The organism is Microbacterium forte, from assembly GCF_031885415.1.
GTDB lineage: Bacteria > Actinomycetota > Actinomycetes > Actinomycetales > Microbacteriaceae > Microbacterium > Microbacterium forte.
In genome coordinates, this window is the sequence record NZ_CP116871.1 from 115099 (window position 1) to 171681 (window position 56583).

57 protein-coding genes and 2 tRNA genes (1 of these 59 only partly in view) are annotated in these 56583 nt (G+C 67.1%); 41 read left to right on the forward strand and 18 right to left on the reverse strand.

Annotation, left to right across the window (positions count from 1 at the left end):
* Together OB895_RS00550 and OB895_RS00555 are read left to right on the forward strand one after the other, a co-directional pair.
* Positions 1-80: the final stretch of an MFS transporter gene (locus OB895_RS00550; RefSeq protein WP_311878595.1), read on the forward strand. The gene continues 826 nt to the left of window position 1, outside the view; the window shows 80 of its 906 coding nt (coding positions 827-906); the start codon falls outside the window, past its left edge; it ends in the stop codon at positions 78-80.
* A gap of 60 nt (positions 81-140) precedes the next feature.
* A complete protein-coding gene (locus OB895_RS00555; RefSeq protein ID WP_042541610.1) occupies positions 141-932 on the forward strand; it encodes a GNAT family N-acetyltransferase in 792 nt (263 codons plus the stop codon).
* On the opposite strand, the gene OB895_RS00560 is transcribed toward OB895_RS00555, so the two are convergent.
* A complete protein-coding gene (locus tag OB895_RS00560) occupies positions 905-1525 on the reverse strand; it encodes a DUF4126 domain-containing protein (RefSeq protein ID WP_042541609.1) in 621 nt (206 codons plus the stop codon). The genes OB895_RS00555 and OB895_RS00560 overlap by 28 nt on opposite strands.
* 64 nt (positions 1526-1589) lie before the next feature.
* Between OB895_RS00560 and uvrB the strand changes: the two genes are divergently transcribed.
* The gene (gene uvrB / locus OB895_RS00565; RefSeq protein WP_042541608.1) at positions 1590-3662 is read left to right on the forward strand and encodes an excinuclease ABC subunit UvrB; all 2073 of its coding nucleotides are present in this window, start codon (positions 1590-1592) and stop codon (positions 3660-3662) included.
* 19 nt (positions 3663-3681) lie between these two features.
* Positions 3682-4014 (forward strand): TfoX/Sxy family protein, encoded by a 333-nt coding sequence (locus OB895_RS00570; RefSeq protein WP_079113068.1) that lies wholly within the window; start codon positions 3682-3684, stop codon positions 4012-4014.
* Positions 4015-4023: 9 nt separating this feature from the next.
* Here OB895_RS00570 and OB895_RS00575 read toward each other — a convergent pair whose 3' ends face one another.
* Positions 4024-4266 (reverse strand): hypothetical protein, encoded by a 243-nt coding sequence (locus OB895_RS00575; RefSeq protein WP_042541606.1) that lies wholly within the window; start codon positions 4264-4266, stop codon positions 4024-4026.
* A 45-nt stretch (positions 4267-4311) separates the two neighbouring features.
* Here OB895_RS00575 and OB895_RS00580 point away from each other — a divergent pair, with 45 nt between their 5' ends.
* The 16 genes from OB895_RS00580 (at position 4312) to OB895_RS00655 (ending at position 20230) form a co-directional block, all read left to right on the forward strand.
* Complete coding sequence (locus OB895_RS00580; RefSeq protein ID WP_042541605.1) at positions 4312-4755, forward strand: MarR family winged helix-turn-helix transcriptional regulator; 444 nt, start codon at positions 4312-4314, stop codon at positions 4753-4755.
* A gap of 20 nt (positions 4756-4775) precedes the next feature.
* On the forward strand, positions 4776-5507 hold the full coding sequence (locus OB895_RS00585) for a DUF4129 domain-containing protein (RefSeq protein WP_079113067.1): 732 nt from the start codon (positions 4776-4778) through the stop codon (positions 5505-5507).
* Entirely contained in the window at positions 5504-6040 is a 537-nt protein-coding gene (locus OB895_RS00590) for a hypothetical protein (RefSeq protein WP_153302214.1), read from the forward strand. The genes OB895_RS00585 and OB895_RS00590 overlap by 4 nt, the downstream gene beginning before the upstream one ends.
* A 1-nt stretch (position 6041) precedes the next feature.
* On the forward strand, positions 6042-7007 hold the full coding sequence (locus OB895_RS00595; protein ID WP_079113065.1) for an AAA family ATPase: 966 nt from the start codon (positions 6042-6044) through the stop codon (positions 7005-7007).
* Positions 7004-8263 carry a DUF58 domain-containing protein gene (locus OB895_RS00600; RefSeq protein WP_228385527.1) on the forward strand — a complete coding sequence of 420 codons (1260 nt, stop codon included), beginning with the start codon at positions 7004-7006 and terminating at the stop codon, positions 8261-8263. Before OB895_RS00595 ends, OB895_RS00600 begins: the two co-directional genes overlap by 4 nt.
* Complete coding sequence (locus OB895_RS00605) at positions 8260-8784, forward strand: hypothetical protein (protein WP_079113063.1); 525 nt, start codon at positions 8260-8262, stop codon at positions 8782-8784. The genes OB895_RS00600 and OB895_RS00605 overlap by 4 nt, the downstream gene beginning before the upstream one ends.
* Before the next feature lie 63 nt (positions 8785-8847).
* Entirely contained in the window at positions 8848-11736 is a 2889-nt protein-coding gene (gene uvrA, locus OB895_RS00610) for an excinuclease ABC subunit UvrA (RefSeq protein ID WP_079113062.1), read from the forward strand.
* The gene (gene uvrC, locus OB895_RS00615) at positions 11736-13652 is read left to right on the forward strand and encodes an excinuclease ABC subunit UvrC (protein ID WP_079113061.1); all 1917 of its coding nucleotides are present in this window, start codon (positions 11736-11738) and stop codon (positions 13650-13652) included. The genes uvrA and uvrC overlap by 1 nt, the downstream gene beginning before the upstream one ends.
* A gap of 29 nt (positions 13653-13681) precedes the next feature.
* Entirely contained in the window at positions 13682-14554 is an 873-nt protein-coding gene (rapZ, locus tag OB895_RS00620; protein ID WP_056377245.1) for an RNase adapter RapZ, read from the forward strand.
* Positions 14555-14622: 68 nt separating this feature from the next.
* A complete protein-coding gene (whiA, locus tag OB895_RS00625; RefSeq protein WP_042540784.1) occupies positions 14623-15600 on the forward strand; it encodes a DNA-binding protein WhiA in 978 nt (325 codons plus the stop codon).
* A gap of 187 nt (positions 15601-15787) precedes the next feature.
* Positions 15788-16414 carry a superoxide dismutase gene (locus OB895_RS00630; protein WP_042540783.1) on the forward strand — a complete coding sequence of 209 codons (627 nt, stop codon included), beginning with the start codon at positions 15788-15790 and terminating at the stop codon, positions 16412-16414.
* A 115-nt stretch (positions 16415-16529) separates the two neighbouring features.
* Positions 16530-17540, forward strand: coding sequence for a type I glyceraldehyde-3-phosphate dehydrogenase (gene gap, locus OB895_RS00635; RefSeq protein ID WP_042540782.1), 1011 nt, complete (start codon positions 16530-16532; stop codon positions 17538-17540).
* A 10-nt stretch (positions 17541-17550) separates the two neighbouring features.
* Positions 17551-18765, forward strand: coding sequence for a phosphoglycerate kinase (locus tag OB895_RS00640; protein ID WP_311878604.1), 1215 nt, complete (start codon positions 17551-17553; stop codon positions 18763-18765).
* Positions 18756-19547, forward strand: coding sequence for a triose-phosphate isomerase (tpiA, locus tag OB895_RS00645; protein WP_309689425.1), 792 nt, complete (start codon positions 18756-18758; stop codon positions 19545-19547). The genes OB895_RS00640 and tpiA overlap by 10 nt, the downstream gene beginning before the upstream one ends.
* Before the next feature lie 81 nt (positions 19548-19628).
* On the forward strand, positions 19629-19877 hold the full coding sequence (secG, locus tag OB895_RS00650; RefSeq protein ID WP_042540779.1) for a preprotein translocase subunit SecG: 249 nt from the start codon (positions 19629-19631) through the stop codon (positions 19875-19877).
* Positions 19877-20230 carry an RNA polymerase-binding protein RbpA gene (locus OB895_RS00655; protein ID WP_042540778.1) on the forward strand — a complete coding sequence of 118 codons (354 nt, stop codon included), beginning with the start codon at positions 19877-19879 and terminating at the stop codon, positions 20228-20230. The genes secG and OB895_RS00655 overlap by 1 nt, the downstream gene beginning before the upstream one ends.
* Before the next feature lie 73 nt (positions 20231-20303).
* Here the strand turns inward: OB895_RS00655 and OB895_RS00660 are convergent, their stop codons facing one another.
* Together OB895_RS00660 and OB895_RS00665 are read right to left on the reverse strand one after the other, a co-directional pair.
* On the reverse strand, positions 20304-21509 hold the full coding sequence (locus OB895_RS00660; protein WP_311878609.1) for a hypothetical protein: 1206 nt from the start codon (positions 21507-21509) through the stop codon (positions 20304-20306).
* 119 nt (positions 21510-21628) lie between these two features.
* Positions 21629-21699: transfer RNA gene (locus OB895_RS00665), tRNA-Gly, on the reverse strand.
* Positions 21700-21808: 109 nt separating this feature from the next.
* On the opposite strand from OB895_RS00665, the gene OB895_RS00670 reads away from it, so the two are divergent.
* The 9 genes from OB895_RS00670 to OB895_RS00710 all read left to right on the forward strand — a co-directional run bounded on the left by OB895_RS00670 (position 21809) and on the right by OB895_RS00710 (position 29779).
* Positions 21809-21882 (forward strand) — tRNA-Pro (locus OB895_RS00670).
* 62 nt (positions 21883-21944) lie between these two features.
* Complete coding sequence (tig, locus tag OB895_RS00675) at positions 21945-23471, forward strand: trigger factor (protein WP_311878611.1); 1527 nt, start codon at positions 21945-21947, stop codon at positions 23469-23471.
* Positions 23472-23581: 110 nt separating this feature from the next.
* Complete coding sequence (locus OB895_RS00680; RefSeq protein WP_311878613.1) at positions 23582-24049, forward strand: tetratricopeptide repeat protein; 468 nt, start codon at positions 23582-23584, stop codon at positions 24047-24049.
* Positions 24050-24130: 81 nt separating this feature from the next.
* Positions 24131-24727, forward strand: a complete 597-nt coding sequence (locus OB895_RS00685) for an ATP-dependent Clp protease proteolytic subunit (protein ID WP_042540775.1) — start codon at positions 24131-24133, stop codon at positions 24725-24727.
* A gap of 20 nt (positions 24728-24747) precedes the next feature.
* A complete protein-coding gene (locus OB895_RS00690) occupies positions 24748-25389 on the forward strand; it encodes an ATP-dependent Clp protease proteolytic subunit (protein WP_042540774.1) in 642 nt (213 codons plus the stop codon).
* A 154-nt stretch (positions 25390-25543) separates the two neighbouring features.
* Complete coding sequence (locus tag OB895_RS00695) at positions 25544-26479, forward strand: sugar-binding transcriptional regulator (RefSeq protein WP_042540773.1); 936 nt, start codon at positions 25544-25546, stop codon at positions 26477-26479.
* Complete coding sequence (deoC, locus tag OB895_RS00700) at positions 26476-27477, forward strand: deoxyribose-phosphate aldolase (protein WP_311878614.1); 1002 nt, start codon at positions 26476-26478, stop codon at positions 27475-27477. The genes OB895_RS00695 and deoC overlap by 4 nt, the downstream gene beginning before the upstream one ends.
* Before the next feature lie 11 nt (positions 27478-27488).
* Positions 27489-28931, forward strand: a complete 1443-nt coding sequence (locus OB895_RS00705; RefSeq protein WP_042540772.1) for an aldehyde dehydrogenase family protein — start codon at positions 27489-27491, stop codon at positions 28929-28931.
* The gene (locus OB895_RS00710) at positions 28928-29779 is read left to right on the forward strand and encodes an aldehyde dehydrogenase family protein (RefSeq protein ID WP_079113054.1); all 852 of its coding nucleotides are present in this window, start codon (positions 28928-28930) and stop codon (positions 29777-29779) included. Before OB895_RS00705 ends, OB895_RS00710 begins: the two co-directional genes overlap by 4 nt.
* 290 nt (positions 29780-30069) lie before the next feature.
* Here the strand turns inward: OB895_RS00710 and OB895_RS00715 are convergent, their stop codons facing one another.
* The 4 genes from OB895_RS00715 to OB895_RS00730 all read right to left on the reverse strand — a co-directional run bounded on the left by OB895_RS00715 (position 30070) and on the right by OB895_RS00730 (position 34590).
* Positions 30070-31980, reverse strand: coding sequence for an ABC transporter ATP-binding protein/permease (locus OB895_RS00715; RefSeq protein ID WP_079113053.1), 1911 nt, complete (start codon positions 31978-31980; stop codon positions 30070-30072).
* Positions 31980-33161, reverse strand: coding sequence for a peptidoglycan-binding domain-containing protein (locus OB895_RS00720; protein ID WP_194285935.1), 1182 nt, complete (start codon positions 33159-33161; stop codon positions 31980-31982). Before OB895_RS00720 ends, OB895_RS00715 begins: the two co-directional genes overlap by 1 nt.
* Positions 33162-33262: 101 nt before the next feature.
* Positions 33263-34183: a hypothetical protein gene (locus OB895_RS00725; protein ID WP_079113051.1), complete on the reverse strand. Its 921-nt coding sequence runs from the start codon at positions 34181-34183 to the stop codon at positions 33263-33265.
* 5 nt (positions 34184-34188) lie between these two features.
* Complete coding sequence (locus OB895_RS00730) at positions 34189-34590, reverse strand: hypothetical protein (protein WP_079113050.1); 402 nt, start codon at positions 34588-34590, stop codon at positions 34189-34191.
* Positions 34591-34768: 178 nt separating this feature from the next.
* Between OB895_RS00730 and OB895_RS00735 the strand changes: the two genes are divergently transcribed.
* The 4 genes from OB895_RS00735 to OB895_RS00750 all read left to right on the forward strand — a co-directional run bounded on the left by OB895_RS00735 (position 34769) and on the right by OB895_RS00750 (position 38298).
* The gene (locus OB895_RS00735) at positions 34769-35332 is read left to right on the forward strand and encodes an RNA polymerase sigma factor (protein WP_079113049.1); all 564 of its coding nucleotides are present in this window, start codon (positions 34769-34771) and stop codon (positions 35330-35332) included.
* Positions 35319-36317 carry a hypothetical protein gene (locus tag OB895_RS00740; protein WP_311878615.1) on the forward strand — a complete coding sequence of 333 codons (999 nt, stop codon included), beginning with the start codon at positions 35319-35321 and terminating at the stop codon, positions 36315-36317. The genes OB895_RS00735 and OB895_RS00740 overlap by 14 nt, the downstream gene beginning before the upstream one ends.
* 155 nt (positions 36318-36472) lie before the next feature.
* Positions 36473-37741, forward strand: a complete 1269-nt coding sequence (gene clpX / locus OB895_RS00745; protein ID WP_042540765.1) for an ATP-dependent Clp protease ATP-binding subunit ClpX — start codon at positions 36473-36475, stop codon at positions 37739-37741.
* Entirely contained in the window at positions 37738-38298 is a 561-nt protein-coding gene (locus OB895_RS00750; RefSeq protein WP_079113047.1) for an NUDIX hydrolase, read from the forward strand. Before clpX ends, OB895_RS00750 begins: the two co-directional genes overlap by 4 nt.
* Before the next feature lie 25 nt (positions 38299-38323).
* On the opposite strand, the gene OB895_RS00755 is transcribed toward OB895_RS00750, so the two are convergent.
* Together OB895_RS00755 and OB895_RS00760 are read right to left on the reverse strand one after the other, a co-directional pair.
* Complete coding sequence (locus tag OB895_RS00755) at positions 38324-40375, reverse strand: M3 family metallopeptidase (protein ID WP_311878616.1); 2052 nt, start codon at positions 40373-40375, stop codon at positions 38324-38326.
* Positions 40372-41280 carry a LysR family transcriptional regulator gene (locus OB895_RS00760; RefSeq protein ID WP_311878617.1) on the reverse strand — a complete coding sequence of 303 codons (909 nt, stop codon included), beginning with the start codon at positions 41278-41280 and terminating at the stop codon, positions 40372-40374. Before OB895_RS00760 ends, OB895_RS00755 begins: the two co-directional genes overlap by 4 nt.
* An 81-nt stretch (positions 41281-41361) precedes the next feature.
* Between OB895_RS00760 and tdh the strand changes: the two genes are divergently transcribed.
* From tdh to OB895_RS00780, 4 genes are all read left to right on the forward strand, one after another.
* Complete coding sequence (gene tdh, locus OB895_RS00765; RefSeq protein WP_311878618.1) at positions 41362-42405, forward strand: L-threonine 3-dehydrogenase; 1044 nt, start codon at positions 41362-41364, stop codon at positions 42403-42405.
* Positions 42405-43583 carry a glycine C-acetyltransferase gene (locus OB895_RS00770; RefSeq protein ID WP_042540761.1) on the forward strand — a complete coding sequence of 393 codons (1179 nt, stop codon included), beginning with the start codon at positions 42405-42407 and terminating at the stop codon, positions 43581-43583. The genes tdh and OB895_RS00770 overlap by 1 nt, the downstream gene beginning before the upstream one ends.
* 73 nt (positions 43584-43656) lie before the next feature.
* Positions 43657-44280, forward strand: a complete 624-nt coding sequence (locus tag OB895_RS00775; RefSeq protein WP_079113045.1) for an ArsR/SmtB family transcription factor — start codon at positions 43657-43659, stop codon at positions 44278-44280.
* The gene (locus OB895_RS00780; protein ID WP_042540759.1) at positions 44277-44495 is read left to right on the forward strand and encodes a hypothetical protein; all 219 of its coding nucleotides are present in this window, start codon (positions 44277-44279) and stop codon (positions 44493-44495) included. Before OB895_RS00775 ends, OB895_RS00780 begins: the two co-directional genes overlap by 4 nt.
* 67 nt (positions 44496-44562) lie before the next feature.
* Here the strand turns inward: OB895_RS00780 and OB895_RS00785 are convergent, their stop codons facing one another.
* From OB895_RS00785 to OB895_RS00815, 7 genes are all read right to left on the reverse strand, one after another.
* Positions 44563-44778 carry a hypothetical protein gene (locus OB895_RS00785; protein WP_042540758.1) on the reverse strand — a complete coding sequence of 72 codons (216 nt, stop codon included), beginning with the start codon at positions 44776-44778 and terminating at the stop codon, positions 44563-44565.
* Entirely contained in the window at positions 44778-47372 is a 2595-nt protein-coding gene (valS, locus tag OB895_RS00790) for a valine--tRNA ligase (RefSeq protein ID WP_311878620.1), read from the reverse strand. Before valS ends, OB895_RS00785 begins: the two co-directional genes overlap by 1 nt.
* 97 nt (positions 47373-47469) lie before the next feature.
* Positions 47470-47943 carry a hypothetical protein gene (locus OB895_RS00795; protein ID WP_079113043.1) on the reverse strand — a complete coding sequence of 158 codons (474 nt, stop codon included), beginning with the start codon at positions 47941-47943 and terminating at the stop codon, positions 47470-47472.
* 1 nt (position 47944) lies between these two features.
* Entirely contained in the window at positions 47945-49516 is a 1572-nt protein-coding gene (locus OB895_RS00800) for a tryptophan--tRNA ligase (RefSeq protein ID WP_079113042.1), read from the reverse strand.
* The gene (locus OB895_RS00805; protein ID WP_079113041.1) at positions 49513-49836 is read right to left on the reverse strand and encodes a hypothetical protein; all 324 of its coding nucleotides are present in this window, start codon (positions 49834-49836) and stop codon (positions 49513-49515) included. Before OB895_RS00805 ends, OB895_RS00800 begins: the two co-directional genes overlap by 4 nt.
* 40 nt (positions 49837-49876) lie before the next feature.
* On the reverse strand, positions 49877-50170 hold the full coding sequence (locus OB895_RS00810) for a WXG100 family type VII secretion target (protein WP_042540614.1): 294 nt from the start codon (positions 50168-50170) through the stop codon (positions 49877-49879).
* On the reverse strand, positions 50170-50574 hold the full coding sequence (locus tag OB895_RS00815; RefSeq protein ID WP_042540612.1) for a YbaB/EbfC family nucleoid-associated protein: 405 nt from the start codon (positions 50572-50574) through the stop codon (positions 50170-50172). The genes OB895_RS00810 and OB895_RS00815 overlap by 1 nt, the downstream gene beginning before the upstream one ends.
* 156 nt (positions 50575-50730) lie before the next feature.
* On the opposite strand from OB895_RS00815, the gene OB895_RS00820 reads away from it, so the two are divergent.
* The 4 genes from OB895_RS00820 to OB895_RS00835 all read left to right on the forward strand — a co-directional run bounded on the left by OB895_RS00820 (position 50731) and on the right by OB895_RS00835 (position 55700).
* Positions 50731-52341, forward strand: a complete 1611-nt coding sequence (locus OB895_RS00820) for an ABC transporter substrate-binding protein (RefSeq protein WP_079113039.1) — start codon at positions 50731-50733, stop codon at positions 52339-52341.
* 103 nt (positions 52342-52444) lie between these two features.
* A complete protein-coding gene (locus tag OB895_RS00825; RefSeq protein ID WP_042540608.1) occupies positions 52445-53386 on the forward strand; it encodes an ABC transporter permease in 942 nt (313 codons plus the stop codon).
* The gene (locus tag OB895_RS00830; RefSeq protein ID WP_311878622.1) at positions 53383-54195 is read left to right on the forward strand and encodes an ABC transporter permease; all 813 of its coding nucleotides are present in this window, start codon (positions 53383-53385) and stop codon (positions 54193-54195) included. Before OB895_RS00825 ends, OB895_RS00830 begins: the two co-directional genes overlap by 4 nt.
* On the forward strand, positions 54192-55700 hold the full coding sequence (locus tag OB895_RS00835; protein WP_311878624.1) for an ATP-binding cassette domain-containing protein: 1509 nt from the start codon (positions 54192-54194) through the stop codon (positions 55698-55700). The genes OB895_RS00830 and OB895_RS00835 overlap by 4 nt, the downstream gene beginning before the upstream one ends.
* Here OB895_RS00835 and OB895_RS00840 read toward each other — a convergent pair.
* Complete coding sequence (locus tag OB895_RS00840; protein ID WP_311878626.1) at positions 55690-56340, reverse strand: pentapeptide repeat-containing protein; 651 nt, start codon at positions 56338-56340, stop codon at positions 55690-55692. The two genes, OB895_RS00835 and OB895_RS00840, sit on opposite strands and share 11 nt — an antisense overlap.
* Positions 56341-56583 lie beyond the last annotated feature (243 nt).

A 56583-nucleotide genomic window follows, 5' to 3' on the forward strand; every position in this document is an offset into this window, starting at 1 on the left:
CGGTGATCGTGGCGATGTGCGCGGTGTCCGCGGCGCTGGCGGCACGCGCCCTGCGGCAGGCGTCGACCGGCCGCGTATGATCACGAAGCGGCACCTCATCGCCGTCGCTCACTGCCACTGTCGACCGGGAGGATCGCCTCATGCGCCTGACCTATCTCGCCGCCTACGATCGTGAGCTGCGCACGGACGCCGAGGTGACGCACGCGCTCAGCGTGGCGATGCACGGACCGCTGCGACTCGCCGTCTTCCCCGGCGGGCGCGGGTTCGTGTCGTACTCGGACCTCGATGGCCACGACTCCGGCGGAATCGAAGAGCTCATCGACGTCGCGCTCGCGCACTTCACGACCCTCAGCGGCATCGATTCGATCGAGTGGAAGACGCGAGGGCATGATCGTGCGCCTGGGCTCGGCCGGGCTCTGGAGAGCCGTGGGTTCGTGCCTGAGGACGAGGAGTCGGTGATGATCGGCGAGGCGGCGGCGCTCGCCCAGCCCGTCGACCTTCCCTCTGAGGTGGAGCTCCGACGGGCGCGCACCGAGGCCGAGGTGTTCGCGATGGAGGAGATGCAGGGGAGGGTCTTCGGCGATCCGCAGTGGCGCGTGCGCGTCGAGACGACGCTGCAGCGCATCCGGGAAGATGACACCGTGGAGCTCTGGACGGCTGTGGCTGATGGAGCGGTGATCAGCGCTGGACGCCTGGAGCCCGTGGCCGGCACCCGCTTCGCCGGTCTGTGGGGCGGAGCGACGCTGCCCGAATGGCGGGGTCGAGGGATCTACAGAGCGCTGACGGCGGAGCGCGCGCGATCCGCCCTCGCGCTCGGCAAGCGGTACCTGCAGTCGGATTGCACCGAGTTCTCGCGGCCGATCCTCGAGCGTGCGGGACTCGTCAAGGTCTCGACCACCACGCCCTACGTGTGGACGCGGCCGGCTGACTGACCGGCACCGCCCTCTCGACGCCTGCGCGCCAGGCGGCGCGCGCCCACGACGACGACGATGACGAGGCCCACCAGCAGCAGGGCGGCCACGACGGGGATGACGATCGCCGTGATCGCGAGCATGAACGATGCCCCGTCCTCAGCCGTGCTCAGGACAGGAGCCGCAAGGCCGCCGGTCACGGTGTTCGCGGCGACACGCGCGGTGGCCTTCGCGATGTGCACGACCAGGGCGATCGCGATGCCGGAGACCACCGGCACCCAGGCGTTGTCGGTGAAGAACGCGGCAGGGTCGTCGACCGCGATCGTCTGAGCGCCCGAGCCGGCGCCGAAGGCGATGCCACCGGATGCCGGACGCAGAATGCTCTGGATCACGTCGTTCAGGGAGTCGAGCGCAGGGATCTTGTCGGCCACGACCTCCAGCAGCAGCAGCCCGCCGAGGATCCAGAGCGCGAGATCGCTCGACAGCCACGACCACGAGGCCGGCAGCACCACGGAGGGAAGCAGCCGATCGGCGAGGCCCAGCAGGAACAGCGGCATCCAGGCGTTGAGGCCCGCAGACGCGGCGAGACTGGTGCCGATGAGGAACTCGATCACGCCCCCACTCTAGGCGGAGGCCGCTCGTGGCCCCGATGTCGGTGGCCCGGCATACGCTGGAGGTATGCAACCCACGCGAAGTGTTCGTCCCTTCGAGGTCATCAGCGAATATGCGCCTGCCGGCGACCAGCCGAAGGCGATCGCCGAACTCGCATCGCGTATCAACGCCGGCGAGACCGACATCGTGCTGCTCGGCGCCACCGGTACCGGAAAGTCGGCGACGACCGCCTGGCTGGTCGAGCAGGTGCAGCGTCCGACGCTCGTCCTCGCGCACAACAAGACGCTCGCCGCGCAGCTGGCCAACGAGTTCCGCGAGCTGATGCCGAACAACGCCGTCGAGTACTTCGTCTCCTACTACGACTACTACCAGCCAGAGGCGTACGTGCCTCAGACCGACACCTTCATCGAGAAGGACTCCTCGATCAACTCCGAGGTCGAGCGTCTGCGTCACTCGACCACGAACTCGCTGCTCAGCCGCCGCGACGTGATCGTCGTCTCCACCGTCTCCTGCATCTACGGACTCGGCGCGCCAGAAGAGTACCTCCGCGCCATGGTCGCCCTCCAGGTGGGAGAGCGGTACGACCGCGACGCGCTGATCAGGCAGTTCATCTCGATGCAGTACAACCGCAATGACGTCGACTTCTCCCGGGGCAACTTCCGGGTGCGAGGCGACACCATCGAGATCATCCCGGTGTACGAGGAGCATGCGATCCGCATCGAGCTGTTCGGTGACGAGATCGAAGCGCTCTATTCGTTGCATCCGCTCACCGGAGAGGTCATCGAGAAGCTCGACTCCGTGCCGATCTTCCCCGCCTCGCACTACGTGGCGGGAACCGATGTGATCCAGCGCTCGATCGGCACCATCGAGCACGAGCTCGAGGAGCGGCTCAAGGAGTTCGAGCGTCAGGGGAAGCTGCTCGAGGCCCAGCGGCTGCGGATGCGCACGACCTTCGACCTGGAGATGCTGCAGCAGCTCGGCTTCTGCTCGGGAATCGAGAACTACTCCCGGCACATGGACGGGCGTCAGCCCGGCGAGCCGCCGCACACGCTGCTCGACTTCTTCCCCGACGACTTCATGCTCGTGATCGACGAGTCGCACGTCACGGTGCCGCAGATCGGCGCGATGTACGAGGGAGACGCATCCCGCAAGCGCACGCTCGTCGACCATGGCTTCCGGCTCCCGAGCGCGATGGACAACAGGCCGCTGCGGTGGGACGAGTTCAAGAACAGGATCGGGCAGACCGTGTATCTGTCGGCCACTCCCGGCAAGTACGAGATGGGCATCGCCGACGGCGTGGTGGAGCAGATCATCCGCCCGACGGGTCTGGTGGACCCGCACATCATCGTGAAGCCGTCGAAGGGCCAGATCGACGACCTTCTCGAGGAGATCAGGCAGCGTGTCGGGCGTGACGAGCGTGTGCTCGTGACGACGCTCACCAAGAAGATGTCCGAAGAGCTGACGGACTTCCTCGGCGAGCACGGCGTGCGCGTGCGCTACCTCCACTCCGACGTCGACACGCTGCGACGGGTCGAGCTGCTCAGCGAGCTGCGGGCGGGCGTCTACGACGTCCTGGTGGGAATCAACCTGCTGCGTGAAGGACTCGATCTGCCCGAGGTGTCGCTGGTCGCGATCCTCGACGCCGACAAAGAGGGCTTCCTGCGATCGGGCACGTCGCTGATCCAGACGATCGGCCGCGCGGCGCGCAACGTCTCGGGCGAAGTGCACATGTACGCCGACAGGATCACCGACTCGATGGCCAAGGCGATCGAAGAGACGGATCGACGTCGCGAGAAGCAGGTCGCCTACAACCTGGAGCACGGGATCGACCCGCAGCCGCTGCGTAAGCGGATCGCCGACATCACCGAGGTGCTCGCCCGTGAAGGCGCCGACACCGCTGCGATGATGTCCGGCCGCGGTCGCGCGACCGGCAAGGGCAAGTCTCCGACGCCCAACCTCCGGCGCACCGGGATCGCCGCTGAAGGCGCTCAGCAGCTCGAAGCCGTGATCCAGGACCTCTCCGACCAGATGCTCGCGGCGGCCGCGGAGCTCAAGTTCGAGCTCGCCGGACGACTGCGTGACGAGGTGCAGGACATGAAGAAGGAGTTGCGTGCCATGGAGAAGGCCGGCCACGCCTGACGACACGGGAGCGACCAGGATGGACGCATCAGGAGAAGAGCTCGCCGATCGCGTGAGAGCGCTTCTCACCCTTGACGGGAACGTCGAGGAGAAGCGGATGTTCGGCACGCGCGCGTTCCTCCTCGACGGTCACATCCTCGTCGGTGCGCGCACCGGCGGGGTGCTGCTCGTGCGCGTCGACGAAGAGCACGGCGCGTCGCTGATCACCCGGCCAGGGGTCGCGTCCGCGGTCATGGGTCCGCGGACCATGGGCACCGGTTGGCTCGACGTATCGCCGAGCGCGCTCATCGACGACGACGACCTCGCGGCCTGGCTCGACATCGCGCGTGAAGACGCGAAGCGAGACGGCTGAGAGCGAGCCTCAGGGGCAGTGGACGAGCGTCTTGGGGCCCGACCGGTCGATCTCATGCTCGCTCATCGGGGAGCCGCACAGCGGACAGGCGCGTTCGGCACGTTCGGACGGGCTCGGCGGGGGCGTCTTCTCGTAGGGGCCGACCGAGGCCGGGCCGGCGAAGCGGATCAGATTCGAGTTGAACCAGGCATACAGGCCTCCGGCTTCGCGGATCCGAGTGCGGAGCGAAGGGCGATCATCAGAACTGGCCATGTTGCTTAGTGTACTAACTATTAGGGTCAATGTATATTCGAATCCGTGACCGCATCGGATGACCTGCTCAAGCTCGACAACCAGCTCTGCTTCGCTCTGGTGACCGCAGCACGCAACGTCGTGGCGATCTACCGGCCGATTCTGGAGCCCCTCGGGCTCACGCATCCGCAGTATCTTGTGATGCTGGCGCTCTGGGAACGTGCTCCGCGCCCACTGAACGATCTCGCGGCCGACCTCGCGCTCGAGCCTGCGACGGCGTCGCCGCTGGTGAAGCGGCTGGAGGCAGACGGTCTTGTGGCGAGGCAGCGCAGCGTCGAGGACGAGCGCCGTCTCGACATCACGCTCACGGACGCCGGTCGGGCTCTGCGTGGCCGAGCCCTCGATGTTCCGCGCCAGGTGATGACCGCTGTGGGAATGGACCTGCAGCAGATCGCGACACTGCGCGATGGTTTGTCGGCATTCGCGGGGCGCCGTTCAGCCCAGGAGTGACCGCGTCATAGGGTGTGGGCATGCCGATCGAACACCAGACGCGTCCTGCGCGCCGGAGTGTCGATCGGATGGTCCTTCCCGTCGTCGTCGTCGTTCTGTTCGGCGCGGCGATGATCGCGTCGGCGATCCAGGGTCAGCCGACGTTCCGCCCCACCGAGCCGATTCCCGAGGGGACGGCAGAGCCGCTGCCCACCGTGTCGCCGGGTGGAACCGGGCTCCCCGAGCCGGTGGAGGTCGAACCCACGAACGCCGCGCTCGCGCAGACTCTCACGGTGATCCTGATGCTCCTGGTCGCGGCCGGGATCGTCGCGCTCCTCGTGATCGCCGCCAGAGCCCTGCTTCGAGCATGGCGAGATCGCCCGCTCCGGCGTCGTGACGCAGCCGTCGTCGCATCCGAGGTCGATCAGCTCGCATCGACCCCGACAGCGGACGTCGCGGTCGGGGTGATGCAACGCGGGATCGCCGGCGCGCTGGCGACGATCGATGAGCGTGCCACGGCCTCGGATGCCATCGTCGCCGCGTGGATCGGTCTCGAGGAGAGCGCGGCGGACGCGGGGGTGAAGCGTGCGGCGAGCGAGACTCCGGGGGAGTTCGTGGTGCGGATCATCACTCTGCGGCCGGGCGCCGCCGACGACGCTGCGGCGTTGCTGCGCCTCTATGAGAGCGTCCGCTTCGGCACGCGGGTGGCCGACGAACATGATCGGGCCTCGGCGCGACAGGCCCTTCGGCGCATCGAGGGGGTGTGGCGATGAGCGCACGGAGAACACTTCTCGCGATCGGTGCGGCGGTCGTCGCTGCTCTCGCCCTCCTCGGCTTCGGCTTCACCTGGCCGTTCGTGATCGGCTGGAGTCTGCTGATCTGCGCGGTCGGTCTGCTCGGACAACTCGTGATGCCGCTCGAGCCCGGCTTCGACGCCCCGCGTATCGACACGGAACGCCATCGTCGGCCGACCGCGATCTCTCGGATGGCGTGGGCCCTGAACACGCACACCGGTATCGCCGGACAGCAGATCACCCGACGCGTCAGCGCGATCCTCCGCCATAGGCTGGTGCGCCAGGGAATCGACCCGGACAACCCGGAGGACAGGGCACGACTCACCGCGGTGATCGGACCCGGGCTCTGGGAACAGCTGACGGGTCCCGCCCCGACGATCGTCGACATCGAACGGGCCCTGGATGCCGTCGATCGACTGAACCCTTCCTCACCCGGCGAGCCGTCGCTCGCGTCGCACGCCCCAGCCACCGGCCAGGCGCGGCCCTCGCTGTTCCGTCGATCAAGGAGATGACATGACGAGCCCCGCAGAGATCGCCGACACCGGAGCCAGGATCCTCGCCGCAGTGAGGACGGTCGTGGTGGGCATGGACGACCCCGTCGAGATCGCGCTCGCGACGATCCTCGCGGGTGGTCATGTGCTGTTCGAGGACGTGCCAGGGCTGGGAAAGACCCTCGCCGCTCGCAGTCTCGCGTCGGCCCTGGGGCTGTCGTTCCGTCGGTTGCAGTGCACCCCCGACATGCTCCCGGGCGACGTGACCGGATCGTACGTGTACGCACCGGACTCGGGCGACTTCGTCTTCCGTCCCGGGCCGATCTTCACCGGTCTGCTGCTCGCCGACGAGGTCAACAGAACCACCCCGAAGACGCAGTCGGCGATGCTCGAGGCGATGGCGGAGCGACAGGTGACGGTCGAGGGCAACAGCTTCGCGCTGCCGGCGCCGTTCCATGTGATCGCGACGTCGAATCCGATCGAGTACGAGGGCACCTACGCGCTTCCCGAGGCGCAGCTCGACAGATTCATGGTGCGGCTGTCCGTCGGCTATCCGGACGCGGAGAACGAGGCTCGGATCCTGGAGAACCGGGTGAGCAGGCGAGAGGAGGCGACCCACGTCGCCCCGGTGATCGATGCCGACCAGCTCGTCGCCCTGCAGAACGCGGTCGAAGCCATCCACGTCGATCAGGACATCACCCGCTACTGCGTCGAGATCACCCGCGCCACGAGGAATGCGCCGAACGTCGAGGTCGGGGCCTCGCCGCGAGGTTCGCTCGGTCTGCTGCTGCTCGGACGAGCGCTGGCGGCGCTGGACGGTCGCGACTACGTGCGCCCGGACGACATCAAGCGCATCGCCGTGCCTGTGCTGGCCCATCGACTCACCCTCACTCCGCAGGCATGGGCTCAGGGTGCGTCGGCGTCCGATGTGGTTCGATCGGTCGTCGGTCAGGTGGCGGTGCCGCCGACTGTCGGGGCGCTCGGATGACGGATGATCCCGACGCGGGGCGTCGTGGGCCGGTGCTGTCGGTGGCGATCGGCGGCGCGGTGATCCTCGCCGTCGTCGGCCTTCTGTCGGCCCGACCGGACGTCGCGGCCATGGGCCTGCCTCTGGCCCTCTGGAGCGGGTTCGCGATCGCACGAGGCACCGCCGGGGGCGAGGCGAAGGTCAGGATCGATGCGCTGCCGGGACAGGATGGAGAACTGCTCACCGCGATCGCCGTCGAGAGCGACGCGGAAGCCGTCGAGATGGTGATCGTGCAGTCGGAGCGCCGCACCAGGCGAGTGATCGTGCCTGGGGGCGGATCATCCGTCACCGCCCGCAGCACCGTCCTGCATTCCGGGCCGGCGATTCCTGTGCAAGCCGCGGCGAGAGGGTTCTCTCTCGAGGGCGCGGCGCTCTCGAAGACAGCGGGGCCCGTCGCGGCCGGACGTCAGGTGGCACCGCCCCGCCGACCGATCGATGCGCTGCCGTTGCCGCGACGACTGATCGGGTCGCACGGTGCTCACGAGGGGCGCCGTCAGGGCCAGGGCGGTGACTTCAGGGACATCCACGCCTTCGCTCCGGGGGACGAGCTCCGCCGCGTGGACTGGCGGGCCACGGCGCGGATGGCACGCAGGCCGGGGGATCTGCTGGTTCGACGGACGAACACCCTGAGCGACTCCTCCGTCGTGATCGCGATGGACACGTCGGAAGACCTCGGAGAGGTCGTCTCGTCATGGGGGAGCGGCGATCTCGAACGCAGTGGCGTGACGTCGCTCGACCTCGCGCGGGAGGCCGCCCGCGCGATCGCCGACTCGGCCATCGGCGCGGGCGACCGCGTCGCGCTGCACGTGCTCGTGCACGGGGGCCGGTCGCTGCGCAGCGGCAGCGGATCGAGGCACCTCGCGCGCGTGGTGGCGGCCATCGCCGCGACAGGTCAGGCACGAGAGGATGCGTCCTTCCGCCGCACGCCTCCCGTGCCGCACGGCTCGGTCATCTTCGTGCTGTCGACGTTCTTCGAGGGCGCGGCGGCACAGACGGCGCTGATGTGGAGGGCGAGCGGTCATCGAGTCGTCGCCGTCGACGTGCTTCCGCCGCTCGATCGCACGCGTCTCACCCGGGCACAGCTCATCGGCCTTCGCACCGTGCTCGCCGAGCGGGAGAACGTGTTCGCCGATCTGCACGGCGCCGGAGTCGATGTGGTCACCTGGGCCGATGATCCGTCATCGGCGCTGCTCGCGATCGCGAGGGTGCGCCGATGAGGGGGAACGACTCGCTGCAGACCGGACCGGCCGTCTCCTGGCTCGTCGTGCGGGGCGCGCTCATCGCCGTCGTCGCCGCCGGGGCCGTCGCCCTGTGCCCGCTGATCGGGTGGCAGGTGGCCGCTGTCGTGCTGGCGGTCGTCGCCGCCGCCCTCCCGCAGACGTTCGCGGCGTGGGGATCGGTCGGCTGCCTCGTGATCGGGATGCTGATCTCGGAGCCCGATCTCGGGCGCGCGATGATCGCGGTGCTCGTCGTGCAGCTCATCCACGTGCTGATGTCGCTCTCGCTCGTGATCCCCGCGGGTTCCCGCGTGGTGATCGCCGCGCTCCGGCGCAGCGCACTGCGGCTGCTCGTCGTCCAGGCGATCGCTCAGCCGGTGACCGTCGCGGTGATGGTCGTCGGCGGAGCCGCCGCGCAGGGATCGGCGCAGACGGTGCCGTGGGCCGCCGTCGCGGGAGCCGGAGCCGTCGTGGCGCTCGCGGTGACCCTGGTCATGAGGGCGAACCGCCGAGCACCGTGAGGCGATGCCTTCCCTGTGAGCCCTCACGGAGCCAATGTCTGTGGCCCCTCGTAGACTTGATCAGTGCCTATCGTCCCGGTTGCAACCCCAGGAAAACTCAGCGTTCGCGGTGCCCGCGTACACAATCTGAAGAACGTCGACATCGACATCCCACGCGACTCCCTCGTCGTGTTCACCGGCCTGTCCGGTTCGGGAAAGTCCAGTCTCGCGTTCGACACGATCTTCGCCGAAGGGCAGCGTCGCTACGTCGAGTCGCTGAGCGCATACGCGCGCCAGTTCCTCGGCCAGGTCGACCGGCCAGACGTCGACTTCATCGAGGGGCTCAGCCCCGCGGTGTCGATCGATCAGAAGTCGACCAACCGCAATCCGCGGTCGACGGTCGGCACGATCACCGAGATCTACGACTACATGCGTCTGCTCTGGGCGCGCATCGGCATTCCGCACTGCCCCGAGTGCGGTGAGCGCATCCAGCGACAGACCGTGCAGCAGATCGCCGACCAGCTGATGGAGCTGCCCGAGCGGACGCGCTACCAGATCGTCGCGCCCATCGTCTCTCAGAAGAAGGGCGAGTTCGTCGATCTGTTCCGCGAGCTGGGTGCCAAGGGATACTCCCGCGCGATCGTCGACGGAGACCTGATCCAGCTCGCCGAGCCGCCCACGCTGAAGAAGAGCTACAAGCACGACATCGCCGTGGTCGTCGATCGTCTGGTCGCGGCCGACGACATCCTCGGTCGTGTCACCGACTCGGTCGAGACCGCACTCGGACTCGCCGGCGGCGTCGTGCAGGTGAACTTCGTCGACGAAGAGGGCGACGACGCCTGGCAGTCGTTCTCCGAGAAGCTCGCGTGCCCGAACGGGCACGCGCTGTCCCTCACCGAGATCGAGCCGCGCACCTTCTCCTTCAACGCGCCGTTCGGCGCATGCCCCGCCTGCTCGGGGCTCGGCACGCGCATGTCGGTGGACATCGACCTGATGCTCGGTGACGAGGAGCTCTCCATCCGCGAGGGCGCGATCGTCCCCTGGACCACCCAGGGCAAGGGCCTCTTCCAGTACTACGAGCGCCTGCTCGAGGGCCTGGCCGACGACCTCAACTTCTCGCTCGACACCCCGTGGCAGGACCTCAGGGTCGACGTGCAGGACGCGATCCTCCGCGGTGACAACTACAAGGTCACGGTCAAGTTCAAGAACCGGTACGGGCGCGAGATGCGTTACGCGTCCGGCTTCGAGGGTGTCGTCCCCTACATCGAGCGGCAGTACGCGCAGGCCGAGTCCGACACGCAGCGCTCGCGCTGGGGCGAGTACCTCCGCGAGGTGCCGTGCCCCGTGTGCGACGGCAACCGTCTCAAGCCCGAGGTGCTCGCGGTGCAGGTGCACGGTCACTCGATCGCCGAGGTGTCGCACCTGAGCCTCGCCGATGCGCGCTCGTTCATGGAGACCCTCACTCTCACCGACCGCGAGGCGCAGATCGCGGCGCAGGTGCTGCGTGAGATCCGCTTGCGACTCGACTTCCTGCTGCAGGTCGGGCTCTCGTATCTCAACCTCAGCCGCTCGGCCGGATCGCTCTCGGGCGGCGAAGCACAGCGCATCCGCCTCGCGACACAGATCGGGTCGGGCCTCACCGGTGTGCTCTACGTGCTCGACGAGCCGTCGATCGGTCTGCACCAGCGCGACAACCGTCGACTGATCGACACCCTTCTGAAGCTCCGTGACCTCGGCAACACGCTCATCGTCGTCGAGCACGACGAAGAGACCATCGAGTCGGCTGACTGGGTCGTCGACATCGGGCCGGGCGCGGGAGTGAACGGCGGTGAGGTGGTGCATTCCGGTTCGTACGAGGCACTCCTGAACGAGCCGGACTCGATGACGGGACAGTATCTCTCCGGTCGTCGCGAGATCCCGACCCCTGCGAAGCGCCGCAAGCTCGACAAGAAGCGGATGCTCAGCGTCGTCGGTGCTCGCGAGAACAACCTGAAGAACGTCAGCGTGAACTTCCCGCTGGGTGTTCTGACGGCGGTCACCGGAGTGTCGGGATCGGGCAAGTCGTCGCTCGTCAACGACATCCTCTACCAGGTGCTCGCCTCGCGGCTCAACGGCGCCCGCACGGTTCCCGGAAAGCACACCCGAGTCTCGGGACTCGACAACCTCGACAAGGTCGTGCACGTCGACCAGGCGCCGATCGGCCGCACGCCGCGCTCGAACCCGGCCACCTACACCGGCGTCTTCGATCGCATCCGCTCGCTCTTCAGCGAGACGCCGGAGGCGAAGGTCCGCGGCTACCAGCCGGGGCGCTTCAGCTTCAACGTCAAGGGCGGCCGCTGCGAGGCGTGCTCGGGCGACGGCACGATCAAGATCGAGATGAACTTCCTGCCGGACGTCTACGTCGACTGCGAGGTCTGCCACGGCAAGCGCTACAACCGCGACACGCTGTCGGTGCACTACAAGGGCAAGAACATCGCCGAGGTCCTCGAGATGCCGATCGCCGAGGCGGCGGAGTTCTTCGAGCCCATCCAGGCGATCCACCGTTACATGAAGACCCTCGTCGACGTGGGCCTCGGCTACGTGCGTCTCGGTCAGTCGGCGACGACACTGTCGGGCGGCGAGGCGCAGCGCGTCAAGCTCGCCACCGAGCTCCAGCGTCGCAGCAACGGCCGCAGCATCTATGTGCTCGACGAGCCGACCACGGGGTTGCACTTCGAAGACGTGCGCAAGCTCCTCGAGGTGCTGAACGGGCTCGTCGACAAGGGCAACACGGTGATCGTCATCGAGCACAACCTCGATGTGATCAAGTCCGCCGACTGGGTGATCGACCTCGGACCGGAGGGCGGTTCCGGTGGTGGTGAGATCCTGGCGACGGGCACCCCCGAGCAGATCGCGCGAGTCGAGGACAGTCACACGGGCCAGTTCCTCGCCGAGATCCTGGGTGAGGGGCGTTCTGCGCGGAAGGCCAGCTGATGGCCGACGTCCTGCCGTACAAGCCGCGGGCTGGTGAGATCCCCACCAACCCCGGCGTGTACCGATTCCGCGACGCCGATGGACGCGTGCTCTATGTCGGCAAGGCGAAGAACCTGCGTCAACGTCTGTCGAACTACTTCGCGCCGTTGCGCACGCTCCACGAGCGCACCAGACGGATGGTCACCACGGCGTCCTCCGTCGAATGGACGGTCGTCTCGACCGACGTGGACTCGTTGCAGCTCGAGTACATGTGGATCAAGGAGTTCGATCCGCCCTTCAACGTCCGCTACAAGGACGACAAGTCCTACCCGTTCATGGCCGTGACGCTGGGCGATGAGGCGCCGCGAGTGATCGTCACCCGCAACCGCAAGATCCCCGGTGCGCGCTACTTCGGTCCCTATCCGAAGGTCTGGGCGGTTCACGAGACGATCGACCTGATGGTCAAGGCGTTCCCGATCCGCACCTGCAGCGACTCCAGCTACAAGCGCGCGATGCAGACAGGGCGTCCGTGCTTTCCGGGGCAGATCGGCAAGTGCGGCGGGCCGTGCTCGATGACGGTCACCATCGAGGAGCACCGTGCGATGGTCGACGACTTCGTCGCATTCATGGCCGGAGGCGACGAGCGCTTCACCCGAGAGCTGACGAAGAGGATGCTGGCCGCCTCCGCTGCGATGGACTACGAGGCCGCCGCCAGATTCCGCGACAAGCTCACGGCGATCGAGGCGGTGCTGGGCAAGAGCGCGCTGGTCCTCGCGACCGACGAGGATGCCGACCTGTTCGGAATCGCGGAGGACGAGCTCGCCGCAGCGGTGCAGCACTTCGTGATCCGCGGCGGACGCGTCCGAGGCGTCCGCGCGATGACGATCGAGAAGGAGATCGACATCTCGACGGCCGACCTGGTCGACCAGGTGCTGCAGCGCGCGTACGGGGATGCCCAGGACGTGCCGCGGCGAATCATCGTGCCGACGCTGCCGGACGACGCGGCGGAGCTCGAGGTGTGGCTGCGCGAGCGGCGAGGCAAGAAGGTCGAGATCGCCGTCGCCCAGCGCGGTCAGCGCGCCGACCTCATGCGCACCGCGACACTCAACGCGCAGCAGGCGTTGATCCGCTACAAGACCCGTCGCACGAGCGACTACATCGCGCGCACGCAGGCTCTCACAGATCTTCAGGAGGCGCTGGGGATGTCGGAGGCGCCGTTGCGCATCGAGTGCTTCGACATCTCGCACCTCGGCGGCACGAACGTGGTGGCGTCGATGGTGGTCTTCGAAGACGGGCTGCCGCGAAAAGATCAGTATCGTTCGTTCAACATCGCCGAGACCACGGACGACACCGACTCGATGTACCAGGTGCTGCGACGTCGTCTCGCCTACCTCGATCGTCCCGAGGAAGCCGAAGTGCCCGCCGCAGCCGTGGGGGTCCCTGGAGAGTCGGAGGACGACCTCGACGAGGTCGTCGTCGAGGTCAAGCGCAAGCCCCGCTTCGCCTATCCGCCGCAGCTGCTGCTCGTCGATGGCGGGCAGCCGCAGGTCGAGGCGGCCGCGCGGGCACTCCGAGACGCCGGTCACACCGAGATCGCCGTGTGCGGCATCGCCAAGAGGCTCGAGGAGATCTGGCTCCCCGGGGATGACTTCCCGGTGATCCTGCCTCGCACCAGTGAGTCGCTCTACCTGCTCCAGCGACTGAGGGACGAAGCACACCGATTCGCGATCACGCACCAGCGCAAACGACGCAGGAACGACATCACGTCGATCCTCGCCGAGGTTCCCGGCCTCGGTGCGGCGCGGATAAAGGTCCTACTCAAGCACTTCGGATCCGTCACCGCACTGCGGTCTGCACCGCCCGAGGCGATCCAGGAGGTGCAGGGGATCGGGCCTGTGCTCGCCGAGAACATCCATACGCATCTCTCTTCTCGCTAGGCTGGGGGAGCGGGGGAGAAGGAGTAACCATGACTGACGGGGACAAAGGCGAGTTCCTCATCGTCACGGGCATGTCGGGCGCTGGACGCACGACGGTCGCGAACGCACTCGAGGACCTCGGCTGGTATGTCGTGGACAACCTGCCGCCGCAGATTCTCCGTCCATTGCTGGACCTCACCGACATGGGTGGCAACGCCTTGCCCAAGGTCGCCGCCGTGGTGGATGTCCGAGGACGCAACCTCTTCGACGATTTTCCCGGCGTGGCGCGGGCGTTGCGATCGCGCGGTTCGGTGCGCGTGCTGTTCCTGGATGCGTCCGACGACGTCCTCGTGCGTCGATTCGAGGCCGTCCGCAGGCCGCATCCGCTCCAGGGCGACGGCACCCTGCTCGACGGCATTCGCATCGAGCGCCTCCGCCTCGCGCCGATCCGCGAGTCGGCCGACCTCGTGGTCGACACCTCAGCGCTCAACATCCATCAGCTCGCCACGCAGGTGTCCGACCTGTTCTCCGAAGAGGGTGCAGCGCGGCACCGTGTGACGCTCATGAGCTTCGGGTTCAAGTACGGTCTTCCGACCGATGTCGACATCGTCGCGGACATGCGCTTCCTGCCCAATCCCTTCTGGAACGAAGAGCTCCGCGGCCTGACGGGACAGGACGAAGCGGTGAAGAACTACGTGCTCTCTCGTGAAGGCGCCGCAGAGTTCCTCGATTCCTACACGTCGGCGCTCACCCCGGTGCTCGAGGGGTATCAGCGCGAGAACAAGAGCCACTCGACGATCGCTATCGGCTGCACAGGCGGCAAGCACCGCTCGGTCGCCATGGTGGAGGAGCTTGCTCGTCGGCTCGCGTCCGTGCCCGGAGTGGCCGTCAACGTGCGTCATCGGGACCTCGGCAGGGAATAGCAGGAGCCTCCGTCAGAGTAGGCTGGAGGTTTGCGCCGCGATCCGGCGCGTGAGCGTAGAGGAGTGTCGTGGCACTAACCACCGACGTCAAGGCTGAGCTTGTCAGCATCCGTAATGCACCCCCGACGGTGCGTGTCGCGGAGGTCACCTCTATCCTCCGGTTCGCCGGCGGACTGCACTCCATCGCCGGGCGGGTCGCCGTCGAGGCGGAGGTGGATGCCGAGATCCTCGCGCAGCGTGTCGCGCGCGACCTCGCGGAGATCTACGGTGTTCGGCCCGAGATCGCCCAGGTGCAGTCGAGCACGGCCAACGACGGAGCGCGGTGGGCAGTGAGGGTGATCGCGTCGGGGGAGACCCTCGCACGCCAGACCGGTCTGCTCGACCAGCGCCGTCGCCCGGTCCGCGGACTTCCCAACCGTCTCACCACGGGCTCCCGCGCAGAGGTCGCCGGTCTGTGGCGCGGAGCGTTCCTCGCCGCGGGAACCCTGAGTGAACCAGGCCGCTCTGCCATGCTCGAGGTCGCCTGCCCGTCGTCTGAGGCTGCCATGGCGCTCGTCGGCGCCGCGCACCGCCTCGGAGTGGCTGCGAAAGCTCGCGAGGTGCGCGGCATGCCCCGCGTCGTCGTCCGCGAGGGCGAGGCCATCCGCACGATCCTCAGCGAGATGGGTGCACAGAAGACCGCTGTCGCCTGGGAGGAGATGCGCCAGCGCCGCGAGGTGCGCGCGGGTGTGAACCGTCTCGTGAACTTCGATGACGCCAACCTGCGTCGTTCCGCGCAGGCCGCTGTCGCCGCCTGCGCCCGCGTGGAGCGCGCTCTCGAGATCCTCGCCGACGAGGTGCCCGACCACCTCAAGGTCGCCGGTGAGCTGCGCCTCGCGCACCGAGACGCGAGCCTCGACGAGCTGGGTCACCACGCCGACCCGCCGATGACGAAGGATGCGGTCGCCGGCCGCATCCGCCGTCTTCTGGCCATGGCCGACAAGCGTGCGCAGCAGGAGGGCATCCCGGGCACCGAGGCCGCCGTGCCCGCCGGACTCGACGTCTGAGCCTGTCCATCGACATCAGCGAGGCGATCCCTGTCAAGGGGTCGCCTCGCTTCGTCATATGGGGGAAGGATCAGGGTCGGCGACACGTTGTCGTCACTAGGATGAGTTAAGTCCGCTCTACGCCGCACCTCGGCGGCGCAGAGGATCGGCAAGCGCCGCGGCGCGGCGCGGATTGGATGAAAGCGACATGGCGACCTACACGCTCCCCGACCTTCCCTACGACTTCGCAGCCCTCGAGCCGCACATCAGCGGCAAGATCATGGAGCTGCACCATGACAAGCACCACGCGACCTACGTCGCCGGCGCGAACACCGCCCTCGAGCAGCTCGCCGAGGCCCGTGACAGCGGCAACCTCGCCAACGTGAACAAGCTCGAGAAGGACCTCGCGTTCAACCTCGGCGGTCACGTCAACCACTCGATCTTCTGGACCAACCTCTCGCCGACCGGCGGCGGACAGCCCGAGGGCGAGCTCAAGGCAGCCATCGACGAGTTCTTCGGCTCGTTCGAGAAGTTCCAGGCGCACTTCACCGCGAACGCCCTCGGAATCCAGGGCTCCGGCTGGTCGGTGCTCAGCTGGGACTCGATCGGCCAGCGTCTGATCATCCAGCAGCTGTTCGACCAGCAGTCGAACACGGCGCAGGGCACCGTGCCGCTGTTCCAGCTCGACATGTGGGAGCACGCCTTCTACCTCGACTACCTCAACGTCAAGGCCGACTACGTCAAGGCCGCGTGGAACATCGCCAACTGGGAGAACGTCGCTCAGCGCTTCGAGGTCGCCCGCGAGAAGACGAACGGCCTGCTGGTACTGTCGTAATCGGGTCGCGTCCCGACGGGCCCAGTCTCGTCGGGACGCCATCTCAGCCAAAAACCCCCGCGCATCGCGTAAGCACTTTTGCTGCGCACAGCGCACGAGAAACAGGGAGACCTGAGTGTCTGTCAAGATCGGTATCAACGGCTTCGGCCGCATCGGACGCAACTACTTCCGCGCGGCTCTCGCGCAGGGAGCGGACATCGAGATCGTCGCGGTCAACGACCTCACCGACAACAAGACCCTTGCCCACCTTCTGAAGTACGACTCTGTGGGCGGCGTCCTCGACGCTGACATCAGCTTCGACGACGAGAGCATCACGGTCAACGGCAAGGCGATCAAGGCGTTCGCAGAGCGCGATCCCGCCAACCTTCCGTGGGGTGAGCTGGGCGTCGACATCGTCATCGAGTCGACCGGCTTCTTCACCAAGGCCGAGGCTGCCAAGAAGCACATCGATGCGGGCGCCAAGAAGGTGCTCATCTCAGCTCCCGGCACCGGTGTCGACGGCACCTTCGTCATGGGCGTGAACGAGGACACGTACAACCCGGAGACGGATCACATCATCTCCAACGCCTCCTGCACGACCAACTGCCTCGCGCCGCTGGCCCAGGTCTTCAACGACGCGTTCGGCATCGACCGCGGCTTCATGATGACCGCTCACGCCTACACCGCAGATCAGAACCTGCAGGACGGCCCGCACAGCGACCTGCGTCGTGCACGCGCCGCTGCGATCAACATCACCCCGGCCTCCACCGGTGCAGCCAAGGCGATCGGCGAGGTTCTGCCCGAGCTCCAGGGCAAGCTGAGCGGCTCGTCGTACCGCGTTCCGGTTCCCACCGGCTCGATCGTCGACCTGACGCTGATCACCGACCGCGAGAACCTCACGGTCGAGGAGGTAAACGAGGCCTACAAGAAGGCTGCTGCCGACGGTCGCCTCGCCGGCTTCCTGCAGTACAACGAAGACCAGATCGTCTCGAGCGACATCGTGCACAACCCGCACTCGTCGATCTTCGACGCGACCCTGACCAACGTCAGCGGCAACCTGGTCAAGGTCTCCAGCTGGTACGACAACGAGTGGGGCTACTCCAACCGTCTCGTCGACCTGACCGAGTACGTGGCCGAGCGTCTCTGAGACACCTCCCATGACTCTGCGCACCCTGGATTCACTGGGTTCGCTCGAGGGCAAGCGCGTCATCGTCCGTTGTGATCTCAACGTCCCCCTCCGGGACGGGATCATCACGGACGATGGCCGTGTCCGCGCCTCGTTGCCTACCCTCAACGCACTGATCAACGCGGGCGCCCGCGTCATCGTGTGCTCGCACCTCGGACGCCCCGACGGTGCGCCCGACCCGCAGTACAGCCTGGGGCCGGTCGCCCAGCGACTGTCCGAGCTGCTCGGCAAGCCGGTCGCGTTCGCACGCGACACCGTAGGCGAGTCGGCCCAGGAGGCCGTGGCCTCGCTCGAGGACGGCGACATCGTCGTCATCGAGAACCTGCGGTTCAACCCGGGGGAGACCTCGAAGGACGATGCCGAGCGCGGCGCCTTCGCGGCTCAGCTCGCAGAGCTCGGTGACGTGCTCGTCTCCGATGGATTCGGCGTCGTGCATCGCAAGCAGGCGAGCGTCTACGACCTCGCCGAGCTGCTGCCCTCCGCTGCCGGTCTGCTGATCGCGACAGAGCTCGACGTGCTCGACCGTCTCACCGAGAACCCCGAGCGCCCGTACGCGGTCGTGCTCGGCGGGTCGAAGGTGAGCGACAAGCTCGGCGTCATCTCGCACCTGCTGCCTCGCGTGGATCGCATCCTCGTCGGCGGCGGCATGCTGTTCACCTTCCTGAAGGCGCAGGGCCACGCCGTGGCCTCCAGCCTCCTCGAAGAGGATCAGCTCGAGACGGTGCGCGGCTACATCGCCGAGGCCGAGAAGCGCGGCGTGGAGCTCGTGCTCCCGACCGACGTGGTCGTCGCCTCCTCGTTCTCGGCGGATGCCGACCACGAGGTGACGGCTGCGGACGCGATCGAGGACACGGCGTTCGGCGCTGCCGGAATCGGCCTGGACATCGGTCCCGAGACTGCGGCGCGATTCGCGGAGGTCATCCGCGAATCGAAGACGGTGTTCTGGAACGGTCCGATGGGCGTGTTCGAGTTCCCGGCGTTCGCCGGCGGCACCAAGACCGTCGCGCAGGCGCTCACCGAGGTAGACGGCCTCAGCGTCGTCGGCGGCGGTGACTCGGCCGCGGCCGTGCGTCAGCTCGGCTTCGCCGACGACCAGTTCGGTCACATCTCGACCGGCGGCGGCGCCAGCCTCGAGTTCCTCGAGGGCAAGAAACTACCCGGCCTGGAGGTGCTCGGATGGGCCTGAACGCCCGTACCCCGCTGATCGCGGGAAACTGGAAGATGAACCTCGACCACCTGCAGGCGGTCGCGTTCGTGCAGAAGCTGCACTGGACTCTCAAGGATGCCAAGCACGAGGACGGATCGGTCGAGGTCGCGGTTTTCCCGCCCTTCACCGACATCCGCAGCGTGCAGACGCTGATCGACGCAGACAAGATCCCGTTCGCGCTGGGTGCGCAGGACCTCTCGGCACACGACTCCGGTGCGTACACCGGTGAGGTGTCGGGAGCGTTCCTGGCGAAGCTCGACGCGAAGTACGTCATCATCGGTCACTCCGAGCGCCGCGAATACCACGCGGAGTCGGACGACGTCGTGGCGGCCAAGACGAAGGCAGCGCTCAAGCACGGCCTCTCGCCGGTCATCTGCGTCGGCGAGACGGCCGAAGACCTGGAGAAGTTCGGCGCGAGCGCGGTTCCGGCCGGTCAGCTCGAGGTCGCTCTTCAGGGGCTCTCGAAGGATGCCGACATCGTTGTGGCGTACGAGCCCGTCTGGGCCATCGGCTCCGGACAGGCGGCCACGCCGCAGCAGGCACAGGATGTCTGTGCCGCGCTGCGCGCGGTGATCGCCAAGGTCCTCGGTGACGACGCTGCCGCGCGCACCCGGATCCTGTACGGCGGATCGGTCAAGGCGGCCAACATCGCCAGCTTCATGCGTGAGCCCGATGTCGACGGCGCACTGGTCGGAGGCGCGAGCCTCGTGGTCGACGAGTTCGCTGCGATCATCCGCTTCGAGAAGCACGTAGGCGTGTGAGTGTGGCGGGGCTCCGGCCCCGCCGCACCGTATACTTGACCGTTACCGGGGCAATCCTGCCCCAGCGAAAGGCTCTTCCTCGTGGAAATTCTCGAGTTCGTCCTGCAGGTGGTGCTGGGCATAACCAGCGTCCTGCTGACTCTCCTCATCCTCCTCCACAAGGGTCGCGGTGGCGGCCTCTCCGACATGTTCGGTGGCGGAATGACGTCGGCTGTCGGCTCGTCGGGTCTCGCTGAGCGCAATCTCAACCGCTTCACCGTGGTCCTCGCCCTGGCGTGGTTCGTGGCGATCGTGGCGCTCGGTCTCATCACGAAGTTCGAGGTGATCTGATGGCTACCGGCGGCAATGCGATCCGAGGAACCCGTGTCGGTTCCGGCCCCATGGGCGAGCAGGACCACGGCTACCACGCCGACCGCATCGCGGTCTCGTACTGGGACGGCCTCGGCAACGAGACGGTCCGCTACTTCGCCGCGGGACTCCCGGAAGAGGAGATCCCCGAGACGATCGACCACCCCCAGTCAGGTCTGCCGGCCGGACGAGACAAGGCGAACCCGCCCGCACTCGCGAAGCCGGAGCCGTACAAGACCCACCTCGCGTATGTGAAGGAGCGTCGCACCGACGCAGAAGCCGTCCAGCTTCTCGAAGACGCGCTCACCCAGCTCCGTGAGCGTCGAGGTCAGTGACCTCGATCTGAACTCATGACAGAAGCCGCCGCGATCCGATCGCGGCGGCTTCTCTCGTATCGAGCGGGCGTGCTCACCGGCATCCATACGCGGCGTCGATGTAGGACTGGGGCGGGTACCCGTAGGCCCAGACGCCGTTGGCGTCGTCGGTGAAGCCCATGCTGATCGCCCAGGCGGTGGCCCACTTCTCGATGCTGTCCTGGGTCGACGAGTCGTACATGTCCTCGCACTTCACGCTGATCGCATGGCCGACCTCGTGGGCGACGAGCGCTTTGCTGCGGTCGGCAGGCCACTGCTCCGCGACCGAGTTCGACAGTTCGATGGCCGCGCGATCGGGGTCGTCCCACCACCAGGTGGTGAGGCCTCCCATGCTGCCGTTGTAGCCGGCGTTGTTGACGATCTGATTCCAGTCGAACTCGAGCAGCACCCCGGGCGCGAGTGAGCGAGCGAAAGCCTCGATCTCCGTCCGTGCGGTCTGCAGGGGCCCGGCCTTCTCGGCGAGCTCGGCCTGTTCGGTCGCAACGACCTGCGCCGCTGCATCCTGCAGTGACACGAGTGTCTCGACGGCTGACGCGTCGAGGCGTTCTGTGCCGGATGCTCGCGATGCCGCGTCGCGCAGTGCGATCACTGCATCGTTCTTCGCCGAGAGATGTGCGGACTCGAATGCCGGTGCGGAATCGGCCGCAGAATGGAGGACGGCCGCGCCGGCCTCGGTCACGGACGTGCCGGCGGTGGTCAGCGGGGGCATCATGCTGTCGAGGTCGGCTGCCAGATCGTCGAGATCGCGCGTCTGCGCGGCCAGTTCGCCGGACGCCGCGAAGAGCTGCCAGAAGATGCCGGGTTTCTCATCTGCGGTCGGCAGGTCGTGGTCGAGAAGATCCTCCGCGGGAGTCACGACCTCGCGGGCATCGGTGGCGGCGGTCGACAGTGTTTCGCGGGCCGCTGGAGCGACGAGCACGCCGGAGTCGGTCTGCACGAGCAGGTCGGCGACGCCGAGGGTCGACGCGAGCGCGTCGAGCTCCTGCTGGAGTGCCTCTCCGGTGCTCGCGGTCGTGCCCAGGCTGGCGTCGAACTCGGTGCGAGCCTCGTCATAGCCGAGGCTGGCGGTGATCTGGAGAAGCCCCACCGTCACGGCGGCGACCGTCGCCGCGACCGCGCCCAGGATCAGCGTGGGGCGTCGCCTCCGCCTTCTCGGTGCCGCTTCCAGCACGCTGGCGAAGCGCGCAGGGAGCGCGTGCCCTCCGATCGCGGAGGAGGCCACATCGACGGGAGCAGGCATTCTGTGGAGACCTCCGTGGGGAACCGGCGTACCACGACTCTAATGAGTGCGCCGCCTGAGAGGAGAAATCCCCGGGAAGAACGAAGGCCCCCGCTGATCGCGGGGGCCTTCGTGGAATGAGGGGCTGACGAGAATCGAACTCGCATCATCTGTTTGGAAGACAGAGGCTTTACCACTAAGCTACAGCCCCGATGTCGGCGAGGTCCGGGAGGACTGTGCCGACTCATCGATCATAGCGGACTCATGCGGGTGCTCGTGTCCGTTAGACTCGGTGGGGCTGAATCTGCAAGCGGATTCCCCGGGGCGTAGCTCAGTTTGGTAGAGCGCCCGCTTTGGGAGCGGGAGGTCGCAGGTTCAACTCCTGTCGCCCCGACATGGCTTCAACGGCCTGACAGCCGCGATTCAGCGCGGAAATCACAAGGAGAGCACACCAGAATGGCGAACAGCACCGTCGAGAAGCTGACCCCGACCCGGGTCAAGCTCAGCATCACGGTCACCCCCGACGACCTCAAGCCCAGCATCGCGCACGCGTATGAGCACATCGCTCAGGACGTGCAGATCCCCGGCTTCCGCAAGGGCAAGGTCCCCGCTCCGATCATCGATCAGCGCATCGGACGCGGTGCGGTCATCGAGCACGCGGTCAACGAGGGCCTCGACAAGTTCTTCCGCGACGCGACCGTCGAGCACAAGCTCCGCGTCGTCGGGCGTCCGGCCGCCGACATCACGCAGTGGCCGAACGAGAAGGACTTCTCGGGCGACCTGCTCGTCGACATCGAGGTGGACGTCCGTCCCGAGATCGAGCTTCCGTCGTACGACGGCATCACGGTCACCGTCGACGCCGTCGAGGCTGACGACGCGGCGCTCGACGCCGAGCTCGAGAACCTGCGCGCCCGTTTCGGCACGCTCGTTCCCGTCGACCGCCCGGCAGCGAAGGGTGACTTCGTCGAGCTGGACCTCGTCGCGACGATCGACGGCGCCGAGATCGACCGCGCAGAGGGCGTGTCGTACGAGGTCGGCTCGGGCGAGCTGCTGGAGGGCATCGACGACGCGATCGAGTCGCTCACCGCGGGTGAGGACACCACGTTCCGTTCCGCGCTCGTCGGCGGCGACCACGCCGGCTCCGAGGCCGAGGTCGCCGTGACCGTGAAGGCTGTCAAGGAGCGCGAGCTTCCCGAGGCCGACGACGACTTCGCGCAGATCGCCAGCGAGTTCGACACGATCGCCGAGCTCCGTGCGAGCCTCGCCGAGCGGGTCTCGCAGCAGGGCGTGTTCGCGCAGGGCTCCGCAGCGCGCGACAAGCTCGTCGAGACGCTCCTCGAGCAGATCGACATCCCGGTGCCGCCGAAGCTCATCGAGGACGAGGTGCACAACCACCTCGAGGGCGAGAACCGCCTCGAAGACGACGTGCACCGCGCCGAGGTGACCGAGGCCAGCGAGAAGCAGTTCCGCACGCAGGTGCTGCTCGACACGATCGCCGAGCAGGCCGACGTGCAGGTCTCGCAGGAGGAGCTCTCGCAGTACCTCATCCAGTCCGCATCGCAGTACGGCATGGCTCCGCAGGAGTTCGTCGAGGCTCTGCAGTCGTCCAACCAGCTTCCCGCGCTCGTCGGTGAGGTCGCCCGCAACAAGGCCCTCGCCATCGCGCTCGGCAAGGTCAAGGTCGTCGACACCAACGGCAAGCCTGTCGACCTGTCCGACTTCGTCGTGACCGACGACGAGGCCGAGGCTGAGGCCGACGCCGCTGCTGACGAGAAGCCGGCCAAGAAGGCTCCTGCGAAGAAGGCCGCTGCGAAGAAGGCAGACGACGCCGACGCCGCTGAGAAGCCGGCTGCGAAGAAGCCCGCTGCGAAGAAGGCTCCCGCGAAGAAGGCCGACGACGTAGAGGCCGCTGAGAAGCCGGCTGCGAAGAAGCCCGCCGCCAAGAAGGCTCCGGCCAAGAAGGCGGCCGACAAGGCTGAGTGATCGAACACGATCTCGATGAGGGGGGCGGATGCTGCGGCATCCGCCCCTTTCTCGTGGAAGACGACACCCCGAGAGCGAGGACGTGATGAAGACCTGGGACGAACGCATCGATGAGGTTTGACGACGCATCGGGTGAAGAAGTCGGCGAGGAGACGATCGCGCGGATCGACGCGCTGGCCGCCGAACGCGGGCTCGACGACGCGCGGGCGCAGTTCGAGCGTGCGGGCGCGAGGGACTCCGCTGGGCGTCCCGCCGAGGCCGTGGAGCTCTACAGGCGTGCTCTCGCTCTCGGACTCGACGACGAGCATCGCCCGCAGTGCGCCATCCAGCTCGCGAGCTCGCTGCGCAACCTCGGCGCCTACGACGACGCTCTCGCCGTGATCCTCGCGGAGCAGGAGCGGTCTGCCGACGGGCCCTACCGGGATGCCGTGGCGACAGTGCATGCGCTGATCCTGGCGAGTTCGGGAAAGCCGGCGCAGGGACTTTCGGTGGCGCTGCTGGCACTCGTGCCGCACCTCCCGCGCTACCACCGCTCGATGACCGCGTACGCACACGAGATCGCGGAACTCGACGCCTGATATGCCGACGGCGAACACGGCCTGAGCGCTGCGTTGTCGCCGGTAGATTCGAATCACTGAAACACGGAATCAGGAGCTGACATGGCTGCAGAACCCCTCCTCGCTACGAGCGTCTTCGACCGACTGTTGAAGGACCGCATCATCTGGCTGGGATCGGAGGTGCGCGACGACAATGCGAACGAGATCTGCGCGAAGATCCTCCTTCTCGCCGCAGAGGACTCCGAGAAGGACATCTACCTCTACATCAACTCGCCCGGCGGATCGATCACCGCGGGCATGGCGATCTACGACACGATGCAGTTCGTCCCGAACGACATCGTCACCGTCGGAATCGGCATGGCCGCATCGATGGGTCAGCTGCTGCTGACGGCAGGAACGAAGGGCAAGCGGTACATCACGCCGAATGCCCGCGTGCTGCTGCACCAGCCGCACGGTGGCTTCGGCGGCACGTCGAGCGACATCCAGACGCAGGCGCAGCTCATCACCTCGATGAAGAACCGCCTCGCCGAGATCACGGCGGCACAGACCGGCAAGTCGGTCGAGCAGATCAACGAAGACGGTGACCGCGACCGCTGGTTCACCGCCGATGAGGCGCTCGAATACGGATTCGTCGACCACATCCGCGACTCGGCCACCGACGTCGTCGGTGGCGGCGGAACCGACCAGGACATCAAGTAACGGAAAGCGAAAGGATTCCCATGTACGCACCCACCTTCCGCTCTGCCGGCGACCTGCCCTCCAGCCGCTACGTGCTCCCTCAGTTCGAGGAGCGCACGGCTTACGGCTTCAAGCGCCAGGATCCCTACAACAAGCTGTTCGAAGATCGCGTGATCTTCCTCGGCGTGCAGGTCGACGACGCGTCGGCCGACGACGTGATGGCCCAGCTTCTCGTTCTCGAGAGCCAGGACTCCGAGCGTGACATCACGATGTACATCAACTCGCCCGGTGGTTCCTTCACCGCTATGACGGCCATCTACGACACGATGCAGTACGTCGCGCCGCAGATCCAGACAGTGGTGCTCGGTCAGGCCGCTTCGGCCGCCTCGGTCCTGCTCGCAGGCGGGCACCCGGGCAAGCGTCTCGCCCTGCCCAACGCCCGCGTGCTCATGCACCAGCCGGCGATGGGCGAGGCCGGACACGGCCAGGCATCCGACATCGAGATCCAGGCTGCGGAGATCCTCCGCATGCGTACCTGGCTCGAAGAGACGATGGCTCGCCACACCGGCAAGTCCGTCGAGCAGGTCAACCGCGACATCGATCGCGACAAGATCCTGTCCGCCGCCGAGGCGCTGGACTACGGCATCGTCGACCAGGTGCTCACTTCGCGCAAGCGCATGTAGGCATCCGGCATGGAGAAGGACGTCGACCCCTCGGGGTCGGCGTCCTTTCGTCGTCTCCGGCGAATGTGCGACGATTTCGTCGAAAGTGCTCATATGAGCAGATGGGTGCGCGAACGGTGATGCCGTCGTAAGCTGGGGGAGGAAGGAGGATGCCATGGAAGAGGAACTGATCATGGTTCGCGTCGCCGAGCTGTACTACGACGAGGACAAGACACAGGACGAGATCGGCGCCCTCCTCAAGCTCTCCCGCTGGAAGGTGGGACGGCTTCTCACTCAGGCCCGGGAGCGTGGCATCGTCCGGATCGAGATCGTGCACCCGCGTGCGCGCCGGCTCGGACTCGAACGCCAGCTCGTCGAACGTCACGGGCTCGCGGCCGCGGTGGTCGTTCCCTCTCCGGACGGCGATGACGGAACACTCGAGCGCGTCGCTCAGGCCGCAGCCGACTACCTCACCGCGATGCGGCCTGTGCCGCGCACTCTCGGCGTCAGCTGGGGGCGCACTCTGCGTGCCGTGGCCGAATCGCTGCCGGACGGCTGGGCGACAGGCGTGACGGTCGTGCAGCTCAACGGGGGAGTGAGCCTCAACCGGCGCTCCGGTGGAGCCGCGGGCCTCGCCGTCACGATCGCCCAACGGGCATCCGGACACGTGTCCCTCCTGCCGAGCCCGGCGATCCTCGAGCGCGTCGAGACCAAGCAGGCGATCGAAGCGGACCGCACCGTCGCGGCCGTTCTCGTCGAGGCAGCCGAAGCGCAGGCGTTCCTGTTCACCGCGGGCCCGTGCGATGCGTCTTCCGCGCACGTCGAGAACGGCTACCTGTCGGCATCCGATGTCGAGGAGCTCGCGCGTCGAGGTGCCGTGGGCGATGTCCTGGGGCGCTACATCGACGCCGACGGCAACATCGTCGACCCGCAGCTCGACGCCCGTACGGTCGGAGTCGACCTCGGGCGCCTGCGCGCAGCGAAGCGCTCGATCTTCGTCACCGCCGGTGACGCGAAACATGACATCGCGCGCACAGTCGTCACCAGCGGCCTGTGCAGCGTTCTGGTGACAGATGAGACCACAGCACGAGCATTGTTGGAGGAACGATGACGACCCAAGAACTCAGCCGCAGGACGGCGGTGGACGTTCTCGGCGGTGAGCCGGATGACGCCACGCTCCGCCGGTTCCTGCACGGACTGCCCGGTGTCGACGCCGTCGGCCTGGAGCAGCGCGCTGCCGGGCTCGGCACGCGGTCGATCAAGACCACCTCGAAGGCCTGGGCTCTCGACACGATCATCAGGCTGATCGACCTCACGACCCTCGAAGGCTCGGACACCCCGGGCAAGGTGCGGTCCCTCGTGGCCAAGGCCAAGAACCCGGATGCCGCAGATCCGTCGACTCCGAAGGTCGCCGCCGTGTGCGTGTACGGCGACATGGTGGGCGACGCGGTCGAAGCGCTCGGTGCGCTGCACGGTGACCCCGATGACGGACTGATCTCGGTCGCAGCCGTCGCCACAGCCTTCCCGAGCGGTCGATCGTCGCTGGCGATCAAGCTCGCCGACACCGCAGAGGCAGTCGCGGCAGGTGCGGACGAGATCGACATGGTGATCGACCGAGGAGCTTTCCTCTCGGGCCGATACGGGCTCGTCTACGACCAGATCGCTCAGGTGAAGGAAGCCTGCCGTCGCGTGGACGGCTCGTATGCCTCGCTCAAGGTGATCCTCGAGACCGGCGAGCTCAACACCTACGACAACATCAAGCGCGCCTCGTGGCTCGGCATCCTCGCCGGTGGCGACTTCATCAAGACGTCCACAGGCAAGGTGCAGCCGGCGGCGACGCTTCCGACCACGCTGCTCATGCTCGAGACGGTGCGCGACTGGCACCGCGGCACGGGCGAGCGCATCGGCGTGAAGCCCGCGGGCGGCATTCGCGCGTCCAAGGACGCGGTGAAGTATCTCGTCACGGTCGCCGAGACCGTGGGCGAGGAGTGGCTCCAGCCGCACCTCTTCCGCTTCGGCGCCTCGAGCCTTCTGAACGACGTGCTTCTGCAGCGTCAGAAGCTCACCACCGGCCACTACTCCGGCCCCGACTACGTCACGATCGACTAGGAGCCCCACATATGTCATTCCTGGAATACGCTCCGGCCCCGGAGTCGAAGGCGGTCCTGAACCTCAAGGACAGCTACGGCCTGTTCATCGATGGCGAGTTCGTCGACGGATCAGGAGCGAGCTTCACGACCATCTCTCCCGCCGATGAGAGCCGCATCGCCGAGATCGCCACGGCGAACGATGCGGACATCGACCGTGCGGTCGCCGCCGCGCGTCGTGCCTACGACAAGACCTGGTCGAAGATGAGCGGTCGCGATCGGGGCAAGTACCTGTTCCGCATCGCACGCCTCGTGCAGGAGCGCGCCCGCGAGCTCGCCGTCGCCGAGAGCCTCGACAACGGCAAGCCGATCAAGGAGAGTCGCGACGTCGACGTTCCCCTGGTCGCATCCTGGTTCTTCTACTACGCGGGCTGGGCCGACAAGCTCGACCACGCGGGCCTCGGCGCGAACCCCCGGGCGCTCGGCGTCGCGGGGCAGATCATCCCCTGGAACTTCCCGCTGCTGATGCTCGCGTGGAAGCTCGCTCCCGCTCTGGCAGCCGGCAACACCATCGTGCTCAAGCCCGCCGAGACCACGCCGCTGACGGCGCTGATCTTCGCGGAGATCCTCCAGCAGGCCGACCTTCCCGCCGGCGTCGTCAACATCGTGACGGGCGCAGGTGCGACCGGTGCGACTCTCGTGCGCCACCCCGATGTCGACAAGGTCGCGTTCACCGGTTCGACCGGAGTCGGGCGCGACATCGCCCGAGCCGTCGCAGGAACCGACAAGAAGGTCACGCTCGAGCTGGGCGGCAAGGCGGCGAACATCGTGTTCGACGACGCGCCGATCGATCAGGCCATCGAGGGCATCGTCAACGGCATCTTCTTCAACCAGGGCCACGTCTGCTGTGCCGGAAGCCGCCTGCTCGTGCAGGAGTCGATCCACGACGAGGTCATCGACCGACTGAAGAACCGTCTGTCGACGCTGCGGCTCGGCGACCCTCTCGACAAGAACACCGACATCGGCGCGATCAACTCGGCGGCGCAGCTCGCGCGCATCCGTGAGCTCAGCGACATCGGCGAGGCCGAGGGAGCGGAGCGCTGGACCGCTGATTGCGCGATCCCCGACAAGGGGTTCTGGTTCGCCCCGACGATCTTCACCGGCGTCGAGGCGTCGCACAGGATCGCCCGTGACGAGGTGTTCGGACCCGTTCTCTCGGTGCTCACGTTCCGCACTCCGGCCGAGGCGATCGCGAAGGCGAACAACACCCCGTACGGTCTGTCCGCGGGCATCTGGTCGGACAAGGGATCCCGCATCCTGGCCGTGGCCGACCGCCTGCGGGCGGGCGTCATCTGGGCGAACACCTTCAACCGATTCGACCCGTCGAGCCCGTTCGGCGGATACAAGGAGTCCGGATACGGCCGCGAAGGCGGACGTCAGGGTCTCACCGCATACCTGAAGGGGGCATCCGCATGAGCAAGCGATTGACCGTTCCGAAGACCTACAAGCTCGCCATCGGCGGGGCTTTCCCCCGCAGCGAGTCCGGCCGCACCTACGAGGTGCTCTCCGCCAAGGGCGCGTTCCTCGCGAACGCGGCGAAGGGCTCTCGCAAGGATGCGCGGGATGCCGTCGTCGCGGCGCGGGCCGCGGTCAAGGGCTGGTCGGGTGCGACCGCGTACAACCGCGGTCAGGTGCTCTACCGGGTCGCCGAAGTGCTGGAAGGGCGCCGCGCGCAGTTCATCGACGAGATCGCTGCGCAGGAGGGCGTCTCGTCATCCGCTGCCGCTGCGCAGGTCGACGAGGCGATCGACCTCTGGGTCTGGTACGCCGGCTGGTGCGACAAGTACTCGCAGGTCGCGGGCAACGCCAACCCCGTGTCAGGGCCGTACTTCAACATCTCGGTGCCGGAGCCGACCGGTGTGGTCGCGATCGTCGCGCCTCAGGACTCCGCACTCCTCGGTCTCGTGTCGGTCATCGCACCCGCACTGGTGGCGGGCAACGCGGTCGTCGTGATCGCGAGCGAGCGGTTCCCGCTCTCCGCCATCAGCCTCGCCGAGGTGCTCGCCACGAGCGATGTGCCCGGAGGGGTCGTCAACGTGCTCACCGGGTCTCCGGCAGAGATGGCGCCGTGGCTCGCCTCGCATCAAGACGTCAACGCGCTCGATCTGGCAGGCGCTGGAGACCTCGAGTGGATCGACATGCAGATCGCCGCGGCCGAGACGCTCAAGCGAGTGCTGGCACCTGGCGCGGTCATCGCATCGCCCGAGCGCATCGGAGCCTTCACCGAGATCAAGACGGTCTGGCACACCAAGAGCATGGTCTGACGTACGTCGGAGTGTGTCTCTCCACGCCCCGGGAAGGCTGAACGCCAGCGCATGGGCTTCGCGACTGGCCGTGAACCTGCTGCATCGGGAAGGACAAGACCTCCGCTGCGAGAGCAGCGGTTTCATCCTCGGTAGCGTTCTTCCGGGGCGGCGGCGAGGTCGGCGATCGTCGAGCTCGCCGCCGTCGTCCGCCTGTCCCCGGGCCGCTGAGCGGAACCGTCGAACGCATGGCGCGCCGTTGCGGGAGTTCCCGCTGCTGTCAGCAGAGCGCCCCGCTCTTCTGACAGCGATCACGACCGCAGCGCGTCTGCGGGAACGATGCGGTTGGCGCGAACTGCTCCGGCGATTGCGCCGAGAGCGGCGATGGCGATTCCAGTTCCGAGAGCGGCAAGGGCGAGGGCGGGGTCGAAGACCGGTGTCCATCTCTGGGCAATCGTCACGGCGAGTACAGCGGCCATCCCAGCGACGATGCCGACGAGACTGCCGATCAGGCCGATCAGCAGGGACTCGAGAAGCAGCATCGTCGCGATGTGGCTCTTGCGTGCCCCGATCGCACGTCGTAGTCCGATCTCGTTGCGTCGTTCAGCGACTGCCGACAGGGTGGCGATCGTCACTGAGGCCGCAGCAGCCAGTCCGGTCACGATCGTCAGCAGCGCAAGACTCAGCGCGACGCTCGCTTCCACGTTCGCGCGCAGCGAGTCCGCTGGCGGGGGAGATGCGACATCGACGCGTTCCGGCCGAATCGGGTCAAGCACCAGCGGCGCCTCCTCCGCGACGGTCGCGGCGGCTCCCAGTTCGGTGACGATATACGCCGTCACCGTGCCCATCGGAAGGTTCACGGTCTCAGGGCTCTCTCTGCCTCCGATCACGGCTTTGCCGAGCAGATCGGGTGCGCGAGGAGAATCAGTGATGATTCCTGCGACGACGAGTGTCCGGCCGGCGATCTCGATCGTCGGAGCCAGATCAACGGGCGCCATCCCGATGCCCTCGGCCAGATAGGCACCGACGAGCACCTGGTTCGTATCGAGCGACACTACTGGTGCGTTCGCCCAGTCGATGTCGAGGCGTAGCGCGGTTCTGACGTCTCCGTAGCTCGCGTATGTGGATGTGTCCACTGCATCGCGGGGGCTGCCGACGCGCACGCTCGCCGTGCCGAGATCTTCGAGGATGGCGACGGAAGCTGAGCCATTCAGGTCCGCCAAGGACCGGGCAGCATCCCGGAGCTCGGTGTCGATCGTCGCTGAGACGCCATCGCCGGAGACCGTCGCGGTGACGTCGCGGCTTTTGACGGCATCGAAGCTCTCGGAAACCTGCTGCTGCGCTGTGGCTGAGAGTCCCAAAGTCGCCACGAACAAGGCTGCAGCGACCGCGATCGCTGCGATGAGCGCGGCGGCGCGCCCGGGGCGGCTCAGCATGTTCGCCGCGGCGTCTTTGACTGCAGCCGCCGGCCGCACGGTGGACGCCTTCCCCGGAGTCTTCGGTTCTCTGCGGGGCGTGATGAGGGGAAGCCTCTCGGTGTCGCTGTCTTCGGTGAGCTCCTGAACCTTGCCGTCCACGACATGGATCTGTCTGTCAGCATGCTGGGCGACCTGATCCGAGTGGGTCACGAGGATCAGTGTCGCGCCATGATGACGGAGGTTCTCGAAGCTCCTCATGACGGCTTCAGTGGTGCTCGAGTCAAGGTTGCCTGTGGGCTCATCCGCCACGACGATGGGCGCCCCGGACGCGAGCGCTCTGGCGATCGCCACGCGTTGACGTTGTCCGCCGGACAGCTGGCGCGGCTTCGCATCGGCTAGGTCGGAGATTCCCACGTCATCGAGCGCCGCAAGGGCTCGTTTCCTCATCCTGCGGGGGTCTACACCGCGATAGTGCATCGACAGTTCCACGTTCTCGACGACTGATCGGCGGTCGAGGAGGTGGAAGGCCTGGAAGACGAACGCGAACGTCTCAGAGCGGTGGGCGCATGCTGCGCGTTCTTTCAGCGCGGCGACGTCCTGTCGGTCGATCAGGTAGTCTCCCATCGACGGAGCATCGAGCAGCCCCAGGATGTTGAGCAGGGTCGACTTCCCGCTGCCCGATTCACCCTGGATGGCGATGTAGCTGCCTTGCGGGATGTCCAGGTCGACGCCGCGCAGCGCGTCTACTGAAGCCAAGCGCGTGCCATAGCGCTTGGTGATGTCCCTGAGGCTGAGTCCAGGCACTACTGGACTCTCACGAGATCGCCTGGCTTCAGCTGCTCTTCGTTCAGGATCTCAATGGCGCTGATGCCGTTCAGCTCGCCGACCTCCTTCACCGGGACCTCCTGGAAATCACTTTCCGCCTCTTGACGCAGAACGTACCGACTCGAGCCGCGGGAGGCGACAGCACGGCTCGGAACGAGGAGTGCATCCTGCGCGACCACGCTGCGGGTCACCACGAGAACGGGCTTCTCTCCGACGGACGAGTCCGCGATGGATACGGTGGCAGATTCGGCTGTCACGAACGTGATCGGGACCAGACCTTCCTCGTCGGCCACACCGATGTTCTGCAAGACGAGCGGGATCTCGGCCCCTGCGATCGTCGCTTTCGCCTCGAAGCCGACTTCGAGCTGGGCTGCGGTGGCTGCGATCACCAGAGCCGAGGCGATGGGAGATCCCTTGGCGAAGACGACCGCTGCATCATCCGGCAGCGAACCGACGCCTGGTGCGGCAACGACAGTAGCTGGCAGAACCGAGGTCACCACGAACGAACTCGACGTGGCGACGGCTTGCATCTCCGGCACGGTCGGAGCTACGGGGACCGGCTGGGCTGCGGGGTTTGAGGGGGTAGAGGGCTCTTGCGTGGGCGCCGGGGCATCTTCCGTCGCAGCCGAGCTGTCCTCGGCCACGACTTCTTTCGGCACCTCGTAGCCATGGTCGGCGTAGAGACTCGTGAGCGAGCGCTCGGTTTCCAGGCCGAAGATCCCATCTGCTGTCGTGGAGTAGCCGGCGGTGTTCAACGCGCGCTGCAGCTGCTCGACGTCGCGGCCGGTGTCGCCGGTGCGCAGATCGCGGAAGAACGGAAACGCACCAGGAAGCGCGAAGACCGGCTGCGCGTCGATCTCGAGGAGCACTTGGCCGGGCGAGACCTGGGAGCCAATCGCAACAGGCGCGTCGGTCACGACTGCAACACCGCCCTCTCCAGCGGCAGTCAGGCTGGCCGATGTCTGATCGCCTGCGCGCACCTCGCCCTGCACCGTCAGGGTCTCGGCGAGGACTCCTTGCTCCACGGGTGCTGTGATCACGGAGGGCGGAGGGGCTGCGGCGTCACTGGCGATCTGGCCGGGAGAACGGAACACCGACGCGACTGTCCACCCTCCAGCGAGTAGAGCCACACTGGCAATCGCGCCAGCGATCGCCAGCACCGCGCGGCGGCCGGGTGGGCGGCCACCTGGCCGACGAGGAGGGTCTGCTGGCCCCGCAGGGCTGTCGAGATACTGCGAGGACTGGCTCTGACCGACTCGTGTCATCCTGCTCGTGACTCCGCGATGATCTCGTCGATCTTCGTCGTCATCTTCTCGATCTCTGCGCCGGCGTCCACGAGCGCCGCTTCGTTGTCTTCGAGCATCGAGCTCTCCCGGGTCCACAGAGCGTCGTAGAACGATTCGGTGAAGCGCGAGGAGTCTCGGCACTTGGCGTCGGCGGTCGCCAGGTCGATCTCTTCGGCGGTGGGCTCAGCGATGGGGCCGTCGATGCTCCCACCCAGACCCAGACCCAGACCCAGGCGCTGACGAACGGACTCAGTGGGCATCTCGATCGGCGTCGGCGGGAGGTCTTCGATGCCCACATCGGCCATGCAGTCGTACCATGCGGCCGCGGACTCGAGAACAGCGGGGTCCTTGCTCGCTCCCGAGTACGCCGCTGCGGCCAGACCCGACGTGAAGTTCATCAGGGTGTTGCTGTATCCAGGGCTGTCGGTGGCAGGGTCGTCTCGACACGCCAGGAACGCCTCGTCCTCGGAGGGCGTCGACGCCTGATGCTGGAAGTCGTCCCACGCCTTGAGGCCGGCGGGGCGCTGCTGCGAAGGGTCGTGGTATCCGTACGTCTGAGCGATCTTCAGATCGAACCATTTACGCACCGTGACGTTGGAGCCGTACGCCGCGTCGATGTCCACGTACGGAACGGGATCATCGATGCCTTTGTCAGCGAGGCAGTCGTTGATCACGATCGCCTCGGCGTATGCCGCCTTCGTCAGCTGCAGATCTGAGAGCAGATAGGGATCCAGGGGGAGCGCCCATCGAGCGATGTCCTTGCCCTGCGTGTCCAGCGCCTCTGTGAGCTGATCCGCGCTTCCGGGCGCGCACGCGGCCGCCACCGCGACGGTGGCGGCCGCGACGATGCTGCCGACGGCCCGGCGAGCGAATATGACCTGCCTGGGTCGCCTCATGATGCTCAGATGAACTTCGCGGCGTTGGGGTCCCAGGCAAGTCCCTGGACGATTCCGGCGCTGTTCTCGATATTGCCGTCGCCCTGGTTCGTGTTTAGGCAGACCGAGGACCCGCCGTAGCCGTTGGTGGCGGTGTCGTAGAAGCAAGCGACGGAGTACCGCCCGTTGTTGAACCAGGAGTCTGCCGTGTTGCCAGCCGTCACCGAGGTGCCGGCGTAGTTGTAGTTCGACATCGGCGTGACGTAGTACTCGAACCACAGCACGCCCGCGTAGCTGCCGTTCGTGTTGAAGTCCGGATCGTCCCAGACGCAGGCCCTGCCGAGGCTGCAGTAGCTCGGAGCGGCGCTGGCAGGTGCCGCGAACCCGAACAGTGCGACCAGCGGAACTGCCAGTGCGATGAACGTCATGGCGATTCTTCTGCGACCTCTTCTGACCTCAACTGATGTCTTCATTGTCATTCCTTCCGAACCGGAATGCGGAGTTCCCGCTGCATGGGTTGTTTCCGAAGTGATGGCGTTCGTTTCCACGAAACAGATATATTCCTCGCGCCTCATGATTCGTAACAGTGTGTGAAACACATCACTCGTGTGCGGAAATAGTTGGTTCAGGAGAGCTGCGGGAGGGGGCGCGCGGTTGGATCAGTTCCCGGATTTCTATCGGAAGCACTATCGGTTGATCTTGACCGTGGCTCAGCAGCGTCTCGGCACCGCGGCAGATGCCGAAGATGTGACGGCCGAGGTGTTCCGTGTCGCTTGGGCTCGGCATGACGACGGCGCACAGTTGACCCTGCCGTGGCTGTACACGACTCTTCGCAACCTCATCGGCAACGAGTACCGGCGTCAGGGACGACTCGGCTCTTTCGTTTCTGACGCGGGGCCGATCCTCACCTCTGACGACAGTTTCGGACCCGCGACGGACGAGGCGATCGAGGTGCGACGAGCTCTCCGCAGGGTGTCGACGGCCGACCGCGAACTCTTGTACATGGCCTACTGGGAGGAACTCTCGCGAGCCGAGATCGCATCGATTCTCGGCATCAGCGCGATCGCAGTGCGGGTTCGCCTGATGCGCGCTCGCGAGCGATTCAGACATCTGCTTCCACGAGAAGAGGACATTCATCACGATGAGGTGATCAGCGATGGACGAGCTTGAACGAAGAATTCGTATGGCGCGCCCTGTGAGCGGGTATCGAACCCTGCCGCTCACTGATCGAGCCGAGAAGGAGCTGGCTGGGCTAGTCTCCACGAGACCGCTCACCGCCGCGGATCACCGCCGAGCCAGACGTACCGCACCGAGCAGGCTGATGCCGTTGGCGGTCGCCACTGCTGCTGCGGTGGTCGTCATCGCCCTCGGGCTGACGCTGTTCCTTCCGACTGCTCCGACGTATGCCGCGACTCCGCCTCTGCTCGAAGTATCCCCGGTCCCCCAGCCACGGGAGGAGCTGCTCATGGGCCTGAGCCAGAAAGTGAAGCTCGGTACCGAGACCCCCACGCCCGACCCCGAAGTAACGCAGATTTCGGCTGTGGCGTGGTCGCTCGTCGTGATGTCGGACGGCGAGAACCAGACTGCGAATGTGGTGAACCTGGATTACGACATCACCGTTAAGTCCGACGGCGCCGTGCATCAGATCGTCAAGGCAGGGTCGTCCGTCGACGCCGACGGCCGATCAGTGACCGAGGGGGTCCCTGCTGTCGGTGAGCTCATCTCCGAGGACGAGTGGGCAGTCGGCAGCCCAGAACTTCGGTTCTCCGAACCACTGCCGTCAGAGAGCCACCAGATCCCCGCATACTTTGCCAAGACGTACGAGACCACGGAGCTTCCTGATGCGGCTCTGGTGATCAACTCGGTCGCGGACCTCATGCGCCAGCGTCAGCTCTCATCGACAGAGGAAGCCACGGTGCTGGAGTACTTCGCGCATGAGGCGGGTCTCAAGGTCGTCGGGGCCGTGACTGACCGGTTGGGCCGTGATGCGATCGCGTTCTCGGCTGCACACGAGGATGACCCCTCTTACGAGGAATATCTGCTCGTCGCCCCCGACAGCGGACAGATCCTTGCAGTCGAGACGCATTACATCGCACAGGGGCGCGATGACATCCCCTCGCCGTCGGTGACCGGCTATTTCGCCTGGCGCAGGTGACGCGACCCCTCCGATGCTCTTCGCCGAGCAGGCGCGGACACATGCGGTCGGGCGATGCGGACTCGTGATGCGCGACCCCGCGCCAATGCGTCCCGGTGTCGGATGCAGCGGTTAGGCTCAGTAGACGATCTCAGGATCCCCCTAGGAGGACGCGCATGGCCCGTATCGGCGAAAGCGCTGACCTGTTCAAGTGCTCATTCTGCGGAAAGAGTCAGAAGCAGGTGCAGCAGCTCATCGCAGGACCCGGTGTGTACATCTGCGACGAGTGCGTCGAGCTGTGCAACGAGATCATCGAGGAGCGGATGGCGGAGTCCTCCGCCGACGGCACGGCGGACTTCGAACTGCCCAAGCCGCGTGAGATCTTCTCATTCCTCGAGGAGTACGTCGTCGGGCAGGAGCCCGCGAAGAAGGCTCTGGCCGTCGCGGTGTACAACCACTACAAGCGAATCCGTGCGCACGGCACCCTTCAGACAGCCGAGCAGAAGGCCGAGAGCGTCGAGATCGCGAAGAGCAACATCCTGCTCATCGGCCCGACGGGCTGCGGCAAGACCTACCTGGCGCAGACGCTCGCGAAGCGACTGAACGTGCCCTTCGCCGTCGCAGACGCCACAGCGCTCACCGAAGCCGGCTACGTCGGTGAAGACGTCGAGAACATCCTCCTCAAGCTCATCCAGGCCGCCGACTACGACGTCAAGCGCGCGGAGCAGGGCATCATCTACATCGACGAGGTCGACAAGATCGCCCGCAAGGCCGAGAACCCGTCGATCACCCGCGATGTCTCTGGCGAGGGCGTGCAGCAGGCTCTCCTGAAGATCATCGAGGGCACTGTGGCATCGGTGCCTCCTCAGGGCGGGCGCAAGCACCCCCACCAGGAGTTCCTCCAGATCGACACGTCGAACGTGCTGTTCATCGTCGCGGGCGCGTTCGCCGGCCTCGAGGACATCGTGTCGGCACGCGTCGGCAAGCATGGCATCGGCTTCGGCGCCCCGCTGCACGACAAGGGCAAGGATCTCGATCTCTTCAGCGAGGTACTGCCGGAAGACCTGCACAAGTTCGGTCTGATCCCCGAGTTCATCGGTCGTCTTCCCGTCGTGACCTCGGTCTCGCCGCTCGACCAGAGTGCGCTCATCGACATTCTCACGGGACCTCGCAACGCACTCGTCAAGCAGTACCAGCGCATGTTCGAGCTCGACGGCGTTCAGCTCGAGTTCGAAACAGAGGCGCTGCGCTCGATCGCCGACCTCGCCGTCGAACGCAAGACCGGCGCTCGTGGACTCCGTGCGATCCTCGAAGACGTGCTCGGGCCGATCATGTTCGAGATCCCCTCGGCCGAAGACGTGGCGAAGGTCATCGTCACCCAGGCGGCCGTCGACGAGGGCGCTGCGCCGACGATCGTGATGGAGCGCAAGCGCAAGAGCGCATGAGTTCGGCTCCCTCGCCCTGGCGAGTGGTCGGCAGCGAGCTGGTGCATGCCGATCGCTGGATCAGCGTGCGCGCGGACGACTGCGTCGATGAGCGTCAGCGGACCATCGCGCCGTACTACGTGCTTGAATACGGGGACTGGATCTCGGTGCTGGCCCTCGACCGAGAGGGACACGCGATCGTCGTCGAAGAGTACCGACACGGAGCCGGGATCGTCGCGGTCGGCACGATCGGCGGCGGCGTGGAGGCTGGCGAATCGCCGGACGCAGCCGCGGTCAGAGAGCTGCGCGAGGAGACCGGGTACGAGGCCGAGGAGATGATCGGTCTCGGAGCCACCTGGGCCAACTTCGGCAACCACACCAACCGGGTGCATCACTTCCTCGCCCGAGGCTGCGTGCGCGTCGCCGAGCAGTCGCTCGATGACAGCGAGGCGATCGCCGTGCACACAGTCCCTCTCGACACCCTCGGCGAGCATCTCTCGCAGAGCTACCATCAGCTCACCTGGTACAAGGCGATGGAGCGTCTCGACCGCTCGGCGATGGAGCGTCTCGACCGCTGACGTCAGGAGGCGGCGCGCGGCTCTCTCATGCTTCGAGGCCGCGGCGCTTCAGCAGCGGCGCGATCTCGGCATCCCGGCCGCGGAAGTCGCGGTATGCGTCGAGCGGATCCTTGGAGCCACCCACGCCGAGGAGACGGGCGCGGAACCGGTCGCCGTTCTCGCGCGTGAGTCCGCCGTTCTCACGGAACCAGTCGACCGTGTCGGCGTCGAGCACCTCGCTCCAGATGTAGGAGTAGTAGCCGGCGCTGTATCCGCCCGAGAAGACGTGCGCGAAGTAGGTCGACGAGTAGCGGGTCGGCACGACGGGATCGTCGAGTCCGATGTCGGCGAGCGCGGCCGCCTCGAACTCGGCGACGTCGTCGACGACGGCCCTCGTATCCATGCGGTGCCACGCCTGATCGAGCCACGCTGCCGCGAGGTACTCGCTCGTCGCGTGACCCTGATCGAACGTCTCGGTGGCGCGAAGGCGTTCGACGATCGCGAGGTCGAGCGCTTCGCCGGTCTCGTAGTGACGTGCGTAGTTGTCGAGGACCTCGGGCCAGAGGATCCACATCTCGTTGACCTGGCTCGGGAACTCGACGAAGTCGCGGAAGACGTTCGTGCCGGCGAAGTGCGGGTAGGTGACGACGGCGAACAGACCGTGCAGTGCGTGCCCGAACTCGTGGAACAGCGTCGTCACCTCGTCGAGCGTCAGCAGGGTCGGCTCACCGTCACCCGGAAGCGGGACATTGAGGTTGTTGACGACGACGGGCAGCGTCCCTCGGAGGCGCGACTGGCTGACGATGGGATTCATCCACGCGCCACCGCGCTTCGAGTCGCGCGTGTAGAGGTCGAGCACGTACAGGCCCACCGCGCTGCCGTCGGCATCGCTGACCTCGAACACGCGAGCACCCGGGTGGTAGGCCCGGAGGTCGTGCCGCTCTGCGAACGTCACCCCGTAGAGCTGTGTGGCCGCGAAGAACACCCCGTCATGGAGCACCCATTCGGCCTCGAACCACGGGCGCAGCGCGCTCGTGTCGATCGCATAGCGGGCAGTGCGCACCTTCTCGGTGTAGAACGCCCAGTCGTGCGCCTCGACCGTGAAGGGTGCGGCCTCCGTCTCGTCGACGATCGACTGCAGGGTTTCGCGCTCTGCACGGGCGTTCCGCGCAGACGGCGCGGCGAGCTCGCGCAGCATCCGCTCTACAGCCGCAGGGCTGCCGGCCGTCTCGTCTGCGGTGACGTAGGCGGCATGCGAGTCGTAGCCCAGCAGCGCTGCGCGCTCGGCGCGCAGGCGGACGATCTCCGTGAGCACCGGCCGGTTGTCGTTCGCGTTGGGGCGGGACGCCCGTGACCGTGAGGCCGCCATGATGCGGCGGCGGGACTCGCGGTCGCGGAGCTGAGCGAGATACGGATGCCCGGTGAACAACGGGAGAGTGATGACGAACCGTCCGTCGAGGCCTCGATCGCTCGCCGCACGAGCTGCGGCGGAGAGCTCCCCACTGCTGAGACCGTCGAGTTCGTCGGAGGAGTCGAACACCACGGCGAGATCGTTCGTGTCGTTGAGCAGGTTGCGCTCGAAGGTGTTGCTCAGCGTCGACAGCTGCTGATTCAGTGCGGTGAGCCGGCTCTTCGCGTCGTCGTCGAGGGCCGCACCTGCGTGGGTCATCTCGCGATGGTGCCGCTCGACGAGGTACCGCTGCTCATCGTCGAGCTCGAGGTCATCCAGGCGCGCATGCACCTGTTGGACGCGCCAGTACAGCGCCCCGTCGAGAGTGATGGCATCCTGATGCGCCGCCATGAGCGGAGCGAGCTGCTCGTCGATCTTCTGGATCTCGGGCGTCGCGTCGGCCGATGTGACGGTGTAGAAGGTGTGTGCGACGCGGTCGAGCAGTTCTCCGGAGCGCTCCAGCGCCTCGATCGTGTTCTCGAAGGTGGGCATCGATCGCACCATGGTGATCCGAGAGATCTCCTGGAGATGCTCGTCGAACGCCGCCTGGAACGCGGGCAGGTAGTGCTCGGGCGTGATCGCCGCGAAATCGGGGAGCTCGTAGGGGAGTGCAGACGGCTGAAGCAGAGGGTTCGAGGCGTCGGTCATCCTCTGAGCCTAGCCATCACCCGCTGCAGGGCGTCGATGACGACGCGCACGGATTGTCGTCTCAGGTTCTCCGGCCTGGCGAGCACGTCGATCATCCGGTGGGTGCTGACTCCCCGCAGCGGAAGCCGCACGATGTCACGGTCGTCGACGGTGCGGGACGTATAGCGCGGCAGCATCCCGAGGACCCCGCCCGCGGCGATGACCGCCGCGACCGCACCGTAGTCGTTGATCCGGTGGCGGATCTCGACGGGACGCCCGGCGACGGCTGAGACGGCGCGCAGCACATCGTCGGGCGAGTATCCGATGCGACTCGTGACCCAAGGGCTGTCGATGACGTCGAAGGACGTCACCTGCGCGCGGGTGGCGAGAGGGTGGGAAGACGAGACGGCGACGTCCAGCGGTTCTCGGACGAGCGCCAGGCTGCGCACCCCGTCGGTCGGCCACGGCGGCGAATGCTCCATGCGGTGCGCGAGCACGAGGTCGTACCGGGCTGCGAGAGCGGGGAACTCGCTCTGCGCCACGTCCTCGTCGGTGAGCTGCACGGTCGGCGGCGCGGGGGAGTCGTCGAGTTCACGGATTAGCGACCCGAAGAGCGCCTGCCCGACGCTGTGGAATCCGCTGATCGTGACCACGCCGGTGCTGTCGTTCTCGAAGTCGTCCAGCGCGCTGCGCGCTGCGGCCATCGCGTCTATCGCCTCGGCGCCCGCTGCCGCAAGGGCCTGCCCGGCTGCGGTCAACGTGAGGCGACGGCCGTCTTTGCGCGTGAGCGGTGTGCGGAAGCTCCGTTGCAGGGCTGCCAGATGCTGTGACACGGCAGACGGGGTGACGTTGAGCGTCTCGGCGACGGCGGTGACGCTCCCCAGAGCGCCGAGCTCTCTCAGGATCTGCAGCTGATGGAGTTCCATCCAGTCAGATTAGTGTTTGCTACAGGGTCTATGCAGAACTTGCCGATTGTTCTACATGGTCGAATGCGATCAGATCGACATATGAAGGCATTGTTCAAAGCCGAACGCGCCGCCGGACTCGAGCTCGTGGATCGTCCCGAGCCCACTGCGGCGCCCGACGAAGTCGTGATCCGCGTGCTGCGCACGGGGATCTGCGGCACCGACCTGCATATCCGTCGCTGGGACGACTGGGCTGCATCCGCCATCGATGCCCCACTCATCCCCGGTCACGAGTTCTACGGCGAGGTCGTCGAGGTCGGTCCGCTCGTCCACGACATCGCTGTGGGCGATCGAGTGTCGGGCGAGGGGCACATCGTGTGCGGCACGTGCCGCAATTGCCGCGCAGGACGCCGCCAGATGTGCATCCGTACGATCGGCCTCGGACTGCAACGCGACGGCGCCTTCGCCGAGTTCCTGGCGTTGCCCGCCGTGAACGTCTGGGTGCATCACGCCGACGTGGCGCCGGAGCTCGGCGCGATCTTCGATCCTCTCGGCAACGCCGTGCACACGGCGCTCACGTTCCCGCTCGTGGGCGAGGATGTGCTCGTGACAGGGTGCGGTCCGATCGGCCTCATGGCGATCGCCGTCGCTCGGCACGCCGGAGCCCGCTTCATCGCGGCGACGGATATGAGCGCGCCTCGCCTCGAGATGGCGCGTCTCATGGGCGCGGACGAGGTCGTCGACGTCTCGGCCCGCGAGATCCGAGATGCCCAGCAGGCGCTCGGTCTGCGCGAGGGATTCGACATCGGCTTCGAGATGAGCGGCGCGGCGTCGGCGCTCCCGGCGATGATCGACAACATGAACCACGGCGGCCGGATCGCGATGCTCGGACTGCCCAGCACCGGATTCGAGATCGACTGGGGCAAACTCGTCACGCACATGCTCACGATCAAGGGGATCTACGGACGCGAGATGTTCGAGACGTGGAACGCGATGGGTGCCATGCTGCAGACGAGTGCGACGCTGCGCGACTCGATCGGACGGGTGATCGCGGATGTGATCCCCGCAAGGAACTGGGAACAGGGCTTTGCCGCGGCCGAGTCCGCCGGCACGGGAAAGATCATCCTCGATTGGACGGAGCTGTGATGTACGGGACATTCCAGAAGCATGTGGCTGACGAGCTCGCCGGGATCGAGGCCGCGGGCCTCACGAAGCACGAACGAGGCATCCGCGGGCCGCAGAACGCCGAGATCACCGCCGACGGCGCAGAGGTGCTCAATTTCTGCGCGAACAACTACCTCGGTCTCGCCGACGACCCGCGGATCCTGGATGCCGCCACTGCGGCACTGCAGGAGTGGGGCTACGGGCTCGCCAGCGTCCGCTTCATCTGCGGTACGCAGGAACAGCATCTGGAGCTCGAGCGACGACTCGCGGGATTCCTCGGCACCGACGACTCGATCCTCTTCTCGTCATGCTTCGACGCGAACGGAGGAGTGTTCGAGACGCTCTTCAGTGCTGAGGACGCGATCATCTCGGACGAACTCAATCACGCGTCGATCATCGACGGGATCCGTCTCTCGAAGGCGCGTCGGCTTCGCTACCGCAATCGTGACATGGCGGATCTCGAAGCGCAGCTGCAGGCGGCATCCGATGCACGCTTCCGGGTGATCGTCACCGACGGCGTGTTCTCGATGGACGGCTACATCGCGCCGCTCGCCGAGATCTGCGACCTCGCGGATCGCCACGACGCCCTGGTGTTCGTCGACGACTCGCACGCGGTCGGCTTCGTAGGGGAGAACGGACGAGGAACGCCGGAACTCTGCGGTGTCGCCGATCGTGTCGACATCTATACGGGCACGTTCGGGAAGGCGCTGGGCGGAGCATCCGGTGGCTACGTCGCCTCGCACGCCGACGTCGTCGCCCTGCTGCGTCAGCGTTCGCGTCCGTATCTGTTCTCGAACACGCTCGCCCCCGCCATCGTCGCCGGAACCCTCACCGCGCTCGATCTCGTCGAGGGTTCGGCCGATCTCCGTGCGCGTCTGCGCGACAACGCGGCACTGTTCCGTGAGCGGATGACGGCGGAGGGTTTCGATCTGCTGCCGGGAGAGCATCCGATCGTCCCCGTGATGTTCGGCGACGCGGCTCTCACAGCGCGCATCGCGACGGAGATGCAGGCGCAGGGCATCTACGTGACCGCGTTCAGCTTCCCCGTCGTTCCTCGCGGGCTGGCGCGGATCCGCGTACAGCTCTCGGCGGCGCATACGCCCGAGCAGATCGAAAGATGCGTGGCTGCCTTCGTCGCCGCGCGAGCCGTCGTGAGCTGAGAGGCGAGCAGACAAAGATTGCTTTGCAAAAGAATGTTTGCAAAGAAGTCTTTGCAAGAGTATCTTTGCATGCATGGCAGACGAAGAGCAGTTGCGACGACTCGATTCCGGGGCGCTCAAGGCCCTGGCTCACCCGCTGCGTGTGCGGATTTTCGATCTGCTCAGCGCACATGGGCCGCAGACGGCGAGTTCGCTCGCATCGATGCTGGGGGAGACCTCCGGGTCCACCAGCTACCATCTGCGCACTCTCTCGGCACATGACCTGATCCACGAGGTCGAGGGGCGAGGCACAGCGCGCGAGCGCTGGTGGGAGCTGCCTGAGGGGCGCATCGACATCCCCGGTCCGAGCCAGAGCATGTCGCCCGCCAACCGGGCAGCGGCGCAGATCGTGTCGTCGGAGTTCTTCCGCCTGCGGCACGAGACCCTGATGTCCTACGTCAACCGGCCGGACACAGAGGTGCCGGAAGGCTGGAAGGACGCGGGGCTGATCGCCACAACCCTCCTCGAGATGACCCCCTCGCAGATGGAGGACCTCAAGGACGAGCTCATGGGAGTCATCGAGGGTGCCGTCGGGCGATATCGCGGCCAGACCGGGCCGGACGTGCGCCGGGTGTCGATGCGCACCGAGCTCTTCGACCTTCCGGCGACCGGGCCGGTGCTCGCCGGTGCCGCTGACTCGAACGAGGAGGAATCATGACCAGCGCGACCATCCGCCTCGTCGCCCCGACACAGGCGGAGCGGAAGCTCCTCGGCCTTGCTGATCTCCTCACGGTCTTCGTCGAGCGACGCATCACTCGCCGCGCTCAGAAGCGGGCCCTCGCTCTCGATCTCCTGCGAGAGCAGCAGACCAGGCGACAGGATCCTCGCGCGGTCGAGCACATGCTCGCGCAGATCGGGCTCCCTCGGCGCTGAGGCGTTCTGATCACGGCGAAGCCCCCTGCCGCAGACGCGGACAGGGGGCTTCGTCAGCAGAGACCGCTCAGTCCTCGAAGGGTCGGGCGACCACATCGCCGGACCCGGTCTGGAAGACCTCCCAGCCCGCATCGAGCTCTGCGATCGCGCGGCCTTCGAGCCACGTGAGCGTCCAGTGCCCGGAGAGACCGCGCGATTCGACCTCGGCGATCGCCGGCCGGAGCGCGGCGGGAACGGATGCCGGTGGCTCGGAACCGGTGGCCCACCTCGTGCCCAGCTGCATCAGGCGCCCTCGACCGGCGCGAGCTCGATCGCGGTGACCGCGAACTCGCCGGTCTCGGTGAACTCGAGTTCGGCGATGCGTCCCACTGCCCGGAGGTCGTCGGCCGCGGCGCGGAGCGCCTCGAGCTTGGCGGCGGGAGCGGCGATCGCGGCGCGGGAGACCGGAGTCTTCTGCGATGCCTTGGCCTCGGTCTTGGCGCGGCGGATGCCGATCAGCGCCTCGCTCGCGGCCGACAGCACGGCCGTGTCGCCTTCGATGCCGAGTGTCTCAGGCCAGGCCGCGGTGTGCACCGAGCCTTCTTCGAACCACGACCACACCTCTTCGGTCGCGAACGAGATGATCGGGGCGAGCAGGCGCAGGAGCGTCGACAGTGCCAGACGCAGCGCGAGGGCGGCGGATGCCTGACCCACGTCGTTCTGGTTGTAGGCGCGCTCCTTGACGAGCTCGAGGTAGTCGTCGCAGAACGTCCAGAAGAACGCCTCGGTCACTTCGAGCGCCTTGGCCTGGTCGTAGTTCTCGAACGCCTTCGTCGCCTCCTCGATCACGGCGTCCAGGCCGGTGAGCATCGATGCATCGAGCGCGTGGGTGACCTGAGCGCCCTCCGGTACGGGGAACGACAGCACGAACTTCGCGGCGTTCAGCACCTTGATCGCCAGACGGCGGCCGATCTTGACCTGCGTCGGGTTCTGCGGGTCGAAGGCGGCATCCATGCCCAGGCGGCTCGAAGCGGCCCAATAGCGCACCGCATCCGATCCGTGGGTCTCGAGGATGTCCGCCGGAGTCACCACGTTGCCCTTGGACTTCGACATCTTCTTGCGGTCGGGGTCGACGATGAAGCCCGAGATCGCGGCGTTGCGCCACGGCGATCGGGAGTCCTCGAGAGTCGAGCGCAGCATGGTCGAGAAGAGCCAGGTGCGGATGATGTCCTGCCCCTGGGGGCGCAGGTCGAACGGAGCGGTGAGCTGCCACAGCTCCTCGTCGCGCTGCCATCCGCCGGCGAGCTGCGGAGTGAGCGACGAGGTCGCCCAGGTGTCGAGGATGTCGGCTTCGGCCTCGAATCCGCCGGCCGCACCGCGCTGGTCCTCGGTGTAGCCCGCGGGGACGTCGGTCGTCGGGTCGATGGGAAGGCTCGCGTGGTCGGGAGCGATCACCCGGTCGTAGTCGCGCTCGCCGTTCTCATCGAGTCCGTACCAGAGCGGGATCGGCACGCCGAAGAAGCGCTGGCGTGACACGAGCCAGTCGCCGGTCAGGCCGCCGACCCAGTTCTCGTAGCGCACGCGCATGAAGTCCGGGTGCCACGTCAGCTGGGTGCCGCGCTCGAGCAGCTCGTCGCGCAGCTTCGCGTCACGCGCGCCGTTGCGGATGTACCACTGGCGGGTCGAGACGATCTCGAGCGGGCGGTCGCCCTTCTCGAAGAACTTCACCGCGTGGTTGAACGGCTTGCCGACCGCCGTCATGTCGCCGGTCTCCTGCAGCTTCTCGACGATGGCCTTGCGGGCCGAGAACACCGTCTTGCCGGCGAGCTCGGCCTGGTACCAGTCGATGGCCTCAGCGTCGGCCACGATCGACGGGGCGGTCGGGAGGAACCGGCCGTCGAGACCGATCGTCGTCATGTTCGGGAGGTGGTCGCCCGCGGCTGTGCGCAGCTCACGCCACCAGATGATGTCGGTCACGTCGCCGAAGGTGCAGACCATCGCGGCTCCCGTGCCCTTGTCGGGCTGTGCGAGGTGGTGTCCGTGGATCTCGATCTCGGCGCCGAAGAACGGCGTGCGCACCTTCGTGCCGATCAGGTGCTTGTGCGGTCCCTCGGGGTGGGTCACGATCGCGATGCACGCCGGCAGCAGCTCGGGGCGGGTGGTCTCGATCGTGATCGAGCCGGATCCGTCGGCGAAGGGGAAATCGATGGTGTGATAAGCGGCCTGCTGGTCGCGATCCTCGAGTTCGGCCTGCGCGATCGCCGAGCGGAAGTCGATGTCCCACAGGGTCGGTGCGAGCGACTGGTAGGCCTCGCCGCGCTCGAGGTTGCGCAGGAACGCGAGCTGGCTCTGGCGGATGGTGTCGTCCGAGATCGTGCGGTACGTCTGGGTCCAGTCGACCGAGAGGCCGAGCTGGCGGAACAGCGCCTCGAACTGCTTCTCGTCTTCGATCGTCAGACGCTCGCAGAGCTCGATGAAGTTGCGTCGGCTGATCGGCACCTGGTCGGCGGCGCGGCTGGACTTGTTGTCGCCGCCCTCGAACGGCGGCGTGAAGTCGTCCTGGTAGGGAAGCGAGGGGTCGCAGCGCACGCCGTAGTAGTTCTGCACCCGACGCTCGGTGGGAAGGCCGTTGTCGTCCCAGCCCATCGGGTAGAACACGTTCTTGCCGCGCATGCGCTCGAAGCGCGCCTTGACGTCGGTGTGCGTGTACGAGAACACGTGGCCGATGTGCAGGCTGCCGGATGCGGTCGGCGGGGGAGTGTCGATCGAGTACACACCCTCGCGGCCGGACTGTGCGGCGCGGAGTCGGTCGAACAGGTAGGTGCCCTGCTCGGACCACGACTCACCCCACTTCGCTTCGAGACCTTCGAGTACGGGCTTGTCGGGAATCACGGACATGGAGGTCTCCTCGAGCGATGTATGCGGCACTGTGTGAGCGTGCCTGAGTGTGGGTTGTGCCCCACAGTCTAATCGCCCCGAACCGGAGGGGAGCCCCTCACTCGCCCCAGACGGCCTCGACGATCGCGGCTGCCTGGTCGTTCGTCACCTGGATGTCGCCGTAGGTGCTCGACGCGATCTCCAGGTCGGGCGAGATGCTCCGCACCAACGCCTCGAGGTCGATCGATTCGCCATCACTTCCGTCGACGCCGAGGTCGATCTCGTCGCTGGGCACGTCGTTGTGCTCGAGGACGATCCTCAGGATGCCCGCCAGATCGTCGGCGGAGGCGTCTTCGTGGTCGAGATCGACGCCCACGCTCAGATAAAAGGTGAACCCGGAGATCGTCTTCGCAGCGTAGGCATCGGTGACGCCGATCTCTGAATCCATCAGCGCTGCGGGAATCGTCTCGGCGAAGTCCCCGTCGGAGGTCTCCTTCAGAAGCGGGCCGCACCCGCTCAGTGCGAGCATCATCGCCGCGAGCGCGAGTGCGACAGCTCCCCGAGTGGCTCGCGCACGGCCGGTGATGCTCATATCAGCGTTCCACTCCTTGGTATACCTGGTGATCGACCACTGTGCCGCCGAGACCGGCGAGGTCCCAAGGATCCGTTCCGCCGTTGGCATCGCGATAGGCAGCTTCCCACTCTGCCACGGACGTCGCATACTTCGGGTTGTTGTGTGCTCCGAACCCGTGCGCCCCATCCGGGTCCGGGAGCGTGATCTGGTGGATGTTCGGCGGGAGCACGGTCACCGGGGTGTTCGGGATGTCGAACGGGGACTGGCCCGGCAGCCCGGGAACGCCGACGAGGCTCCCATCCAGCATCGGCACGACGTCTGTCGCGTGCTGGAACGCGTAGACCGGCACGTTCGGCGGCACGTGGAAGTTGTCGACGGGGGAGCCGTTGGTCACGACCCCGATCGGGTTGTACGGGAAGGACGAGTCCGCGGCGAGGTTCGCCGCCATGATGCCGCCCTGGCTGAAGCCGGTCAGCACGACGTCGGATCCCGCAGGGATCCCCGCCTGCTGCATCGCATCCAGCACCGCGCGCTCGTACTGAGTGCGGAAGAGCGGGTTGTCGAGCATCAGCGCGAGGTTGTTGTCCCGGTCGTTCATCGCGCCGCTCGAGGGGCCGAACTCCCAGGCCTGTGTCGACGGGAGCGACACGACCCAGTGCGTCGAGCCGTCGGGACCGACGACCTCTTTGATGTCGATCGCCGTGGAGCTCTCCCCGCCCATCGCGTCGGTCGTGCCGTTCACCGACACGAGATCCGACAGCGAGTCGAGCGAGGTGACCTCGTGAGCGTCGTTCCATGCGGCCAGTTGATCCTCGTTCAACGTCGACGGATCGATCTCGCGGACCCGCGCGTCACCGGTCAAGAAGTCGTGGAGGACGTTGCCGAACACCAGTCCGAGCGGCCCGCCGGTGAGTCCGCCGACCAGCGGCAGCATGTCGGCGAGGACATCGCGGAGGGTGGCCAGCGCGTCGCCGACGAGCGGCACGAGCTTGTAGAGGAGCTGCGCAAGAGACACGACGGCGCCGGTGAGACTCTTGACCAGCGCGCCGGCGGTGCTGACGAACTCGGCTGCGGACTCGGCGAACCGCTGGATGTCCTCGAGCTTCTGCAGGGGATTGAGGCTGAAGCGGAACAGATCGTCGGCGAAGCGGCTCAGGCGACCGAGGAAGTCGCAGATCAGCACTCGTGTCGACTCGATGATCTGGCTGACCAGGCGCACCGCGCTCGCCGTGGCTCCGGTCCACTGGGCGGCGTCCTCGGCGACGGACAGCAGGTCGCCGTACCGGGCCCGCAGCGCGCGGACCGTGCGGCCGTCGAGCTCGGCCAGCCGGGGCTCGGCATCGCGGAGCGTCTCGACCACTCGGCGGAGCGAGCTCTCTGCGCCCTCCCAGCGCGAGGCGAACCCGCCGACGGTGCCGGGGTCGCCGAGGAGATCGTCGAACCACTCCCGCAGCGGGGCGATGTACTGCATGAGCATGCCGGCGATGCCGGGGATGCTCGCGCAGTCGGCCTGCGAGGCGTTGTACCCGGGTGCTCCCGCCGCCCACGAACCGGTGCGCACCTGGCTGCTGATGCTTGCGACGGCGCTCACAGCTCTCCCTCGATGGCGCGGAACGAGGTGACGGCGCCGTCTTCGATCGCGCCGAAGGCATCGACGATCCCCTTGAGGCCGGTCGCCGTCGCGTCGGCGAGAGTCGTCGCGGCAGCGAGCGTCGACTCGGAGGCATCCGCGAGCGCGTCGACCGCGGGCCCGAGTAAGGGGCCGCACATCGCGCCGAACGCCGACTGCCCCACACCTCCGGCGGCTGTCGCGGCGGCGGAGCCGAGCAGCTCGGCCGCTGCGGTGAGCGCCCGCACGTGCGCGCGGAGCTCGTCCTCGTCGATCACGATCTGCTGATTGGATGCGGTCATGATGATCGGTTCCCCCCGATGATGTGATGTCTGTCCGACGTCAGCTGCCGCCGAGGACGCGCTGACCGGCGAGGTCGGCGTCCGAGTACTGGGTCGCGAGTTCGCCGAGCAGATCGGACACGGCCATGACGAGCCCGGTTCGCTCACGCATGTTGCCGTCGAATCGCTCCTGTGCGGCGTCGAACGCCGATTGCGCGTCTCCCGACCACGAGCGACGCAGAATCGTCGCGTGCGCGGCGAGCTCCTCCAGGGCGGCATCGATGTTGCGTGACGCGACGCTGATGGCCTTGGCGGCCTTCGCCACCTGCGCCGGATTGACCTCGATGACGCCCATCAGCGGTACTCGATCGTGCTGCCGCCGACCTGCGGGAACGCGGTGTCGACATCCTGGCGCACCGCGGCCACGAGAGGGGAGTCGGCCCCGAGGGTCTGCTCCATCGAGACGAGCACCCTCTCCGCCGCGACCCGCTGCGCCCTCGCGATCGTCTCGGTGATCGTGACGCCGAGGGATGCCAGATCTGCGGCCGCGCCCGACTGCAGTCTCACCGACTCGATGGCCCCGGTCGGCCGCGCGGTGATGGTCACTCGGCCGTCCGCCGACGTGACCGTCGCCATGGTCTGCGACGCCTCCGTCTCGAGTCTGGCCGACTCCTGGGCCAGCTGTCGGGACTGCGCGATCTGGGCATCGATCTTCGCGTTCACTGCGGCGATCGTGTCAGCGAGTTCTTCGGACGACACTGTTCCCCCTCCTCCGGTGTCATCGCAGTATATGAGGGAGCGATGACGGTCTGAAGGTCCCACGACGCCCGCGTCACCGCGGAGGATCTAGAATTGGATCGAGTCCAAGAACTGATGCATCCGCGTCATCTCCCGCATTCCCTCCCGAGGAACAGCATGCCAATCTCCTTCCTGCGCCGTGCCATCCCGCTCGGCGCGACCGTCGCCGTGAGCGCACTCCTGCTCAGCTCCTGCGCTGCGCCCTCGTCCGAGTCCGACGGCGGTGAGCTCGTCTGGTCGATCGAGGGTGCGAACCTCTCAGCGGGGCACATGGACCCGCAGGTGAGTCAGCTCGACGTCTCGGGCATGGTGCAGCGCGCGGTGCTCGACTCCCTGGTCTTCCAGGAGGATGACGGCTCGTTCACCCCCTGGCTGGCCAAGGAGTGGACGGTGTCCGACGACAGCACCGAGTACACCTTCGTCCTGCGTGACGACGTCACCTTCACCGATGGCGAGCCGTTCGACGCCGAGGCCGTCAAGGCGAACTTCGATCGCATCGTCGATCCCGAGACGGAATCCGCGCAGGCGGCCAGCATGATGGGGGCCGACTTCTACGAGGGCACCGAGGTCGTCGACGAGCACACGGTGAAGGTGAGCTTCACCCAGCCGTATGCGCCGTTCCTTCAGGCGACGAGCACGCCGCAGCTCGGCTTCTACTCGCCGGCCGTGCTGGAGGAGTCCGCGGACCAGCTCAAGGCGGGCGGCCCGGGGATCACCGTCGGAACAGGACCGTTCGAACTGACCGAGTACACACCCGATCAGGAGATCGTCTACACGCGCAACGACGACTACGCCTGGGGGCCGCACGGCGAGAAGGCACCGAAGGTCGAGACGCTGCGGGTCGAGATCCAGCCCGAGGCATCCGTGCGCACGGGCGTCATCGAGAGCGGCGAGGCCGACCTCGCGAGCAACATCCCGCCGAACCTCGCGGGTGACCTCGGCGACGGCATCACGGTCGATTCGATCGAATACCCGGGCCTGCCCTACTCCCTGTACCTCAACGAGAAGTACGGCGTCTTCGCCGACGAGAAGGTGCGCCAGGCGTTCGCGTTGGGCATCGATGTCGACGCGGCCGTCGAGGAGATCTTCTTCGGACAGTTCCCCCGCGCCTGGAGCGTGCTGGGCTCCACGACTCCCGGTTACGATGCTTCGCTGGAGGGCGCCCGACCGTTCGACGCGGACGCGGCGAACACGCTTCTCGACGAGGCCGGATGGACGGAGCGCGACTCCGACGGCATCCGCATGAAGGACGGCGAGCGCCTCTCTGCGCGGTGGATCGCATGGACTCCGGTCCCCGACGACCGCGCCGCTCTCGCGAACGCCATCCAGTCGGATCTCAAGACCATCGGCTTCGAGGTCGTCCGCGAGACGCTCGAGCCCGGCGCCTACAACGAGCAGTACGAGCCGAAGACCTTCGACCTCACCGACTGGGGATTCTCGGGCGTGGACCCGGACTTCCTCCGCGCGCACCTGCACACCGAGGGGTTCCAGAACGCCTCGCAGGTCACCGATCCCGAGATCGATGCGCTGCTCGAGCAGGCCGTTGCGTCGAACGATCAGGATCAGCGCAACGAGATCTACACCCAGCTGCAGGAGTGGAACGCCGACTACACCGCGATCGTCCCGCTCTACAGCCCGTCGGCGATCACGGCTGTCGGCGAGCGGGTGGACGGGCTCGCGTACGACCTCTACGGTCGTCCGCTGTTCTACGACGTGAGCGTCGGCTGACACCCGAATCATCGAGCGCCCCTCGCTCGCGCACTGCGATATCGTTCGTGAGCGCGCGCCGTGAGCCGAGGGGCGCTCAGGATCCGTCGAGAGGGCGTCAACGGTGAAGGCAGCGCTCACCCGGGTCGCCGGACTCGCGGCATCCGTCGTGATCGTCCTCTGGGGTGCGGCGACGCTGGTGTTCCTCGCGTTCCGGGTGATCCCGGGCGATCCGGTCTCCGTCATGCTCGGGCCCCAGGCGCAGGTGAGCGATGAGGTCAAAGACGGCATCCGCGCGGAACTGGGACTCGACCGTCCTCCACTCGAGCAGTACGTCACGTTCATCGGGCAGCTCGCGCGAGGAGACCTCGGCGAGTCGTATCAGCTGCGGATGCCGGTGGTCGAGGTCATCGGCCGCCAGCTGGGTTCCACGCTGCAGCTCTCCGCGCTGGCGCTGCTCATGGCCGTGGTGCTCGCCTTCGCCGTCGCGCTGCTCGTGCGAGGGCGCGCCGGACGCACCGTCGCTGCGGCAGTCGAACTCGTCATCCTCTCCTCACCCGTCTTCTGGATCGGCCTGATCCTGCTCAGCGTCTTCGCGTTCGGACTCGGCTGGTTCCCCGTGTCCGGTGCACGCAACCCGGCGACGATCGTGCTGCCGGCTATCACGCTCGCCCTGCCGGTGGCTGCTCTGCTCAGCCAGGTGCTGCGAGACGGCCTCGCACAGGCCGAGCGGATGCCGTTCGCCGAGACCGTGCGCGCGCGGGGTGCGAGCGCGTCCTGGTTCACTCTGCGGCACGGCCTCAGGCACGGCGCGGCGAATGCGGTGACGCTCGCCGCGTACCTGACCGGATCCGTGCTCGGAGGAGCGGTCCTCGTCGAGACGGTGTTCGCCAGAGCAGGTCTCGGTCGGGTGACTCTCGCCGCCATCACCAATCGTGATCTGCCGGTCATCACGGGCATCATCCTGCTCAGTGCCCTCGTCTTCGTGGTCGTGAATCTCGTGGTCGAGCTGCTGCATCCGCTCATCGATCCTCGTCTGCGCATCGACCGAGGAGGCGTGCGGTGAGGCGAGCGCAGGCCGTGCTGCTGTGGGGCGCCACGGCGGTGCTTCTCGTGCTCGCCTTCACCGCGGTGTTCCCCGGGGTGCTCGCCACGCACGATCCCCTGCAGACGGACGTGCGGGCTTCGCTGCTGCCGCCGAGCGCCGACCACCTCTTCGGCACCGACCAGAGCGGGCGCGATGTCTTCTCACGGGTGGTCTACGGAGCCGGGCGCTCGATCGGCATCGGACTGCTCGCCACGGGCGTCGCCCTCGCGGTCGGACTCATCGTCGGGTCTCTGGCCGGGCTCGCTCCCCGGGGCGTCGACGCCGCACTCATGCGGGTGAACGACGTGCTGATGGCGTTCCCCGAGTTCCTGGTCGCGCTCGTGGTGGTGGCGGTGCTGGGGCCGGGTCCTGTGAACATCGCGATCGCCGTCACCCTCGCCGCCGTGCCCGTCTACATCCGCCTTGCGCGCGTGCAGACGCGCACGCTGCGCGGCGCAGAGCATGTCGAGGCCGCCCGCATCCTCGGGGTGCGCCCTGCGCCCGCCTTCGTGAGGCACGTCGTGCCCGGCGTGCTCGGGTCGCTCAGCGTCCTGGCGACGATCGGCATCGGATCGAGCATCCTCGGCGCGGCCGGACTCAGCTTCCTCGGTCTCGGCCCATCGGAGCCGACGCCGGAATGGGGACTGATGCTCGCCGGCGGACGCAACGTGCTCGGTCAGGCCTGGTGGATCGCCGTCTTCCCCGGCATCGCGATCACGGTCACCGTCATCTCGGCCACGATCGTCGGTCGTGTGCTGCGAGCCAGAGCAGAGGGGCTGACGCCGTGACCGCCGCGCTCGAACTCGTCGGCCTGCGCGTCGACTTCGGAGGGACGCCCGTGGTGAGCGGTGTGTCGCTGTCGGTCGAGCGAGGTGAATGCGTGGCGATCGTGGGAGAGTCCGGAGCCGGCAAGACCCTGACGGCGAGGGCTCTGCTGGGACTCGCTCCGCAGGGTGCTCACGTGGCGTTCGATCGACTCGTCGTCGACGGGACGGACGCCGCCCGTCTCGGCGAGCGCGGGTGGCGGGCCCTCCGCGGCGCCCGCATCGGACTCGTCTCGCAGGATGCGCTGGTGTCTCTCGACCCGCTGCAGCGAGTGGGCTCGGAGATCGCCGAGCCGCTTCGTCTGCACGGACTCGCGACCGGGCGGGCCGCGTTGCGCGAAAAGGTGCAGGACCTGCTGCACCGGGTCTGGATGCCCGACGCTGCCCGGCGGGCACGCCAGTATCCGCATCAGCTCTCCGGAGGGCTCCGGCAGAGAGCGCTGATCGCCTCGGCCATCGCGGCCGAACCCGCAGTCCTCGTCGCCGACGAGCCGACCACTGCGCTCGATGCCACCGTGCAGGCGAGGATCCTCGGGCTGTTGCGAGACATCGCCGATGCGGGCACCGCCATCGTGTTCATCAGTCACGACTTCGCGGCCGTGCGCAGAATCGCGGATCGGGTGCTGGTGATGCGCAACGGCATCGTCGTCGAGTCAGGGCCCGTCGATGAGGTGCTCGAGAAGCCGCAGCACGAGTACACCCGTCAGCTCATCGCCGCCACGATCCACGAGCCTCGCGCAGAGCGTGAAGGCACGGCCGAGCCCGTGCTCGTCGCCGCCGGGGTCACGAAGGCGTTCGGCGATCTCGTCGCGGTGCAGAACGCGTCGTTCTCCGTGGCCGCCGGACGCACACTCGGCATCGTCGGGGAATCGGGATCGGGCAAGACGACGCTGGCGCGCATGATCGTGGGCGTCGAGGATGCGGACGACGGAGGCCTGCGGTGGATCGGACAGCACCGGGTGCAGCTCGTGCACCAGAATCCTCTCGGTGCCTTCGACCCGCGATGGACGATCGGGAGATCGCTGAGAGAGGCGCTCGCCGCCGGGGGTGTGCCTCGTCAGCAGCGAGCGGCTCGAGTGGTGGAGCTTCTCGCCGAGGTCGATCTCGACCCGACGCTCGCGAGCCGCAGACCCATCGCCCTGTCGGGCGGGCAGCGTCAGCGCGCGGCGATCGCGCGGGCGCTCGCCGCAGAGCCCGAGGTGCTGGTTCTCGACGAGCCGGTATCGGCTCTCGACCCTTCGGTGCGTGAGAAGGTGCTGCAGCTCCTGCTGCGCCTCCAGCGCGAACGGGAGCTGACGATGATCTTCGTGTCGCACGACCTCGATGTCGTCGGCGCGGTGGCCGACGAGGTGCTCGTGATGCAGGACGGCGTGATCGTCGAGCAGGGAGCGGTCACCGACGTGTTCGCCGCGCCGCAGCATCCGTTCACCCGGGAGCTGCTCGAGGCGAACCGGCCCGTCAGTCCATGACCTGGATGCCGATCCCCGCCGCGAGCAGCGGCGCGAGCTGCTGCACCTGGAAACCGGTGAGCGTCGTGCCTCGCAGGCTGTTCGCATCGAGGAACGCAGAGGCGTCGAGTCCGCGGAGGTCGACGTGCCTGGCCCGCATCGCCCGGGTGTCGACCTCGTCAGAACGACTGCCGGTGAAGCCCACGCGCGTGAGTTCGGCCTGAGGCATGTCGAGGGTGCGGATGCCACAGTCGCGGACCTCGATGTCGGTGGCCTTCGCCGCCCCGAGATTGAGATAATCGATGCGCACGTCGCTGAGCAGCAGCTCGTCGATGCGAGCGCTGCTCAGATCGAGCGTGCCGATGCGGCCCCCACTGATGCGCACGCGGCGGATGCTCGCATCCCGCATCTTGAGCGATGCGATCCGCACGCCGGTGAGGTCGACGTCGATGAGCGTGGCACCTGTCAGGTCGACCGCGTCGGCATCGGCGGCGACCGTGCACTGCTCGAGCGAGGCATGGGCGAGGTCGACCGTGCCCTCGAGATCGAGACTCGCTGCGATCAGATCGGCGCTGCGATGTGCTGCGGCGGGCGTGAACTCCCGCGGAAGGTCGGGCGCCGAGACGCGGGGAGCCACGGGGGATTCGGGGGAGCGGGCCATGCTTCGAGGGTAGGGGGTGGGTGCGACAGCGCCCAGAGTGCTCAGGAGGCGCACCCCCGCCGCCGCGCGTACAATGGAGACACGAGCATCGATCCGGACATCACCGGGGAGCTCTCGGAAGAACGGTCGGGCTCGCACGGGTCGACTCAGTAGAACCGAGCGGGGCAGGCCCGTCACAGCCGCAGTGAGAGTGGCTCCGCCGTGAGGCGCAGCACGCGAGGTGGTACCGCGGTTCCCCGGGAT

Coding starts and splice junctions, on each gene's coding strand:
- tig (WP_311878611.1), top strand. CDS start 21,945: ATGGCGAACAGCACCGTCGAGAAGCTGACCCCGACCCGGGTCAAGCTC.
- OB895_RS00640 (WP_311878604.1), top strand. CDS start 17,551: ATGACTCTGCGCACCCTGGATTCACTGGGTTCGCTCGAGGGCAAGCGC.
- OB895_RS00840 (WP_311878626.1), bottom strand. CDS start 56,340: ATGGCCCGCTCCCCCGAATCCCCCGTGGCTCCCCGCGTCTCGGCGCCC.
- deoC (WP_311878614.1), top strand. CDS start 26,476: ATGACGACCCAAGAACTCAGCCGCAGGACGGCGGTGGACGTTCTCGGC.
- OB895_RS00730 (WP_079113050.1), bottom strand. CDS start 34,590: ATGACGTTCATCGCACTGGCAGTTCCGCTGGTCGCACTGTTCGGGTTC.
- OB895_RS00810 (WP_042540614.1), bottom strand. CDS start 50,170: ATGGGCGTCATCGAGGTCAATCCGGCGCAGGTGGCGAAGGCCGCCAAG.
- OB895_RS00795 (WP_079113043.1), bottom strand. CDS start 47,943: ATGAGCATCACCGGCCGTGCGCGAGCCACTCGGGGAGCTGTCGCACTC.
- valS (WP_311878620.1), bottom strand. CDS start 47,372: ATGTCCGTGATTCCCGACAAGCCCGTACTCGAAGGTCTCGAAGCGAAG.
- OB895_RS00725 (WP_079113051.1), bottom strand. CDS start 34,183: ATGAGGCGACCCAGGCAGGTCATATTCGCTCGCCGGGCCGTCGGCAGC.
- tdh (WP_311878618.1), top strand. CDS start 41,362: ATGAAGGCATTGTTCAAAGCCGAACGCGCCGCCGGACTCGAGCTCGTG.
- OB895_RS00820 (WP_079113039.1), top strand. CDS start 50,731: ATGCCAATCTCCTTCCTGCGCCGTGCCATCCCGCTCGGCGCGACCGTC.
- tpiA (WP_309689425.1), top strand. CDS start 18,756: ATGGGCCTGAACGCCCGTACCCCGCTGATCGCGGGAAACTGGAAGATG.
- OB895_RS00590 (WP_153302214.1), top strand. CDS start 5,504: ATGAGCGCACGGAGAACACTTCTCGCGATCGGTGCGGCGGTCGTCGCT.
- uvrC (WP_079113061.1), top strand. CDS start 11,736: ATGGCCGACGTCCTGCCGTACAAGCCGCGGGCTGGTGAGATCCCCACC.
- OB895_RS00750 (WP_079113047.1), top strand. CDS start 37,738: ATGAGTTCGGCTCCCTCGCCCTGGCGAGTGGTCGGCAGCGAGCTGGTG.
- OB895_RS00605 (WP_079113063.1), top strand. CDS start 8,260: ATGAGGGGGAACGACTCGCTGCAGACCGGACCGGCCGTCTCCTGGCTC.
- OB895_RS00770 (WP_042540761.1), top strand. CDS start 42,405: ATGTACGGGACATTCCAGAAGCATGTGGCTGACGAGCTCGCCGGGATC.
- OB895_RS00740 (WP_311878615.1), top strand. CDS start 35,319: ATGGACGAGCTTGAACGAAGAATTCGTATGGCGCGCCCTGTGAGCGGG.
- OB895_RS00780 (WP_042540759.1), top strand. CDS start 44,277: ATGACCAGCGCGACCATCCGCCTCGTCGCCCCGACACAGGCGGAGCGG.
- OB895_RS00575 (WP_042541606.1), bottom strand. CDS start 4,266: ATGGCCAGTTCTGATGATCGCCCTTCGCTCCGCACTCGGATCCGCGAA.
- uvrB (WP_042541608.1), top strand. CDS start 1,590: ATGCAACCCACGCGAAGTGTTCGTCCCTTCGAGGTCATCAGCGAATAT.
- OB895_RS00705 (WP_042540772.1), top strand. CDS start 27,489: ATGTCATTCCTGGAATACGCTCCGGCCCCGGAGTCGAAGGCGGTCCTG.
- OB895_RS00690 (WP_042540774.1), top strand. CDS start 24,748: ATGTACGCACCCACCTTCCGCTCTGCCGGCGACCTGCCCTCCAGCCGC.
- OB895_RS00655 (WP_042540778.1), top strand. CDS start 19,877: ATGGCTACCGGCGGCAATGCGATCCGAGGAACCCGTGTCGGTTCCGGC.
- OB895_RS00660 (WP_311878609.1), bottom strand. CDS start 21,509: ATGCCTGCTCCCGTCGATGTGGCCTCCTCCGCGATCGGAGGGCACGCG.
- OB895_RS00630 (WP_042540783.1), top strand. CDS start 15,788: ATGGCGACCTACACGCTCCCCGACCTTCCCTACGACTTCGCAGCCCTC.
- OB895_RS00775 (WP_079113045.1), top strand. CDS start 43,657: ATGGCAGACGAAGAGCAGTTGCGACGACTCGATTCCGGGGCGCTCAAG.
- OB895_RS00570 (WP_079113068.1), top strand. CDS start 3,682: ATGGACGCATCAGGAGAAGAGCTCGCCGATCGCGTGAGAGCGCTTCTC.
- clpX (WP_042540765.1), top strand. CDS start 36,473: ATGGCCCGTATCGGCGAAAGCGCTGACCTGTTCAAGTGCTCATTCTGC.
- OB895_RS00600 (WP_228385527.1), top strand. CDS start 7,004: ATGACGGATGATCCCGACGCGGGGCGTCGTGGGCCGGTGCTGTCGGTG.
- OB895_RS00555 (WP_042541610.1), top strand. CDS start 141: ATGCGCCTGACCTATCTCGCCGCCTACGATCGTGAGCTGCGCACGGAC.
- OB895_RS00785 (WP_042540758.1), bottom strand. CDS start 44,778: ATGCAGCTGGGCACGAGGTGGGCCACCGGTTCCGAGCCACCGGCATCC.
- rapZ (WP_056377245.1), top strand. CDS start 13,682: ATGACTGACGGGGACAAAGGCGAGTTCCTCATCGTCACGGGCATGTCG.
- OB895_RS00680 (WP_311878613.1), top strand. CDS start 23,582: ATGAGGTTTGACGACGCATCGGGTGAAGAAGTCGGCGAGGAGACGATC.
- OB895_RS00760 (WP_311878617.1), bottom strand. CDS start 41,280: ATGGAACTCCATCAGCTGCAGATCCTGAGAGAGCTCGGCGCTCTGGGG.
- OB895_RS00595 (WP_079113065.1), top strand. CDS start 6,042: ATGACGAGCCCCGCAGAGATCGCCGACACCGGAGCCAGGATCCTCGCC.
- OB895_RS00755 (WP_311878616.1), bottom strand. CDS start 40,375: ATGACCGACGCCTCGAACCCTCTGCTTCAGCCGTCTGCACTCCCCTAC.
- OB895_RS00685 (WP_042540775.1), top strand. CDS start 24,131: ATGGCTGCAGAACCCCTCCTCGCTACGAGCGTCTTCGACCGACTGTTG.
- OB895_RS00585 (WP_079113067.1), top strand. CDS start 4,776: ATGCCGATCGAACACCAGACGCGTCCTGCGCGCCGGAGTGTCGATCGG.
- OB895_RS00710 (WP_079113054.1), top strand. CDS start 28,928: ATGAGCAAGCGATTGACCGTTCCGAAGACCTACAAGCTCGCCATCGGC.
- OB895_RS00695 (WP_042540773.1), top strand. CDS start 25,544: ATGGAAGAGGAACTGATCATGGTTCGCGTCGCCGAGCTGTACTACGAC.
- OB895_RS00805 (WP_079113041.1), bottom strand. CDS start 49,836: ATGACCGCATCCAATCAGCAGATCGTGATCGACGAGGACGAGCTCCGC.